Annotated in this window: 52 protein-coding genes (1 of these 52 running past the window's edge); 7 read left to right on the top strand and 45 right to left on the bottom strand. The window is 30.8% G+C overall.

What is annotated here, in order from left to right; translation table 11 throughout:
• From KHA90_RS09110 to KHA90_RS08950, 33 genes are all read right to left on the bottom strand, one after another.
• Positions 1 to 271: the 5' portion of a hypothetical protein gene (locus tag KHA90_RS09110; protein WP_213298193.1), read on the bottom strand. Its footprint begins 185 nt before the window's first position; the window shows 271 of its 456 coding nt (coding positions 1–271); it begins with the start codon at positions 269 to 271; its stop codon lies beyond the left edge, outside the window.
• Between the two features lie 3 nt (positions 272 to 274).
• Positions 275 to 997: a hypothetical protein gene (locus tag KHA90_RS09105; RefSeq protein ID WP_213298179.1), complete on the bottom strand. Its 723-nt coding sequence runs from the start codon at positions 995 to 997 to the stop codon at positions 275 to 277.
• Positions 998 to 1018: 21 nt separating this feature from the next.
• Positions 1019 to 1744, bottom strand: coding sequence for a hypothetical protein (locus tag KHA90_RS09100; RefSeq protein WP_213298176.1), 726 nt, complete (start codon positions 1742 to 1744; stop codon positions 1019 to 1021).
• Positions 1745 to 1747: 3 nt separating this feature from the next.
• On the bottom strand, positions 1748 to 2653 hold the full coding sequence (locus KHA90_RS09095) for a hypothetical protein (protein WP_213298173.1): 906 nt from the start codon (positions 2651 to 2653) through the stop codon (positions 1748 to 1750).
• Positions 2637 to 2807, bottom strand: a complete 171-nt coding sequence (locus KHA90_RS09090) for a hypothetical protein (protein ID WP_213298170.1) — start codon at positions 2805 to 2807, stop codon at positions 2637 to 2639. Before KHA90_RS09090 ends, KHA90_RS09095 begins: the two co-directional genes overlap by 17 nt.
• 12 nt (positions 2808 to 2819) lie before the next feature.
• Positions 2820 to 4625, bottom strand: coding sequence for a type VI secretion system Vgr family protein (locus KHA90_RS09085; RefSeq protein WP_213298168.1), 1806 nt, complete (start codon positions 4623 to 4625; stop codon positions 2820 to 2822).
• 34 nt (positions 4626 to 4659) lie between these two features.
• The gene (gene tssD, locus KHA90_RS09080; protein WP_213298165.1) at positions 4660 to 5055 is read right to left on the bottom strand and encodes a type VI secretion system tube protein TssD; all 396 of its coding nucleotides are present in this window, start codon (positions 5053 to 5055) and stop codon (positions 4660 to 4662) included.
• 149 nt (positions 5056 to 5204) lie between these two features.
• Positions 5205 to 5591, bottom strand: coding sequence for a type VI secretion system tube protein TssD (gene tssD, locus KHA90_RS09075; protein ID WP_213298162.1), 387 nt, complete (start codon positions 5589 to 5591; stop codon positions 5205 to 5207).
• A 182-nt stretch (positions 5592 to 5773) separates the two neighbouring features.
• Entirely contained in the window at positions 5774 to 6205 is a 432-nt protein-coding gene (locus KHA90_RS09070) for a GPW/gp25 family protein (protein ID WP_213298159.1), read from the bottom strand.
• A 10-nt stretch (positions 6206 to 6215) separates the two neighbouring features.
• Positions 6216 to 6929: a hypothetical protein gene (locus KHA90_RS09065; protein WP_213298156.1), complete on the bottom strand. Its 714-nt coding sequence runs from the start codon at positions 6927 to 6929 to the stop codon at positions 6216 to 6218.
• A gap of 69 nt (positions 6930 to 6998) precedes the next feature.
• The gene (locus tag KHA90_RS09060; protein WP_213298153.1) at positions 6999 to 7526 is read right to left on the bottom strand and encodes a hypothetical protein; all 528 of its coding nucleotides are present in this window, start codon (positions 7524 to 7526) and stop codon (positions 6999 to 7001) included.
• 104 nt (positions 7527 to 7630) lie between these two features.
• A complete protein-coding gene (locus KHA90_RS09055; protein ID WP_213298150.1) occupies positions 7631 to 9001 on the bottom strand; it encodes a DUF5458 family protein in 1371 nt (456 codons plus the stop codon).
• 20 nt (positions 9002 to 9021) lie between these two features.
• Positions 9022 to 9471, bottom strand: a complete 450-nt coding sequence (locus KHA90_RS09050) for a hypothetical protein (RefSeq protein ID WP_213298147.1) — start codon at positions 9469 to 9471, stop codon at positions 9022 to 9024.
• 52 nt (positions 9472 to 9523) lie between these two features.
• On the bottom strand, positions 9524 to 10036 hold the full coding sequence (tssO, locus tag KHA90_RS09045) for a type VI secretion system TssO (RefSeq protein WP_213298144.1): 513 nt from the start codon (positions 10034 to 10036) through the stop codon (positions 9524 to 9526).
• A gap of 24 nt (positions 10037 to 10060) precedes the next feature.
• Complete coding sequence (locus KHA90_RS09040) at positions 10061 to 11230, bottom strand: hypothetical protein (RefSeq protein ID WP_213298141.1); 1170 nt, start codon at positions 11228 to 11230, stop codon at positions 10061 to 10063.
• 38 nt (positions 11231 to 11268) lie between these two features.
• Complete coding sequence (locus KHA90_RS09035) at positions 11269 to 12429, bottom strand: tetratricopeptide repeat protein (RefSeq protein WP_213298138.1); 1161 nt, start codon at positions 12427 to 12429, stop codon at positions 11269 to 11271.
• Positions 12430 to 12622: 193 nt separating this feature from the next.
• Entirely contained in the window at positions 12623 to 13303 is a 681-nt protein-coding gene (locus KHA90_RS09030; protein WP_213298135.1) for a hypothetical protein, read from the bottom strand.
• A 312-nt stretch (positions 13304 to 13615) separates the two neighbouring features.
• Complete coding sequence (locus tag KHA90_RS09025; RefSeq protein ID WP_213298132.1) at positions 13616 to 14461, bottom strand: hypothetical protein; 846 nt, start codon at positions 14459 to 14461, stop codon at positions 13616 to 13618.
• 106 nt (positions 14462 to 14567) lie between these two features.
• Complete coding sequence (locus KHA90_RS09020; protein ID WP_213298129.1) at positions 14568 to 15683, bottom strand: hypothetical protein; 1116 nt, start codon at positions 15681 to 15683, stop codon at positions 14568 to 14570.
• A gap of 251 nt (positions 15684 to 15934) precedes the next feature.
• Positions 15935 to 17161 carry an XAC2610-related protein gene (locus tag KHA90_RS09015; RefSeq protein ID WP_213298128.1) on the bottom strand — a complete coding sequence of 409 codons (1227 nt, stop codon included), beginning with the start codon at positions 17159 to 17161 and terminating at the stop codon, positions 15935 to 15937.
• Positions 17162 to 17349: 188 nt separating this feature from the next.
• On the bottom strand, positions 17350 to 18195 hold the full coding sequence (locus tag KHA90_RS09010) for a hypothetical protein (protein ID WP_213298125.1): 846 nt from the start codon (positions 18193 to 18195) through the stop codon (positions 17350 to 17352).
• Positions 18196 to 18344: 149 nt separating this feature from the next.
• A complete protein-coding gene (locus KHA90_RS09005) occupies positions 18345 to 19508 on the bottom strand; it encodes a tetratricopeptide repeat protein (RefSeq protein ID WP_213298122.1) in 1164 nt (387 codons plus the stop codon).
• 101 nt (positions 19509 to 19609) lie between these two features.
• Positions 19610 to 20731, bottom strand: a complete 1122-nt coding sequence (locus tag KHA90_RS09000; RefSeq protein ID WP_213298119.1) for an SH3 domain-containing protein — start codon at positions 20729 to 20731, stop codon at positions 19610 to 19612.
• Positions 20718 to 22217 carry a hypothetical protein gene (locus tag KHA90_RS08995; RefSeq protein WP_213298116.1) on the bottom strand — a complete coding sequence of 500 codons (1500 nt, stop codon included), beginning with the start codon at positions 22215 to 22217 and terminating at the stop codon, positions 20718 to 20720. Before KHA90_RS08995 ends, KHA90_RS09000 begins: the two co-directional genes overlap by 14 nt.
• A gap of 27 nt (positions 22218 to 22244) precedes the next feature.
• Positions 22245 to 22475: a hypothetical protein gene (locus KHA90_RS08990; RefSeq protein WP_213298113.1), complete on the bottom strand. Its 231-nt coding sequence runs from the start codon at positions 22473 to 22475 to the stop codon at positions 22245 to 22247.
• A gap of 443 nt (positions 22476 to 22918) precedes the next feature.
• Positions 22919 to 23830 carry a hypothetical protein gene (locus KHA90_RS08985; protein ID WP_213298110.1) on the bottom strand — a complete coding sequence of 304 codons (912 nt, stop codon included), beginning with the start codon at positions 23828 to 23830 and terminating at the stop codon, positions 22919 to 22921.
• 128 nt (positions 23831 to 23958) lie between these two features.
• Positions 23959 to 24945 (bottom strand): hypothetical protein, encoded by a 987-nt coding sequence (locus KHA90_RS08980; RefSeq protein ID WP_213298107.1) that lies wholly within the window; start codon positions 24943 to 24945, stop codon positions 23959 to 23961.
• 13 nt (positions 24946 to 24958) lie between these two features.
• Entirely contained in the window at positions 24959 to 27304 is a 2346-nt protein-coding gene (locus tag KHA90_RS08975; RefSeq protein WP_213298104.1) for a glycoside hydrolase family protein, read from the bottom strand.
• 9 nt (positions 27305 to 27313) lie between these two features.
• Positions 27314 to 27796, bottom strand: coding sequence for a DUF4280 domain-containing protein (locus KHA90_RS08970; RefSeq protein WP_213298101.1), 483 nt, complete (start codon positions 27794 to 27796; stop codon positions 27314 to 27316).
• A 38-nt stretch (positions 27797 to 27834) separates the two neighbouring features.
• Entirely contained in the window at positions 27835 to 28899 is a 1065-nt protein-coding gene (locus tag KHA90_RS08965; RefSeq protein ID WP_213298098.1) for a LysM peptidoglycan-binding domain-containing protein, read from the bottom strand.
• Between the two features lie 5 nt (positions 28900 to 28904).
• A complete protein-coding gene (locus KHA90_RS08960) occupies positions 28905 to 29912 on the bottom strand; it encodes a TssN family type VI secretion system protein (RefSeq protein ID WP_213298095.1) in 1008 nt (335 codons plus the stop codon).
• Between the two features lie 2 nt (positions 29913 to 29914).
• Positions 29915 to 30859 (bottom strand): type VI secretion system baseplate subunit TssG, encoded by a 945-nt coding sequence (locus KHA90_RS08955; protein WP_213298092.1) that lies wholly within the window; start codon positions 30857 to 30859, stop codon positions 29915 to 29917.
• Positions 30843 to 31484 carry a C40 family peptidase gene (locus KHA90_RS08950; protein ID WP_213298089.1) on the bottom strand — a complete coding sequence of 214 codons (642 nt, stop codon included), beginning with the start codon at positions 31482 to 31484 and terminating at the stop codon, positions 30843 to 30845. Before KHA90_RS08950 ends, KHA90_RS08955 begins: the two co-directional genes overlap by 17 nt.
• A gap of 348 nt (positions 31485 to 31832) precedes the next feature.
• On the opposite strand from KHA90_RS08950, the gene KHA90_RS08945 reads away from it, so the two are divergent.
• Entirely contained in the window at positions 31833 to 32885 is a 1053-nt protein-coding gene (locus tag KHA90_RS08945; RefSeq protein WP_213298085.1) for a PKD domain-containing protein, read from the top strand.
• A gap of 5 nt (positions 32886 to 32890) precedes the next feature.
• Entirely contained in the window at positions 32891 to 35356 is a 2466-nt protein-coding gene (locus tag KHA90_RS08940) for an AAA family ATPase (protein ID WP_213298082.1), read from the top strand.
• Between the two features lie 113 nt (positions 35357 to 35469).
• Here the strand turns inward: KHA90_RS08940 and KHA90_RS08935 are convergent, their stop codons facing one another.
• The 10 genes from KHA90_RS08935 to ychF form a co-directional block, all read right to left on the bottom strand.
• Positions 35470 to 35799, bottom strand: coding sequence for a peptidase associated/transthyretin-like domain-containing protein (locus KHA90_RS08935; RefSeq protein ID WP_213298079.1), 330 nt, complete (start codon positions 35797 to 35799; stop codon positions 35470 to 35472).
• A 227-nt stretch (positions 35800 to 36026) separates the two neighbouring features.
• Entirely contained in the window at positions 36027 to 38744 is a 2718-nt protein-coding gene (locus KHA90_RS08930) for a DNA gyrase/topoisomerase IV subunit A (RefSeq protein WP_213298076.1), read from the bottom strand.
• 83 nt (positions 38745 to 38827) lie between these two features.
• On the bottom strand, positions 38828 to 40009 hold the full coding sequence (locus KHA90_RS08925) for an RsiV family protein (protein WP_213298073.1): 1182 nt from the start codon (positions 40007 to 40009) through the stop codon (positions 38828 to 38830).
• Between the two features lie 36 nt (positions 40010 to 40045).
• Positions 40046 to 41917: a DNA topoisomerase IV subunit B gene (locus tag KHA90_RS08920; RefSeq protein WP_213298070.1), complete on the bottom strand. Its 1872-nt coding sequence runs from the start codon at positions 41915 to 41917 to the stop codon at positions 40046 to 40048.
• Between the two features lie 161 nt (positions 41918 to 42078).
• Positions 42079 to 43254, bottom strand: coding sequence for a nicotinate phosphoribosyltransferase (gene pncB / locus KHA90_RS08915; protein WP_213298068.1), 1176 nt, complete (start codon positions 43252 to 43254; stop codon positions 42079 to 42081).
• Between the two features lie 99 nt (positions 43255 to 43353).
• A complete protein-coding gene (locus KHA90_RS08910) occupies positions 43354 to 44334 on the bottom strand; it encodes a transglutaminase domain-containing protein (protein ID WP_213298065.1) in 981 nt (326 codons plus the stop codon).
• Between the two features lie 3 nt (positions 44335 to 44337).
• Positions 44338 to 44862: an NADPH-dependent FMN reductase gene (locus tag KHA90_RS08905; RefSeq protein ID WP_213298062.1), complete on the bottom strand. Its 525-nt coding sequence runs from the start codon at positions 44860 to 44862 to the stop codon at positions 44338 to 44340.
• A 149-nt stretch (positions 44863 to 45011) separates the two neighbouring features.
• The gene (locus KHA90_RS08900; RefSeq protein ID WP_213298059.1) at positions 45012 to 45929 is read right to left on the bottom strand and encodes a YihY/virulence factor BrkB family protein; all 918 of its coding nucleotides are present in this window, start codon (positions 45927 to 45929) and stop codon (positions 45012 to 45014) included.
• Positions 45930 to 46498: 569 nt separating this feature from the next.
• The gene (locus KHA90_RS08895) at positions 46499 to 47176 is read right to left on the bottom strand and encodes a TIGR02117 family protein (RefSeq protein ID WP_213298056.1); all 678 of its coding nucleotides are present in this window, start codon (positions 47174 to 47176) and stop codon (positions 46499 to 46501) included.
• A gap of 340 nt (positions 47177 to 47516) precedes the next feature.
• A complete protein-coding gene (gene ychF, locus KHA90_RS08890) occupies positions 47517 to 48611 on the bottom strand; it encodes a redox-regulated ATPase YchF (protein WP_213298053.1) in 1095 nt (364 codons plus the stop codon).
• Between the two features lie 319 nt (positions 48612 to 48930).
• On the opposite strand from ychF, the gene KHA90_RS08885 reads away from it, so the two are divergent.
• Both KHA90_RS08885 and KHA90_RS08880 read left to right on the top strand, forming a co-directional pair.
• Positions 48931 to 51669, top strand: a complete 2739-nt coding sequence (locus tag KHA90_RS08885) for a TonB-dependent receptor (RefSeq protein WP_213298050.1) — start codon at positions 48931 to 48933, stop codon at positions 51667 to 51669.
• Between the two features lie 81 nt (positions 51670 to 51750).
• Positions 51751 to 52503 carry a class I SAM-dependent DNA methyltransferase gene (locus KHA90_RS08880; RefSeq protein ID WP_213298046.1) on the top strand — a complete coding sequence of 251 codons (753 nt, stop codon included), beginning with the start codon at positions 51751 to 51753 and terminating at the stop codon, positions 52501 to 52503.
• Here the strand turns inward: KHA90_RS08880 and KHA90_RS08875 are convergent.
• Together KHA90_RS08875 and KHA90_RS08870 are read right to left on the bottom strand one after the other, a co-directional pair.
• Entirely contained in the window at positions 52493 to 53656 is a 1164-nt protein-coding gene (locus tag KHA90_RS08875) for a peptidase associated/transthyretin-like domain-containing protein (protein ID WP_213298043.1), read from the bottom strand. The genes KHA90_RS08880 and KHA90_RS08875 overlap by 11 nt on opposite strands.
• A gap of 168 nt (positions 53657 to 53824) precedes the next feature.
• Complete coding sequence (locus KHA90_RS08870) at positions 53825 to 54175, bottom strand: 4Fe-4S dicluster domain-containing protein (RefSeq protein ID WP_213298040.1); 351 nt, start codon at positions 54173 to 54175, stop codon at positions 53825 to 53827.
• A gap of 150 nt (positions 54176 to 54325) precedes the next feature.
• On the opposite strand from KHA90_RS08870, the gene KHA90_RS08865 reads away from it, so the two are divergent.
• The 3 genes from KHA90_RS08865 (at position 54326) to KHA90_RS08855 (ending at position 57667) form a co-directional block, all read left to right on the top strand.
• Positions 54326 to 55399, top strand: coding sequence for an acyl-CoA reductase (locus KHA90_RS08865; protein ID WP_213298037.1), 1074 nt, complete (start codon positions 54326 to 54328; stop codon positions 55397 to 55399).
• Between the two features lie 93 nt (positions 55400 to 55492).
• Positions 55493 to 56563 (top strand): 3-phosphoserine/phosphohydroxythreonine transaminase, encoded by a 1071-nt coding sequence (gene serC / locus KHA90_RS08860; protein WP_213298034.1) that lies wholly within the window; start codon positions 55493 to 55495, stop codon positions 56561 to 56563.
• 153 nt (positions 56564 to 56716) lie between these two features.
• The gene (locus tag KHA90_RS08855) at positions 56717 to 57667 is read left to right on the top strand and encodes a D-2-hydroxyacid dehydrogenase (RefSeq protein WP_213298031.1); all 951 of its coding nucleotides are present in this window, start codon (positions 56717 to 56719) and stop codon (positions 57665 to 57667) included.
• The last annotated feature ends 4 nt before the right edge of the window (positions 57668 to 57671 follow it).

Raw genomic sequence — 57671 nt, 5'->3', positions numbered from 1 at the left:
TCGATTTAAAAAGTGGTGCTGGATATAATCTACCATTATCTTGTTTTTGTGGTTTTACATTAGAATACAATACATATTTATAAACTTTACCATTTAGACTATCTTTTTCATCTTCCTCATTTTCATACGTGTAGGTAAAAGAATATTTGTAAAAGCCGTTTTCACTTAACTCTAATTCAGTTACTTTTTTGTTTAGGTAATGATTTATTTTATCCTTTTTTGAACACGAATTAAAAAAAATAACAACTAATATTAATATCGAAACTTTCATTTTCTATTTCGATAATTCAAACGTAGTACCATTATACCAATGCTCTACATTATCTGGGTTTATAGGTCTAAAATCATATCTTGTTTCTTCATTTTCTTTAACATCCTGATATGTTGTAACCATTTGATAACCTGAATCCTGATTGCTTTTCAATATGTAAATTCCCGACTCATAATTATTAATCCTAAATCTATAAGGAAATTCTATCTTATTTATACCATATTTTTTGCCTCCTAATCTTTGTTTAAACGGTACTTTTTGATTCTTATAATAATTGAGTATAGATTTCTCTGATGTCAAGTCAGCAATCTTCTTGTTGTTTTTGTCTATAGAATAAACGTATATATATTTAGATCTTAAAGTATCATTTACAAAGTAATAAGTTATTATTCTGTTATTTAATTCTTCACTGATATATCGACGTCTTTCCTCTTTTTGTACATTATCAAGATTCTGATTGATTTTAAAAAGTGGTACTGGATATAATTTCCCATTATCTTGCTTTTGTGGTTTCACATTCGAATACAATTCATATCTAAAAATCGTACCGATTGGACCATCGATGTCATCTTCTTCTCTAATAGTATCAGCATATGTATATTTGTAAAATCCATTTTCAACTAACTCCAATTCAGTTACCTTCTTATTTAAGTAATGATTTATTTTGTCTGATTGACGACAAGATGTACATAAAATGACGAACAATATTAATGTGTAACTTTTCATTTCTAATTATTTAATGCTCCGTTATTTTACATATTCGTATGTATATCCATTATACCAACGTTCTACATTATCTGGATTTATATGTCTAAAATCGTACACTGTTTCTTCATTTTCTTTTACATTTTCATATGTAGTAACCAGTTGATAACTTAACTCTGGATCATTCGGATATCTAAAGATATAAATCCCCGTTTCATAATTATTAATCCTAAATCTATATGGAAATTCAATTTTATCTTTTCCATATTTAATCCCTCCTACTCTTTGTTTAAATGGTACTTTTTGATTCTTGTAGTAGTTAAGTATAGCTTTCTCTGATGTAAAGTCAGCAATCTGTTTCTTATTTTTATCTATTTCATAAACATATATACTTTTAAAATCTAAAATATCATTTACAAAAAGATAAGTTATTACTCTGTTATCTAATTCATTGGTGATGTAACTATATCTTTCTTCGCTTTTTTGTTTGTCCAGCGCAATGTTTTTAAAAAGTGGTACTGGATATATTTTACCATCATCTTGTCTTTGTGGTTTTACATTAGAATATAACTCATATCTAAAGATAGTACCAATTGGACCGTCAATATCATCTTCTTCCCTAATTGTATCCGCATGTGAATATTTGTAAAAGCCATTTTCAACTAACTCTAATTCAGTTACTTTTTTGTTTAGGTAATGGTTTATTTTATCTTTTTTTGAACACGAATTAAAGAATATAGCGAGTATTATTATTATTGAAATTTTCATTTTTTATTTTTTTACTATCAATCCAAATGTTTCTAATTTATCCAAAATATCAGTACCATCCTCTTTAGAACTTTTTCTCTGTTTATGGGAGATTTCCTTTTGATAAAAGTCTAAATCTCCTCCCTGTACTGCCTCATAATATTTATGAGTTGTCAATTTATCAATATGAACCGGTCCATTTAATGGATATAGATTGTCTATAGCTTCAAATTTGGACTCTAATCCTATTGCATAAAAAAAACAATCAAGTCCTTTCTTTAAAACTTCAGCACCCGTCCCTTCGATAAAACCAATTGTTGCTCCTGCTATTGACATATTAGTCAAAAGATCGCTAAGTTCTTTTCGGCTTTTGGTCACTTTCATATTGGTATAATTCACATCTGTACGCCTGTTACATATTGAAGCTTCCTTGATATATTTATGAAAAGTTTTAATAACATAAAAATTTCCATTTCTAAATTGAATTGTTTTATTTTTTATAATGTGATTGTGTAACTCTTTACCGTCCACGCAATTTTCTTTTTTCTTTTTAATTGGGTAAGATTTGTCTAATTTGTACACAACATCTTTTAATCCATTTTCTTTACCCGTAGTTATTACTTTGAAATGTGTTAGTATTCTTTCCCCTCCAATTATTTTACCACAGTTGTTCATGTAAATTGTAACTGCACTCAAATAATTTATTTTTGGTACAGTATTTTCAGTTTCATTCTTTTTTTCATCAGGATCGGTGTAACATTCATGAAGTTCAAGCGAGGTTAAAGCTGTTAAACAATGACTAAGTTTATTAACCATTTTGTTAACACTTTGAGTATAATACGCTCTTGAGGTATCCCTAAATTGATGTTTTTCCCAAGGTTCTTTTAATTTTTCTGGCTCATAATCGCCAAGACTAACCGATATTCCCATTTTTCACTATTTTTTTAACGCTGTTTAATTCAATATTTCCGTAGGTTGCCACTATTTTCGTAGTTTCCGCAGTTCTTTCTATTTCGCCTGCCATCACAAAGTGATTTTTTGCTATAGTAACTGTAATGTTTTTGGCTTGCTTTATTATTGCCATAGTTATTTTTTTTTAATTAAAACTACTTATCTCGCCACTATTAGCTACAATTGTTTTTGATGCTCTTAGTGTCAAATTTTCTTTAGTTGTATTGATGCTTATTTTTTCAGCCATTTCAGTATATTCAACAGAGCTTGCGGTAATTTTTCCTTCTATAATTTCTGTTTTTTTATCACCCTCTTCTGTAATATTTCCACCCGCAAGTAAGGTCAAATCTTGCCCTGCACTTTGATTAATACTTTTATTTGCTGAATTGTCAATGTTATCTCCTGCATTTACAGATATGTTTTTACCTGCTGTAATAGTGATATTATCTCCTGCATCAATTGTAAAATCTTTTGCAGCTGTAACATTAATATTGCCTTTCCCATCCATTTTCCAAGTACTTCCGCCCATATCTTCAATTAAAACACTTCCCTCTTCATCATTAAAGATCATTTTAATTCCTGAGCGTGTATGTATCGCTTTTATGTCGTTTTGTGGAGATCCATAACCAGAAGATTCATTTCCGTTATATTTTGCGCCCATTACATAAGGATTCTGAACATTGTTACCTTCGAAACCTACTAATACTTCTTCTCCTATCTCGGGAATAAAATAAAATCCTTTTCCTGAACCGGCATAAGGCAATACCATTCGAATCCATTCAGTTACCGCACTATCACTTGAACCATAAAACTGTACCTTTAAACGTCCTAATCCTTCAGGATCATTATTATCTCTCACTTTTGCTGGCTGGCTCGTCGCATTAGCGAAGACATGAACATTTGTATAATGCGGTGCTGAAACATCGGCAGGAATAGCTTTAAACTCACAAGAATAATTTCCGTGTACCTCTGAATGATGTATAACTTCTACAGCTATCAACTCATGTTCAACGGTTTGATTTACTATCGTAAACACCTGCCCTAGTCCTATTGGAAAATAAGATATTCCACTATAAAAAACACTGTTTGCATCACTACCCGATGTTTGCAGAGTAACCATTTCAGCTACGTCTTCTTTATCATAGGCATTTGCTGTATAAACACCACTGCTTAAATCTGAATTCGCTATCGTCCCTTGATTAAAAGTCACAATTGATGAAAAACTGTCTTTACTTCCTGTTGATGTTTTAGTAGATGAATCGTGAAAATTACTAACATTCTTATAATCATAACCTGATAAAGAGATTTTATGACTAGTCATATTTGTCTGTATCTTAAAACTATGGAGTGAAGCTCCATTTATCAATTTGACTTTACTTGTTTTTGTCTGTCCAAATTGCATACGCATTCCATCAAAATAGAACCATTGTCCGTAACGTGCCGATATTCTTTTCAAAAATTCAAAGCTACTTTCATTATATTGTATAAGGTTTTTAAATTCTTTACTGTAAGTAGATTTTATAGAGTCTCTTTGATAAAATTCCCCGGGTCCCTCAGCAAAAACACCCAGTACAATATCATCCATAGTTCGTTCCTGATAAGTTCTTGTTTTTTTCATATCATCAAGAACAATGCTATGGCTTACCCCAGTTACATGTAAACCAACAGGGCTGCCATGAAGATCTACAGAAGATAGCTCTGTAATAATGCCTTTGCTCATCAGCCTGATTCCGGTAAGACTTTTAAAAGTAAAAATTACCTCATCACCCAGATAACTTCTTAGTGCTTTTGCCTGATCTGCGGGTTTAATAATTGCTTTACCGGTGTATTGCCAAATAAACGAAAAATGATGATGATCCGCCATCTTTTGTGATAGCTTTAAATCATAATAAACAACGTTTTGGGAAAAACTTCCTATAGTGATATGTACTTGTTCTGAGAAATGTGCCATAATGATACCTTGTTTTTTAATTCACTTTTTACAATTAGTCTAAAGCAATCCAGTTATTAGAAAATTTAGCATCTCCAAAAGTCAATTCTTTCGCAACCAATTCCATAGTGATTTTCATTGGAACTTCGGTTGTGCTCGTAAATTGCTCGTCATACCCAATACAAAATGCTTTTGCAAATGTTAGTTCTTTCATTTTACTTAATGCATCTCTTCTGTAAAAAACAATTTTACCATCTTTAGTCAAATCTCCATTTAGCATCCATGATAAAAAATGACTATTTTGACTTGCTTCGATTACCATTTTTATAATCCCGCCTTTAGCATTTCCGGTAGGTTTACTGGTGGTATCGATTTCCTGTTTAAAATTAATATTAAATTCAAGAACATTATATTCTTCGCCGTCTATATGTAATTTAGATAAAAAACTCATTTGTTGTAGATTTATTAGATTGTTAAAAAATTAGTACGTAAACCTGAATTAGATTAAAGATTTAAATGTTTAAAACAGAAAAGGAAGTCCAATAAATGGACTTCCTTTAATAGTTTCAAGCTTTGAAAAGTTTGATAAAGTCCAAAGGATTATACCCAAGCATTATCAAATTCTCCTCCACCCATCGAAATTTTACGCGCAGAAATCATAAAAGTCTCCGTTAAAGGAGTAGCACTGTTATGATCAAAGTTTTCTTTGTACTTAACCATGTAAGCCTCTGTAAACTTAAGCTCTTTTAACGTAGCGTTTGAGTCACGCTTGATGAATTTCACTGAACCATCTTTTCTTTCGAAATTGTTGGTCATCCATTCAAACAATTCAGTACTACCTGTAGACTCTACTTCAAGCATAATTCTTCCTCCACGTGTTACCGTAGATGGACGTCCTGAAGCGTCTGTTTCCTGAGCTAAATCATAGCTCACATTTAATACTTTGTAATCTTTACCTGCTACTGTTAATGATGTTAAAAACGACATAATGAAAAATTTTTAATTATTAATTTATTTATTTATGTGGTAAATATATAAATAAAATCTTATTATTATAATAATTTTAATAAAATTTTATTTACATTATATATCTATCAGACTATCAGTCTTTTAAACTTTAATTTTTCTACTATTTTGCCCATAAAAAGCATTAAATCAGCGTTAAAAAATCATTTATATGATAACGGACCAACGAAAAAATAGCCGCGGAAATCAAAATTCCTGTTAGTACTTTTTATTGTCGCCTCAATAATAATATCTACCTTTTTTTTGGCTCTGCTTACATCATCAACTAAGTAAATATTTTCTGATAATTCGACATTTAATTCGATTACTTTTATTCGCTTTTCATGAAAGATCAAAGACTGTTTCATCGTTTTAGAAATGATTTCTTTCAGCGTATTTTCATTCATCAGTAAATCAAAATCTATTTCCCAAATTTTAGATCCAAAGGTTTCATCAAATTTACATTCACCAAATGTGGTGGTTGCCAGCAATATAATTTGTTGTGCAATAGAGTGTTCAATTGATGTTTTTTCTAATTCTTTTTTTTGTATTACACTATTAAAATCGATAGGTAATTTATAGAAAGCTCCTTTCATTTATTTCTTTTTAAATATAAATTAACCTGTCTGTATGCCCTTGTTTGTTTATTTCTGCTCCTTTAGAAACCTGTTTTCTTTTTATTATCGTAAGATTCACTTTTGGCGTAAGCTTCAGGAATTTTTCACGATATAAAATATCTCCTATAAATCTTTGTCCTTTTTTTTCGTCTACAACAATAAAATAACTAGTTCCCTTTTCTATTGTAAGCGAATTAATATCTCCTGCAAAAATTTGAATATTTTGATTGTCTTTTTGAAAAGTATAAGTGAGTTCATCCTGATTTAATTTTCTGTATTTAGAAATATCAAATATTTCCATTTCATCTTTTAAAGGCTCAAAAGGAATATTTTCGAAAAGGAAGTTTTTTGGTGCCAAAAATTTTAAACCCAGAAAACTCCACAAACCTTTTTTTGTTTTTTGCTCTTTAAAAAAATAAGTATCACGTGTCACTTTATAAAGTTCCTTTTCATTTGTTTTATCATCTGTAACAATCATCTGATAAATTGGAACTTCAATTTCAGCAGGAAAATCAACTCCTTTTAGTTGTGTTTTTAAATTAACCGATCCTACTTCCTGTTCAGAGATTAATATACTAATCGTATGTTTTTTTAAGGCCGAATCTGTTCGAACAATAACTTTACCTTCGCCGCTTCCTGCATAAAAAACAGAACCGTCGTTATCCGTAAGTCCTAATGAAAGATTCAATTCTGGAAATGGCATATTTATATTATTTAGATAAATTAAACTTTTTATTTGCTACGAATTTTGATTCAATATTTTTTAAATACCCTATTTAACTCTCCTGACTTTGTACAATTTTAAGCAATGCAGATAAAATTTTATATTTTGGTTGTCCACTTCACTTGGACTGAACTCGTAATCTTTTTTAAGGGTATAAAATTTTATTGTATTAATATTATGTCCCATTAATTTCTTTATATCTCTTCTTGTGAGTTCCAGAGCAGCTGTTCCGTCACAGTTTACTTTGAATGTATTTTTTAAGATATATCTTTCCCCATCTTTAAAATACAGCTCCAATGGTTGCTCTTGTTTTACACAAACATTGTCTGTGAAAATTTTAAAATATAAATAAATGCTGCTTTTTCTTTTGCCGAGCTGAAATACAGCATATTCGTAATCTTCATTAAAAACGCGCAGCAAAATTGGTGTCGCACTTGCAAATAGTTTTCCCGAGAGTAATAATTCATTTTGCGAAATAGGACAACTTAAAGTATCAATCGGGTTTACTTTTTGTGCTTTAATCGAATTTGAGATTGAAAACAATCCAATTAAAAATAAAATTTTAAGTACGTTCATGAATTTGAATTGTTTGGTTTGACCACTCAAAAGATCAATATTTTTTATTTAAAAAAGGAAACACACTAAATGTGCTTCCTTTTTTATGATTTACAGTACAAGTATTATTTTTGTTCGTAATCTGTATCCCATTCTGTTCCGTCAGTTCCTTTTTGACCATCCATTTTGATAAGGAAATTTTTAGCCGGGAAATACGGTTTCATATGGATATCCATATAAATTCTGTCTTTCTGAATTGGATCTTGTTCAAATCTGCGAATTTCAAAATTCTCGATTAATTTATCCGGACCAGTGATTCCGTCAAGGAAAGCAACGATCTGATTCATAATCTCTTTACGGGTTTTTGCAGTAAAGTTTTCAAAAGCACGACGGTTAAGAAAATCCATTAATACTTTAGTCACATAATCAAAAACACGCACTACAGAATAAGTTTGCAATCCTAAGTTATCTCCGCTAAACAATGTTTTTGCTGAGAAAGCCATTACTTTTCCGTACTCGTTTACCATAGGAACTAGTCCTAAGTTTTCAAGATTTGCAATTTCACTTTTCTTAAGATCAAATTTTACGCCGTCAACTTCATTGATTCCACCAAACTTTTTACCTGCAGTAACCTGAGACATTAAAGTTTTGTAAATTTTTCCTGCAAGTGCTGCAGACGGAGCAATGTGTAAGTCTTCACTTTCACCAATTTGGTCAAATCTACCACGACCTACCAACCAGTTACAAGTCATAATTACATTTGAGCGGTATACTTCGCCACCTGTTAAAGCTGCAGCATCAAACATTTCCATTACATCATCCGGTTCATCAAGATGTTCGAAATCCGTAACAAGCATTACTTTATTTTCATGTGCAATTTTTGCCCATTTTTCAATTACTTTATTTGAACCTAAATAACCAGGAATTACTAAAATACCGTAATTGTTTTTAAGGTCTAAACGGTCATAATTATCTACTAATTCTGAGTGAATTGCATCGATAAAACGAGTATTGTCAAGATCTTTTAATTGCTCTAAATCAGCATTTACGATCGTAACGTTTTTAACTTTATCCGTTTCAGTATTTTTGAAAAACAAAGCGATAGTTCTGTAAGCAGCTTCGATTTCTCTTGTATCTTCAACAGCTTTAATCAAATTCTTTTTTAATAAAGCTTCAGATTCTTTGCTTTTATCCTCACTTTGCGCCACCATATCAGTCAAAGCTTCATTACTGCTTAAAACCGAAGACCAAAGTTCTAACGTTTTTAAAAGTGTTTCTCTTTCTTTGGCTTTGTTAATCTCTCCAAGGAAAATTTTTCTTCTTGCTTTTCTTTCCGGATTTAGGTTTTGAATTCCTTCAATTGACATTTCCAATAAATCAAAACCACCGTATTTAGCCAGTTTCTCAACATTTTTTTCAATTGAACCTCCGCTTACTTTACGTTCTAATACTGCTGTATCAACGTCACTGCTTTTATATGCTTCTTTATTTGACATATCTTATATTTTTAAAATTCTTATTTGTTTTCTTTTAACTCTTTGATCAATGTTCCAAGGCTTTCTAATAAAGCTTTTTTTGCTTCACCATCTTCTAATGCAGCTTTCAAAATTTTATTCGATTTTAACTGGCGAATAATTTTTTGATATTGATCTTTTTCTGTCTCAAGATCAGATAAAAAACTACTTTGTGATGTAATTCCCTTGATACCAAAATCTCCTAGGTTTTTAAAGTTCAAAGCTTCGACTTTTGTAGCTCCGTCAATAGTTTCAAAATTTACTTTAACCTCTGGTTTAAAATGCTCAAATGCTTTTTCAACACTTGTAATTCCTTCAACCAATTCTGGTTTTACGGGTGCGTCAACAGTTAATTTTTGAGCAACAAGTGTTCTGTTTTGAGGGATTGCAGTGATTGCTTCATCTGCATCTAATTTTACTTCATTACCTCCAATTCCATAATTTGATAACATAATTTTAATTTTTTAATGATTATTATATAATTCCTTTTACTCTTATTTATATCTATTGATTTTGATAAATCTGACGACAGACATCTAAATCCCTGCTTACTTTTTCAAGTTCTTCTTTATACGTTTTAGCCGACTGGTTCAAGCTGTCTATTAAATGAGAATTATGAGTAAGACTTCTGATTTGTTTTTTATAATCAATAATATTCTTGTATGCAAGAATAACATTGTTGTATAGTTTTTTGTTTTCAGTAGTATCTTTTGGTACTTTTTGATACATATTGGCAATCATAACATTTGCCAGACGCTGTTGAAAATCATTATCTACTTTTGGTGAATTAATTGAGTCAATTGTCATTCTGATACTATCAATTTTTACCGAAAAATTAGTCTGATAATCGTATTCTCTTTTCATCATTTCATTCTCTGCTTTCAGCATTTTATTTTCTGCTTTTGGCATATAAAAATTGAATGATATTGCAATTATCATGACCACAAAAGTGAGGGTAAATGCGACCAGAAAAGCAAAAAATGCTTTCTGGCGTTCTGATTTGTTTAAAACTTCCATAAATTATTTAGTACTATTTTATTTTTAATCTTTTATAAAGAAACCGTGACGTTTCGGGTTATGTACAATATCTTTCTTGTCTGTTTCTGCAACAAACAATTCGATATTTTCTTTTTTCTTACCAATGTAATCCAGCTTGTTAAGTGTCTCGAACAACGTTTCAATTTTTGCCAGCGCATTCATTATTAGCGCGGCTATTTTATCAATATGTACGTGATCATATCCCGCATTAATAAGCGAGGTAAATAATATTTCAAGATCTCCCTGAGAGATATCACACCACTCAGCAAAATAATTCAGTAACTCCTCTTTTCCTGCACCGGATTTTGAATCGATAAAATTTTTCATCACTCTGGCAAAAGAAACCACCGTACTTAACATAGCGGCAGGATGCTGGTGCAAAGAGAACCAACGAAACTGCGTAAGATGCGTTCCTAAAAAATATCCTGTATTGTCTGCCAATTGCATCACAGTTTGAGCCAAAACCCCTGTTTGTTGGATTCTGTTGATTTTTTGAGAAATCTGTACCGAATAAATTTCAATCTGACCAAAAGAACGTGCAATTTGCGCCTGCATGTCTACCAATTTTGGATGACAAGCGACCGTAACGGATGGCGGAATATAATTTTCATCCAAAACTGTAGTATCGCCAATTAAGACTTTACCAATCGCCAGATAAAACCCTCCATATCCTATTCCTGTACGAAATTCTTCGGCTTTGATCAGGTGAAGTTTATATTCCGGTTGTGTGTATGGATATCTTGGCGGAACCTCGTCCGGATCCGGTTCACCAAACGGAATCCTTTTTTTAGAATTAACAGAGATACAAGCCAGTAATACTAATTGTTCACCTTCCTTGAACTCATAAGTAACTTCCGGATATGGAACCTGAAGATCTAAAGTATCTGTATTGCTTTTACTAATTTCAATTCTGGAACCGTTTGGAGTGATTGCATGACATTCTTCTACGCGCACGCGAAGTAATTTATGATTATCAATTCCTAAAGTGATTTTTGTTGATTCCTTATTTTGATTACCTGAATCCAGTAATCCATAACTCATAGGTGTTGTATGAATACCTATTGCATCGTTTACCAGCTCAGAAACATTATCCTGAATCGATAAAAAATGGCTCTTGTTGATCTTCATCCCATCGATCCAGTTTACGGGAAAATGATGTAATTTTTCTATCATAATTCTAAATTTTATTTTGAAATAAGATGTATTATTTCTTATCCTCTTATTTTATTTTCTACTCTAATTATCGCATTGTCATAAACTGTGTTTTCCTTAAACTCTTTTGCAAGTCTGTAATAGTTTAATGCTTCCTCAAAATCATTGTCGTTCTCAAAAATCTTGGCAATATTGTAATAAGCACTCGCTTTAGTCGTGTTAATCGAGTTCCCTGCAGCGTAGGTTATTGCTTTTCTGTTTGAATAAATGGCTTCTGCTTTGTAGCCCTTTTTAATATACATCAACCCTAAATTCCCATATGCCTGACCAAATACAGGATTGTATTCAATAGCTTGTTTGTAAAAATTTAAAGCTCCATCAACATCTTTGTCCTGATAAGCTAAATCTCCTTTTTTATTTAATAAAAGCGCGGTTTTCTTATCGTCATTAGAGACATATACCTCTTCCTGATTATCATCGTTCGACGATCCTACAATACCAATTTCCTGCGTTGTTTTTGAGATTATAGTGTTAATATCTATTATTTCTCCATTTTCATTTATTTTAAATAAATTCCAGACATTACCTTTTTTATTTTTTGGAATGTAATATGTTTTAACCAATGACCGCCCTACGTAAACAAATACTTTTGCCGCACTGGCAGATAATTTTGAAGAATTTAAATCCTCTTTATTCGAATAATCATGCACAAAATAATGATAGGTTTGTCCGAATTTTTTATTGTTAATCGTTATCGTTTCCGGACCATAACTATTTGTATCATCAACATCAAGATTAGAAGAACTTCCTTTTTTGTGGTCAAAATAAATATGATTCCCCGGAAAACTCAAATGCGAATCTAAATCTTCAGGATATTTCCCCCAGTTTAAAACAATTCTCATTCCGTCCAGATTTTTCATTACGGGACTTAACGCATATGTTAAATCGTTGCAAGGACATTTTACAACCAGGCTTGAATAATTTTCTTTTTTAATAATTAATAAAGTATTCGAATCATCCTGAAAACCGCCATTAATTGTTGCTCTTCCGCTAGCATTGGTTACTTTTTTTGCTGATGTTTCACCATTTCGCTGAATCATCACCTCGGCATTCGCCAATACCTTATCTTTTTCTACAGCTGATAAAACTTGTATGGAAATATCCTGAGCATTTACACTAAAGCCAAAAACAAGAAAGAATGCTAAAAAATTTATTTTCATTTTATATTATTTGTTTACGATTTATTGATTTTTAATATTTAAATTAACTGTTATAACAAGCTTTTTCGGGTTAAAACCTAACAATAGTGCGCAATGAGCCCTTTTTAAATCTTCACTGCTTCCTTTTCAAAAACTGATTAACTTTCTATGGCTATCAGACAGCTATTTTTACTTAAAAATATATTTTTCAGAATTAGTCAGCATTATAGACAATCTTTTTTACCACATTGTTATTAGACTTTTCAATATTAACTTCTGTTACTCCTCCATCATAACTCATCACTATTTCAATTTTATCTTTTTTAATAGTATATTCAATATCTATTAAACCATCTTTATTGATTTCAACAACTTTGTTACTCGTCGGAATTGAATTTAAAAAATATTTTGAGTCCGTAACTTCTTTATTTTTAATAATATCTGCATAAACTTTTTCAAGTGTACTATTTCTAATAATACATTCCTGACCTGAACCCATCTCTACAACAATCTCTTTACAATCTTTATTTTCAGTAGAATCAATTTTTGACTTACTAGCTATTTCTTTTTTGGAAATATTACACGCTTTATAAATATTTTCTAAATTATTAAAATTATAATTTACCTTAACAGGATTTTCCGGATCAGCTGATGTATTCCATAATTTTGCTTCATTAGGTAAAAATAATAGCCAGGCGATAGTACTTTCCACCATTTGTTTTTCTTTTGGATTGTCTGATAAATTATTTTCAATATTTACCTGAAGAGTTATTGAATCATTCTCAATACGTTCAATTCTAACAAAATAATTTTTATAATCTTTTAAATCTAAATCACTCGATTTAACGATTTCGAACATTATGTCTTCGCAGGTTAGTTTTGATTTATCGACCACTTTTTTTAATGGTTGGTCATTTACTTTTTTTCTGACGAATCCTTACAACCTATTAGAATCAACGAAACCACTATTACTATTATCTTTTTCATTTTACATTTTTTTTCTAAAGTTCCACGAAATACAAAATTATTTGTAGCTGGAGTTTTTCTTTTCAATATGTCAAGGAGCTTAAATATCTTTTTTTACTTATTTTTAGGTTTACATCATCAAACTTCAAATTGTGAAAATCCTTAATTTCCTATTTTTTTTTAAAGAAATCAAAAAAAAACTTTGCGTCTTACTTAATTGAATCCTCATCTGTATCTAACTTCAAGGATATGATTGTGAAATAAATCTCCCATTATCAAATTTCTTTATCATATCTACCGGACCTTCAGGAGAAAAGTACCATTCACCATCTCTTAATCCGTTAATGTAATTACCGTTTTCAATTATAACCTGATCATAATCAAATGAATATTTTACCTCAACCCAATCACCATTTTTAAGATGATTAATTGTATTTCCTTTAAGTTCATACTCAAAAAACACATTTTCCATCAATATTTTTTTATCTCCCCATTTCTTATCAACACTGGCAGAGTCAAAATAATCTAAGAATAGACCAGCTTTTACCTGAAAATCTAAATTTTTGGATGAAGTGGGACTTTTAAAGATAATTTGAACTATATCTCCCACAATTTGAGCGTTTCTTGAATGATTTTCTTCAGATCGTGCTTCTTCGTAAACTATCATACTATTGTATTCAGTATCTAAAGATTCATTAACCAATAGAATACTTTCATAATTACCATCTTCATAATTTATTTTTACAAAATAAGATTTAAACTCCATGCGATTGATTATAAATTTTTTATAATTGTAAAATTGCAATAAAGTGTCATTTCTTGAAACAAAAATATCATGCATATAAGGCCTCATAACTTCTCTACCAAGAGCGATTTTAAACGTGCCCTTTAATTGTATTATTTTATTTTTGTCTTCAATTTTTTTTCCAATAGCAATTTTATCTAATGAATCAATCGCATAATCTTCTTGAGTCGATTCATTAAGTTTTGCAATTTTATTAAATACAATTTTGGGCTTTACATTTGTATTTTCTTTACAATGTGTAAATAGTAAAATTAAAAGCATTACGCTTAAAAATCTTTTCATCGTTTATTTTGCTTTTTTATAAATTCCTCCAGCTAACAAGTGCTTCCCGCTCTTGCCAGCTGGGGCTTTTCTTTTCAATATGTCAAGGAGCTTATAAATTTTTTATTTATTTTCTTGGTTTTGTTTGTCTTAACTTAATCAAAAAATTTTCAGTAACATCTTCAAAATTAACTTCATTAAAATCTTTTTGTGTCCAAGTTTTTGATGGTATTTTTTTATCGTGATCGGCTTTGTCAAAGTAGGCTTCACCGTATTTATGAAGAAGTATTTTGTCCTCAAATACTTTGAAAGTGGTATAAGTTGAAATGGATATATAATCAGAACATATGTAATCTTCTATTGTAAAATAATTTTCTTTAATTACGATTCTATTAAATCCTTCTGCAGCACAATTAAAATTGTTCTTGAATATAATATTATTATTTTTATACCAATCTTGAAAAGTATTGTTGGGCAACCCTTTTTTTACTTCCATTGGAAGTCCAAAATGAATTCTCTCAAACTCTCCTTTCTCTTCATCATTTGTATAAAGTATGATTTTATCTTTTATTCCGTCTTGATCTAAATCAAAATCATACGAATAAGCAACATTTCTATTTTTACTTAATTTCAAAACTTTATCAAAAGAAAATAGTTTTGGAAATAGTTTTAAAAAATAATTATTATCATGATACGGAGGAAGGACATTTTCTTTTAATTGTTTTATTAAATTCCATCTATTATTAGTTTGATCTAATAGATAAATATTTGCAATGCTATTATCTTTAATGTTTACACTCTCTTCAGAACATAGACGATCCCTTACTATATATTCTTTATTAATTTTGTATAAAAAAATATTATATAAATTATAATTATTTTTTAAAAGACCACTAATATGTTTGTTTTCAGTATCCAGGTCGTCATATTCATATTTGTATATTTTATTATATTTATCTGTCCAGAAAACCCTCAGCGTATCGCTTTTAGGTATAAAGTGCATAGTAAAATAACCTTCGTTTTCACAGTCAAGATAATTTACAATTGGATGTTCTGACATAGAAGAACCATCAATATTTAATAAATAGCCTGTTAAATATTTTTTATCTAAAAAATCAATATTTTCATCATTATTATGTTTTTTAATTCCTTCTTTTGATTTTTCTATTATTTTAGTTTTGTTTTGCCCATTGCATGAATTTATTAAGAGGCTTAATATCAATATTTTTAATAGTAATTTCATTTTTTTTATCATTTAATCCCTCAGCTAACAAAAGCATAAAAACTCCTGCTAGCCAGGGCTTTTCTTTTCAATATGTCAAGGAACCTAATTATTTATCAATATTTAATTTAAATCTTCAATTCTGTTACATCAACAATTTATTCCCTCTGCTAGCGCCAACGTCACTCCCATGCCAGTAATCTAATTAAGTAATTAAGATGTTTTAGAAATCTAACTTACTTATCACACGTGGCGGGGATGTTTTTAGCATTTTATTTAATCTTTGTTATTTTATTTTGTTGAATATCCTCAATATTTGAATAGATGTTTTTCCATTCTCCATTAGATTGAATCTGAAATTTGTATGTTTGAATTTGACAGCAACCCGAAGGATGTACAATTGTTAATGTTTTTTTATTTTTATTAATTTCGAAAGGAAAAAATCTAACATTTTCTGTCAGATATGAATCCAATACAAATTGCTTATTTGCTTTTTGAACATAGTAAGCATATTGTGGACCTCCATTACTCCCCTGATAATTTATTATTGCAAAATCTTCTAAACCATCAAAATTTACATCTAAAGCTATCAACATCCGACCACCTTCAATTTCTTGATCACTTTTTATAATTGATTGTTCCTTATCAAAATATGATATACTATTTGGTGGGCTTCCATCAAATTGCGTCATTAATAATTTAGGAGTAAAATTTATTTCCTGAATTTTATTTGTTTCATTGTTTTTAAGTTTTATTTTAATTTTTTGCTTTTCACTTCCATTTTCATCTTGAATTTTTGATGTTGAAAACTTAAAAGTAAAATTTTTTAACAGAGTTAGATTTTCAGTTATACTAATATTTTTATTGTCATTTAACTTCAAAACTTTATCAGAAGAAAATAATTCTGGAAATTGTTTATAGAAAAAATCACGTTGCCCTATTTGCGGACTTTTTCTTTGGACTTTTTTTAAAAATACCCATTTATTATCAAATGAATTATATAGATAAAAAAAGACCTCAGTGTTATTTTTAAAAAACATAGCCTCTTCAGATTCACCATTAGATATGTCTAAATATTTTTTAGGTATATAAACTGCAAAAATGTTATATAAACTTAAATCTTTATTGACCATTTTTTCTATTGTTGAACTTTCTTTATTCTCACCTGAGTCAAAATTTTTAATATAGTTGACCCAATAATTATACAAAGAAATGTCTTTAGGAACATAGTTTATAGAAAACCATTGTACCTCATTATTATTATAATTGTAATAATAACGATATGGATGTTCAGAAAGATCTTCATCTCCAAATGAAATCATATAGCCATTGAAGTATTTTTGGTCAAAAAAATCAACAGGTGATTGTTCATTGTTGATATTCTTTGTTTGTTCTTTACCCTTATTTAAAACCTGCGTTTTTTTAGTTGAAACTTGTCCATTACAAGAAATAAAATAAAAAGAAGAAATCGCTAGAATTTTAATTACTGAATTTTTCATATTATTAATTTATTATAAATTCCTCCAGCCACCAAGAGCGTCGCGCTCTTGCCAGCTGGGGCTTTTCTTTTCAATATGTCAAGGAGCTTAATATTTATTATTGTTCTTTCTTATCGCTATACTAGTAGAAAATAATTTATAAACTTTTTTCTTAATTATATACTGAAATCATAAGTAAACAGATGTTTTTACAACTTAACTATTATTCCCTCATCATTAATTTGATATTTTTCAAAAGGTACCCCGACTTCCTGATTACCTTTAAACTTTTCAACCGACAAATCTTTTAGAATTTTAAAAGTTATTATATCTTCTCCTCCAATACAACCAATTTCAATAAAATTTAATATTTTACTTTCTTTAGATGTTACTAATACATAATACTCTGAATCTCCTCTTGAAATTGACACGACAATATTTAAATAATCCTTTTTTGAAGGAATGATAAAACATTTATAATTTTCACCTTCATAATCTTTAGAAATTAAAAAATCTATAAGATTTTTAGTTGCAGTATACGAGTGATATTTTTCTTCCGAATATTCACTTTTGAAATATTCATAAAAACTAAATGGCAAAGCTATTTTTTTTAATTGTCCATTTTCTAATATTAAATTAGGATTTTTCGTGTCATTTTGTATTTTTCTCCATTTTAAAAGTGAAATCACCACACCTTCTATAGGTTCAAATATTTTTATGTTTTCGCAATTTCCTTTTTCAATATAAAAAGTGTAATAATTTTCAAATCTTATTTTTGTATTATAACCTGCTTTTATTTCATAATAACTTATTCCATCAATATCTAAACTATCTGATATCAAAGAAATACCACTTTTATGATTTGATAAAGAATCAATAAATTTTGCTTTAAGCTCTACCTCTTTTAAACTAATAATTTTATTCTCGGCTTCATCCAAAAAACAATTTCCAGATTCAACTTTCACAAATTCATGGTCTTCTTTTTTAGTTTTGGAATTACAGGAATTAAACACAAATGCAGAAATTATCAGAAGTCCTACAATTAATTTTTTCATGATATTATTATTTTTTATAAAATTCCTCCAGCTAACAAGAGCATCCCGCTCCTGCTAACTGGGGCTTTTCTTTTCAATACGTCAATGAACTTATTGTATTGGTATTTTTATATTAAATTCCTTTCTAAAAAGGCTTAAAACTTTGACTTTTATTTAATTCTTTCGTAAACTCTTTTAGGTATTTTATTTAGATCTTTCCCTTCTGATTTCATTAGCGAAATATACTTCTGGTAAGATTTCTTAGCATCTTCATTTTCATCAAATCCCCATTGAGCATCACCCAAATTTAAATATGCAACAACTCGATCAGGAGAAAAATTAACTATATCAAGAAGTATTATTCTTGCTTCATTAAAATTTTCCATTTCAATTAAATTAAAAGCAGCATCATTATATAAAGTAATATTTTCATTAGAAATTGGATTAGCTTTTAATATATCTGAAATCTTGTAAATATCCATTTCTTTCAACTTTTCTTTATTTTTAATATCATCAAGAGAAGTCAGTTTTTTACTACTTACATCGACAAATTGCTCTACAACATTATTAAAATCAAATTCTTTGAGAGATATAATTATTTCTTTACTGTTCTTCTCTTCTCTATTTGATCTAGTTTTGTAATATGTGATCGAAGTAGAAATCCATTCATTTCCTTTACTTAAAAAATCAACATCCATTGAATTTTGACCATTTATTATAGTCAATGGTATTCCTCTCCCACCTGTATGTCTAATTTTAACAATACTATTATCAAAACATCTTTCGAAAATCAGATTCCCTTTCTTATTTTTTAATGATATACAATTATCATCTTCTACTAAAATAATGTTATTGCCTCCATCAATAACTAGAGAATCATTGATAATATCTCCAACATCTTCTTTTGAAATACAATCTGCTTTTGTTCCTTGTATTTTTTTTATACTATTAGCGTTTAGTGCATTTACAAAATACTTCACTACTTTAGAAGATTCACTGTATTTAATTTCCCACTTAGATATTCCCTTTTCTTTATCAATCCAAAGAAATTTATAATATGTCTTTTCTAATTTATCAGTAAATAATGTAATTCCCTCCTCATCTTCTTTTATATGGTCGATTTTCATATCTACATCTTCCATAATTCCTTTTTCAAGAATTGAATTATTAGAAGTTTTCAAACTTTCTCCATCATAACCACAATCTACAAGCACGAATTCGTTATTTTTTTGTTGAACTTCTAACCATGTACCTATGTAATTGTCTTTACTATCTTGTGATTTACATGATAGCATTATGCTAAATATTATTAAAATAAATACTAACTTTCTCATTTTTATTTTTTTTTTATAAAATTCCTCCAGCTAACAAGAGCATCCCGCTCTTGCTAGCTGAGGCTTTTCTTTTCAATATGTCAAGGAGCTTATCTGTTTTTCTAACTATTCCCCGTTTTTATCTTGGTTTTGTAAACATATCCTTTATTACCTGATTTAGTTTGTATAAACCACCAATTACCTGAGTCATCTAATACATCTATTTTTTCACCAGATTTAATTTTTTGAATTATATCTGAAGTACCGTTTTTATCTTTCCTTAAATTGGTAAATCCATCTGGATCTTGAATATAATATATTTTAGCATCTGAAAGTTTGTCATTATTTTCCTGCATAGTATGAAATACTTTTACAAAAAACCTCAAATCCTCATGCCTGTAGTAATCGTTTTTTTCAAAAGACATAACTATTTTAGGGTGAGCAATCAGAATATTATTCAAAAGCCTGTATGACATATCATTATCAGTATCTATGTCAGCATTTGATTTACCATTAAGACCAAGATTTAAAAGATATGCAATTGCCTCATCAATATTTTCTGTTGATAATTTATTCACTTTAATTATATCCTTTCTTTTATCTTCCAAATAAAAAGTTATGTGATATATAAGTTCCTGATTTTTTGACAAGTATTTCAGAACTTTTTTCCTAATAGCATGATCTTTATTATAAAAGACTATTGACAATTTGAAATTATTTGAAAAATCATCCCAATCACCTATATTATCAGAAACTTTTTTTAGAAAAGATTCATTTTTTTCGTAATTAAATAATACAACTATATCTCTTGCCAAATCAATATCTTTTTGGCTAGTTCCTAAAATAGAAGGTACATCGTTTAAATAAAGAATTTTATTTAAATTGATAAGTGACTTCATATATGGATAGCTTATAAGCTTATCTTCTTTAATGTTATCAATATCTGGCAAAATATCTGATCCTATTTTGATATATCTACCCTCTTTTGATATTTGATAATCTATAGATTCATCAAGAATATTAATATCGTTATAGCCTTCCTTCAAATCACTAGCATCGATACCGATAATATCTTTATTAACATTCTCAAAATTTTCTTTGGTATTTTTATAATTCGATTTATTTAAAACACTTGTAAACATTTCTATTTCTTTTTTTTCTATGTTGTTTTTCTTATTATCCTGACCTTGGCATGATATATTTAATAAAATCAATAAAATATAAGTATATTTACTGAGCATCATTTTTTTTATTTTTTCTATTAGTATTTGAATCTTTAGGATCTGCAATAGTTTCATAATCTGTAAATAATTGATTTAAATTGTTAGGATTAACCTCTTCTACGTATACAATAACTTTTTTATTTGAACTTAAACAATTTGAAAAATGTTTAGTTATTTCTGGCATATCTGCAGTATAAACTCTAATACAACCATGAGTTACCATAAGTGCTCCATTATCTGTTAAACCAGTTTTTCCATCACCAATTGTATGTCCGCAATGTATTAATATTCCAGATCTAGAAGAAGCTTTTAACGCATCTCCAGCTTTAGGAGAAAGTCTTATTACCCCATGATTACCGAAAGATACACCTACGTTAGCAGTTTTTAATTCTAATCCGGCATTCCATAAACCATTTGGTACATTTCCAAAACCTCCATTAGTATATCTATCTTCTCCTCCAGTTCCCAATCCCAATGCATAGCACTTGAACAAAATACCTGAATCATCGAAAAAGACTAATAATCCCTCCTTTTTTCTATTTGAAGGAACTATAATATTAATGTATGCTGTTTTATTGTCTGCAACATAATTATTATCATATATTGCGTACTTACCAACTACTTTAGACTTAGGTGCAGTTTCTTTCGTCCCCCATCTACATTCATCAATTTTAAATATTTTAGATGTACTATCATTAAAATATTTCTGCTTTTCATCATAGTTTGTAGATATTTTTTTATTATTCTTATCCTTAATATCTACATTATTTCCAACTAAAGGGCAAATATCATTTTTTACATCTCTTGTTTTATTTGCTTTTTTATTTATTTTTTTCCACAAAAAGAAAATCATTGATGTAAAAACAGCTAAATCTATACGTTCACCAACTAAATGTGAATTAGATAAAATATCAATTTTCTCGTATTTCTGTATAAATGAGTTGCAAAATGTATAAATCTCCCTACCAGTTATTTGTATTAATCCTCTTCCCCTAAAATTCCAACCATCACTACCTCCTTTATTTCCTAATTCTTTTCTATTGCTATAAGCTGTGTTTGCTATCATTTCCTTATCAGCATTTTGATATTTAAGATTTGGCTTGTCATAATTTTTTTCAAGAGTTTTAATGTTATTTTTATCAATTCTTCCATATTTGAATGCTAATTCATTTGGTGGACCATAACGTTTTCCTGTTTTACTAAATGCAGAAAAAGTATCTGGCAAGGCTTGTACTGCAAAATTCATTCCCTCCCCAGTCTTTAACTCTAATGATTTACCTCCTTCTACAATAGCTTGTGCAAAAAAGTGAGCTTTATTCCAGCAAGTATCCATTCCTAAATCTTTCATATATTTAGTGTAAGTATCTGCAGCTTTTTTCAAGGTCGCATCATCAGCTTGAGTAAATATTTTTTTAAGTTCTTCAGCAGTTACAGGTTTATCACAATTCGGGCAAGTACCTTTTTTCTCATCCTCATCATCTTTTTTACTCCCCATATCAACAGTCATTAAACTGCTAATTTTTTCTCTGATATTTTATCCAATTTCATTAAGAACGCTTACTGATGTTTCATAATAATCATGCAAAACATCGCTGGCAGAATCAAAAATTCCTTTTTCTTCTTTTTTAGAGGGACCTTTTTGTTGGGCAGGTGTTTGTTTTTTAGCCTCTGGTTTATAATCCGGATTTTTTACATTGGTATTGGCACTTGCAATTCTGGTTGGGTTTTTCTCAAAAATCTCCGCAGTTACATAATATTCATGCATTTCACCTTCTGCCTCTTTGCCTGGTGCAACTTTTAAATTGGCTATTTTTGCTGCATTAGGTCCTAAAAAAAACTTTACGTAAACTCTGCGAAGTCTCCCGACTTCGTAGGTATTCCAATATCTTTTATAACTTTTAAATCTTTACTTATTTACATTTTCATATAAAAAGTGGTACTTCATATTTATGACGATTCGTTTTCTCGCATTTACAAAAAAAGATAAAATGACAAATTAAAATTCCTCCAGCTATTAAGAGTATCCCACTCTTGATAGCTGGGGCTTTTCTTTTCAATATGTCAAGGACCTTTATTACCCAAACTTTACAAATTCTTTAGACTTTGTTCTGGTGTCAACAATACACTTTTCAATTTCTCTTTATTTATATTAGCCTCAATAAAGTTGTAAGATTTTACAAAGAGATTTTTCAACAAGTTTAAAAGCGACTAGGGATAATATGTTTTTATCATTTTTCCCATACTATAAACTTCAATTTTATCAACAGGTCCATCTGGAGAATAGCTCCATTCTCCATTTTTAAACCCCTTCACATATTTCCCGCTAAGCCAAACAGATTTATCATATTCGCTGATATATCTTCTTTCTTCCCAATTTCCAACTTTTAAATGATCTTTAATTTTTCCTTTCATTTCATATAAATAGACATAAGAAGAATCAATCCCATCCTTCGTATAGATGATTTCTTTATCTCCCCATTCTTTATTAAAACTTAAATTAGTTTCATTAAAATATTCTAAAAAGTAATTTTCTTGTATTAAATAATTATTTTTAATTACAAGTAATGAATCATTCTTAACGAGTTCTTTTGAAATATTCCCTTTTTTATCGTAATTAAAATGTTCTATTTTAAAAATTGAATTTGTGATAAAATTTTTATTAATTTTTGAAGTTCTTAAATATTCTCCTTCATCTAAAACTTTTTCATATATTAATAATCCATCATCTAAAATAGAATTCGTTAACAATATTGATCTATATAGTTCATCATTTTCATAAAAAAATGATATTAGATAAGATTGATATTCATCATTATTAATATAAAAATTTACATATTTTTTTACCTCAATTTTTTCTTTAAAATTCTTTACTCTATTAAAATTTATTAAAGGCTTTATACAATCCTTATCAAGACTTCTAAAAAAAATTTCAATAATTTTTTCTTTATTCTTTTTTAAATCAACAATTTTTGATGAGTCTATACCGTTGATCAATGTATCTGTAATGCTTATCTGTACTAAATCTTTTTTTATTAAACTAGTTGTTTTTTTCTCATCTTTTTTACAAAAAGAAATAAACAGTGTTAAACAGCAAATAATTACTAATTTCAAATATTTCATATCATTATTTTTTATAAAATTCCTCTAGCTAGCAAGAGCATCCCGATCTTGCCAGCTGAGGCTTTTCTTTTCAATATGTCAAGGAGCTTAATACTTTACTACTACAATGCATTTTTTTTGTAAAGGATTTATTTGGCAACTTCAATTAATCCATCATCATTTATCTTAAACTTCTCTAACTTTATGGTTTTAAAATCATCTCCTTTTTTACTTTTAGTATTTAAACTAAAAACATAATCCTTATCAATTTCAAATTCAGTAAATTCAGAAACTGTATTTTCAGTACTTTCTTTAACAAAGCCAATATCCTTTTTAGAGATGACTTTATTATTTTTTAATGTAATTAAAGTATAAGTAAAATCATCATAATTAAAATTACCAATAATAAAAACTTTAATCTCTTTGATATCAGGTAATCTTAGATAATCTTTACTTTCTAAATTTGCTACAGTACAATCTAATTGATTCCATATATTATTACCATTAATGATTTTTTTTGTAATAGGTAAATTTGTAATTTTTGTTTGTATGTAACAATCACCTTCATTGATATTATTCCCCTTTTTAAAGAAAACTAAATAATCATCATAAACAACTACTATAACATTATCGATAATTAGTACTTCATCCCAAGGGAGTTCACAAACCTTATCTGGATACATTGATTGATAAACAGTAATTTCATTTCCAAGTTTTATACCATTTTTTAAGAAAATAGACTCGTATGATTTCGCTGTCTTACTACTTTCATAATATTTAACTGGAGTTTTATTGCTTTTATAATATTCAAACGTACATATACCATCAACTTTCAGTTTTTTATCATCAATTGAAATTTTTATATTTTTAAATTGATCTGCTATTTCAGTTTTTGTTTTTGTTGCAGTACCTGAAATTGAAGATTCAGAAATTTTATAAAAAATCCAATAATCTGCAGAGTTGTTATCATTATTTGATATTACTTTTTTGGTACCTGCAACAGATTCATTTAATGAATCTTTAACTAATTCTGTACTTAGACTATCTAAATCTTTATTATTATCTGATTGTTTTTTATTTTCCTTACAGTTTATAAACAGTAAAGCTAAAAATGTAATGCCTAATATTCTTTTCATTGTTTTATTTTTATTAATGTTTTGAGTCGTATATATTATTTAAAAACATATTATTTTCAGCTTTTCTCCTTTTTACAAGACCTCCTAAACCACCACTTGTAACATCCAAAAACTCCTTAGCAGCAGCTTCATATTCTTTATTTAAAAGATTTCTATGAAGTTTTGGTGCTTTCTTTTTTACAAAAAAGTTTTCTCCACAATTAAATAAAAAGCTTATTAAAGCATCAAACTCATATTGATATAACGGTACTGTTACGTCACGTTGAACTGCCCTTTCAAAATCAACAATTCTTAAATCGAATAATTCTAAAGCTCTCGCTTTTGATATACCGTTTTTAAATTCTTGAGGTTCAGATCCATTACAAGGTCCTAAGTGCACCAAATGTCCATAACCAATTGTACAGTGATGATCCTCAGAATCATCATTATATAGATTTGGTTTGAAATCTTCCCAATCTTTTATAAATAACTTAATTTTCGAAGAAGCTTTCAACTTTTTAGGATCAATCCGTTTATCATTTTTAGCATCTTCTTTTGGTTTCGTTCCAGAATTATTTGCACCAGAATTACACATACAAGTATTTAAAAAACCAAGTTTTTTTGCTAATTCAACGATAGATCCATTCAAAACTTTTTCTTGCGTTTTGACAAAATATTTATCGTCTAAGTACTCATTATCGAACTCCCGAACATCTAAATGAATCCAACTATTTGTAAGGCCTTCCCCAATACCAATCGGTTCAATTGAGAAATTGTTTTTACCATCGATCCATTGATACTTCGCTTGCAAATACTTTTTATAAAATTTGTCAAATATTTCATGTAACAAAGGTAAGTTTGATCGTACAGAGCCTAGAATGTTATGCCCATTTTTACTAAATTGAATATCAACAGCTTTTCCCATATGATTCGTACTTTGTCTAGGAACAGAACGATTGTGATCCCAACATCTGTAACCAGCTGTTTTCCATAAATATTTGTAAACATTTTGTTGACTCAAATAAAATTGTAAAGCACTCGTACCCCATAATAAAGATCGATGTATTCCAGGTCTTTCATATTTATGATAACGTTCAATTTTTCGAGATGATGAATATTCACCATTATATCTTCCTTTACCAAAACCAGAGCACTTATCTGTTATAGAGTGCACATTTTTACATAAACATGTATAATCAGATATTTTTTCCACCCATTTATTGCTAAATTCATCAATGGACCTCAAAACATTTCCGCAAACTTTTCCCGTTTCGGGAACTTTCATATAATCACGTTGAAATTGTTTAATCATTTTTTCAGTCCTATCAGTAAATTTGTCAGTTGGTACATTACCTCCAAAACCTGCTAATCGAATATTTATTTCACGTATTAATTCACTACTATCATCTTTCTTAATACAATATTTTTCACCACAACTTGCCACGTTCTCCTCCTTTTTTCCCCCCATGTCAACAGTCATTAAACTGTTAATTTTTTCTCTGATATTTTCTCCAATTTCATTAAGAACACTTACTGAAGTTTCATAATAATCATGCAAAACATCGCCGGCAGAATCAAAGATTCCTTTTTCTTCTTTTTTAGATGGCCCTTTTTGTTGAGCAGGTGTTTGTTTTTTAGCCTCTGGTTTATAATCCGGATTTTTTACATTGGTATTGGCACTTGCAATTCTGGTTGGGTTTTTCTCAAAAATCTCCGCCGTTACATAATATTCATGCATTTCGCCTTCACCTTCTGCCTCTTTGCCTGGTGCAACTTTTAAATTGGCTATTTTTGCTGCATTAGGTCCTAAAAAAAACTTTACATAAACTCTGCCATTCAATACGTTTCCTTTTCCGTATTGTACTTTACTATTGGCTGCATTATGTCCTGCTTTTGGCATATCATCTTCCCAAAGCGTCACTTTTACAGGCAACATTTCCATTTTTACACAATGCACACTAGCAATGATACTATCGCCGTAAGCAAAAGGTTTGGTTGGTTTTTGAAACTTATCGTTTAGCAATTCTACTTTTACAATTTTGGCATCGGGCGCTTTTTGTGTTTTAATGTCTATAGTGGCACTCTTTCCGTTTGCTTCTACTTTTAATCGTATACCATCTCTGGTAAGACTCTGCTGGAAAAAGGTATAAGTAACTGTCGCCCCTGTTTTATCATTATCCGGAGATATGGCTTTACGCCAAGTTCCTTTTTCTAATATATGTACTGTCCATTTTATTTGATTATCAAATGGGCTTGTGGAGTGTTTTTGAGAAAGTATAGCTTGCTCCAAAGATGAATTTCCAAGTACTCCCTCAATAGAATACTTTTCTGCCTGCCCCACTATGGGATTTGGATTTCCTGATATTTTTAAATCTGCCATTTTATTTTTTTAATTATAATCAGAATTATTATCGTCTAAACTCTTTGGGTCCAATAATGGGTTTATTTGTTTTAACACATCAGGATTTGCTTTCTCTATGTGTTGTTTGGCTACTTCGGCTTTTTGTCCGTGTTTATCGACTTCTATACAATCCGGTCCTCCTATTGGGCAGGTTGCTTTGCTATCTTCTACCAGTATTTTTCCTTTGTTGCTTAAGGTTATTTTTTCATAAAAACCTGTCCATTTGGTAATTGTAGCTTGACAAGGCAGGTAATCTCCACTTCCGTTAGGCTGCATTTTGCATTTACCAAAGGTATTTTTCTCTAGTGTTTGTCCAATTTCTTTATCGGTAGCTATAGCCTTCTTATCGGCCTCTTTGTCATTAGCATAATGCTTACTATGCGTTTTTACCTTTAATATATCGGTTTTAGGCTCTACACTAAACTTACATTTTAGGGTCGCTCCTTGTACTACTACATGTTTTTCGCTCATGGCTTATCCTTTTTTAACTTCTAAAAAACGCTTTCTTGCTACACTAACAATGATATTCCTGAATCTACTTCTATTTTATCTTTGTCTAAATTTGTAATCTTAACAGTAATTTTTCGTTCCATATCAATAACACTACACTCTAAATCTAATCGCTCAATCATATAATTGTTAGGATTTAAAAAATAGTTTGCCTCATAATTACCCTCTACTTGTTCTTCATCCAAATCTCCACTTTGGGTTACTATTATTCGGTTTAACTCATCTAAGTAAGGATTCACTTTTTGTGTTATTAAAAATCCCAAATCATCAATTTCGGCAATAGCAGGAAAATACACTTTCTTTTCGATCACGAATTTATCAGTATATGCTATATGTATACCGTTAAAAAAAGCTCTTAAAAACCAGTTACCAGAAATAGATCCCAACAAAGTATTATTATCATGTATAGTTCCCTCTATCTCTTTTACCAAGGTCTCAAATACTTTACCATCATAAGAATCTTCAATTTCTTCTTTTTGAATTTCCCATCGGTCTTTTATTTTATAATAACTGTTTATATCAACCCATTTCCCGCTTTTATCTACAATAACTCTCAAAGGATATAAAATCTCTCCCGTTTTTTCTGCTACTTTATAGGCAACCGTATCTGCTATTTCTCCATTTATATGTACTTTCGAGATTCTATCAATCTCAAAAAAATGATAGTCGTCCTGATTTGTATCTGGTTTTAATCTTTTTACACTAAACTGCTGTTTTACAACCTCTTTTTTGTCGCCATTCTCAATAGTGTACAAAACCTCGTATTTTTTGTTCACTCCCACGGGGCGAAAAGGCAAAATAAAATCTCTGCTAAAAAAAAGAACTGGTTTAACTTTTTGTTCTTCAACTTTTTGTTTTTCTTTTTTATTAGGAATAATTAAAAATTTTAAATGACTTCGCAGATCACCTGCAAGGCAATCTTCTATTTTGCTTCTGGAATTATGATATTGCCTCAAATCATCAAAATCTACTCCTAATTTTTCGGCTATGCTTTCAAGGGTATCGCCTTTTTGAATTTCATAAAGAGAATATTCTTTTCCGGAATTACTATTCAAATCATCCATATTCGTTATTTTATTACCTTCTTAACTTCTCCACCTTCTATTGAATCAGCTTTACTTTCCTGCTCAGATCCTTCATTTAATGTTTCGATACTAAACACCTTTTCATCAACTTTTTTCTTCTTATTATTAGGCTTTTCATTTTTTTTAATTACCCTTTGACAAATAATTACCGAGTTCTCTGTAATTCCGTTTAGTCCTACATAATAGGCTGCATCAACATATCTTGCTCTTTGATACCATTTAGGCTGTAAAAAGAAAACCCAATTGTAATTTTCGCCACTAGGCTGCTCCATTTCTATTTCGTAATTTGGAGTGTATTTATTATAGCCTTTGAGAGCAAGATAAAATAAACGTCCAAAATCGACCTTCAGAGGAGCCTGAGCTCTAATTGAAGCGTATTCCTCATCGCTTTCTTCTTTTCTTATCAAAAGGGTTATCAATAAAATATCCTCCATTTCATAACTTTCTATTGGCGCATAACCTTTTTTAGGTGTCCAGGTAACAAAAGTTCTTGGCGGAATTTGCATCATGTAATTGAATACTGCATATACACCTGTTGGTACCATAAAAACTAAAAAATGAGAACACATCAGGAAAGTCAGAGTAATCCCGTTTAATGCTGTATAAATAATTATAAACAAAACACTTGAATACAATGTAATCAAAAAAGATAACAGCAATTCAATACCAACATCTCCTCTTTTATAAAATTCCTCAAGATAAAATCGATATAGATAAACATTTAAAATACCGAATAATAAAGAGGCTATTTGATAAAAAAGAAATTCATCAGACAGTTCTGTAAATAATTTGTTATATCCTAAAAAAGCGACCAAAGCATATATAAGTACAAACGAAAAAACATAGATATAAAATTTTCTTTTATACTTGCTCACAAAATCCTTTACTTTATCGTTAAATACCATTGTAAGTATAAAACTTACTGCAATAACTATTACTAAAAATACAATAAGCCTAACGTCAATAAGTGCTCCTAAATGCTTTTTTATCATTACTAAATTCTTGTTGTGTACCCTAAAACAGGCTGTTTATTAAAATTAAATTCTTCAGTTTCCTGATTCATTACTAAAACTATTTTTACCTCTACTTCCATCGGGAAGAAATGTTCGCAAAAACAATCTATAAATATTTTTATCTCTCCATCATTGACATAATCACCAAATGGTTTATTCTTTATGGGGCCTATTTCGATGGTAAGATTCATAGAATAATCCATGTAATTATTTCCACTTATAAAATCTACGCCCAATCTATTTTCTCCTAACCTGATTTCCTCGCCTTCATCGCTAAATTCCTTAGAACTCGTACTTGTAAAACTTACTTTTTCTTCTATAATACTTGACAAACAACGACAAGCCAAATCAATATCTCCAACAATTTTGTACGAATATGGTAAAAGCTGAATGAACTTAGACACCAATATTGCCGGATAAATGTGTGGCAAACCCCAGAAATCATAGAAAAAATCCAGTGGTTTACTTCCGTTTAACTTGTATAAAAAATCTCTTTCAACACTTTCTATTTTTGTCTTATAGTGAAAAATTTCATTTTCAAAAGGTGTGAAAAAATTACGTGCTTCGGCTTCCTGTTTCTTCTGATGTTTGTGTTCTCTGATCATCTGCTTCACAGATTTATCAGCATTATTCTCACTTAGACTATGTACAAATCCCTCCGGAAGTGCATCGTACATACTATCTCTGGACAATTGTATGTTTAGGTATTCCTGCTTATCATAATTATCATCCTGAATTGTTGCTCCTAAAACATCATTTCTGTAGGCTCTTGAAAATTGTCCCTGATTAGAAATCGTAATTTCATCAGGTACTACTTCATTACTCTCCAGAAGTTCGTTAGCGATAACTTCGGCCCTGATATCATATGAAATACTTTCTATTTCAAGTACCAGATCCTCCAGACTTTTTTTACTTTTTCTTTGCATCTTCGTTGATTCGTCCTGCGCCTATGTAACGTAATTGAAAATATTCGTCGTTGAAATTATATATCGCAAGCCCTTTATCAGTGCAAGCCAAAATTCTGTCATTGTGCAGGTACAAACCAACATCCGAAATAGGGTGATCTTTATCATATCTAAAAAATACAAGATCACCTTCGGTCAGAAAACTTCTGCCCGTAAAAATCTGAATGGATTTTGATTTCCACATTCCTGCCGGATCTTTCGGCAATGTGGTTTTGTAAACATCGCTATACAAAGACTGTAAAAAATAAGAGCAGTCAATTCCTTTTTTAGAAAAACTCTTTTCTTTATAAGGTGTATTCAGCCATGGATCTATGTATGCGTATAATTTGTAGTTGGTAATTTTGTTAGGCATTACTGCCAGTACTATGGAATATTTTTCCTTAAGCGCTAAAACATCATCACTTAAGTTTTCTGAGTTATCATTTACAACTGATTGATTCTTCAATCCAACTTCTTTCATCTTAGATTGTTTTTTTAACATATCTAAAGAATAATCGTATTTAAACGGAATCTGAGAAATATATTTCTGGGCATGACATTCAATGCATAAATGCATCATCATAAATAATAAAACTGCCTGCTTCATAAAATATATTATTTATTATTTTACCAAATATTTACATCTTGGTAACAATTAAATTTCAATTTTCAACCTATGGAACTTCAAAAACAAATTAATTCTCCCTTTTCATACTCTTAAAAAAACCTAAGAATTTTCCTTTTTATTAGCTAAGTAACTTAATATTACTTTCTTATGATTTTATTTACTTTCTAAAATCATGTTGGGGCAAACCTAGCAAATTATTTTGTAAGAATACAATTTTTTTTTGTAGAATTTATAGTAATAATATAAAGTTTTTTAAAATAAATAAAACTACTTTTGCTTTAATTTGTTAAAAAATATCTGACTTCTTAAAAAAATTAAAATATTAAAATGATTAAAAAAAATATTGATATTAGGGTTGTGTTTTTCTTTGTCATCTTGCTGTTAATTGGGATTATTGTTTTTATAGTCCAGTTTTTCAATCATGTAGATTGTGAAGACGCTAAGTTCTACATCTTCTCGGATAACTCGCAAACCGAGGAATCTATTGAGTTTTATGATAAAACACCTAATGCAAAATCATGGCAATGGAACTTTGGTGACGGCTCTGAAACTGATGTAAGAAAACATACTTTTCATATCTATAAAAAACCGGGAAAATACTTTGTATCCCTAACAATAAATGGGGATTGTATGCACACAAAAGAAATTGATATTAAAGACAAATATGCTGTTGATAAATTAGGAACTCCACAGATTATTGTACCCAAAATTATTACGGCGGGTCAACCCACATATTTCAAATCCACATCCGAAAATGCCAAAACCTGGGAGTGGGCATTTGGCGAAAACAGAGGTATTGATGAAACTGCATCTGACGCGGTTTATACCTTTGCAACACCTGGTGAAAAAACAATTACACTTGTTATAAACGGAAATTTTAGCACGGTTGCAAAAAGGGTGATTTATGTTCATCCAAGGGTAATTAAAAAAACAAATCCATTAGATGTGACGTCTTATGTTTATGAAAAAAGTGCCGAAGCTTTTGCCCTGCCAAGAGGAACTGCAAAAAAAGATCCACTGGACGAAATGCTTCAATATGTTCCCGTTGCACCAAAAAATAAAACTAAAAGAGATAGTGTAGAAGTCGTTAAAAAAGCGCCTAAAATATCTGAAGATCAGTTTGAAATTTTACTAAATAAAGTAGCTGAAGGAAGCAAAGTAAAAGATGATTTTGCCGAATTTTTATGTGATGATCTTGATATTCCGATTGTGAAAAATGATGCCGATTTGATCACTTTTTCGCAATTATGTGCTTCAATTAAAGGAAAAAAGATCAGAATAGAATCAATTCGACTTAATAAAGACAAACAAAACAATTGCATTAAAGGATTAAATATCAGCTACAAGGTCAAAAAATACCTGATCTGGTCTAAAGATTAAATTGTATGGAAGAAGAAAAAAACGTTTTCAGCATCGAATTATTAAGTGCACTGGAAATTGCTAAAAAAATTGCTAAGGCTAATTTAAATAAATATTACTCAGCCTCTCATTTATTAAAAGCTGTTTTAAACAGGGATTTATCTCTTTTGAAACGTCTTGAAGCTATGGGCAAGGATGTTTACTATCTTGATGAATGGGCAGAAGTGCGCATGGAAGAGGAACCGAAAACGACTAATGTTCTCGATGCCGAACCGAGTGATTTGATAGATGACATCATAAAAGAAGCTGAACAAGTACGAATTGCATTAAATGAGGATGAAATTAGCCTTTATGCCATAATTGTCGCTATTAGTTCGCCTGGTGTTGGTTTTAATTTTGATCAGATGAAAACCTATCCTATTTCGAGAAACGAATTACTCGAAGATCAGGAAATTATTCCACAAAGTGAAAATAATACCAAACAACAAATCAAAAAAGGATTTTTGGGTAAATATGCTATTCATAAAAATATTGAGAAAAAAAAGAACCGGATACTAGCTATTGGCCGTGAAACAGAATTAAATACCATAAAAGAAATCCTTTGCAGATTCTCTAAACCCAATGTACTTTTAATTGGTGATCGAGGAATTGGTAAATCAATATTGATTGATACAGTTGTTCAAAATGTAATCTCGAATCAGGTTCCCGATGCATTAAACAAAGTACAACTTTTTGAATTGGATTTATCGTCGTTAATTGCAGGAGCTTCCTATAAAGGCGAAATCGAAGACCGTTTAAAAAACTGTATTCAGGAATTGAAACAATATCCAAAAGCTATTCTTATAATTGAAGAAATTCACACCCTATTAGACAAAAACGGTGGTGATTCTGGAGTTTCGAATGTATTAAAAGGCGAATTAGCGAAAGGTCTTAATATAATTGCGACTTCTACAATTGATGAATATTCTAAGAGGATTGAAAAGGAACAAGGTCTTTCGGGAATGTTTGAAATTGTGAAACTGGAAGAATCAGACGATGATACTTTATTCCGAATGATTCGTGAATCAATTAAAACCTATCAGGAACATCATAAAATACAAATTGACGATGAAACAATATCTGAATCAATTCGGTTATCACGTCGATATTTAAAAGAGAAAAGCTTACCGGAATCTGCCATAAATCTTATCGATCACACGATGTCAGTATTAAAGACATCCGGCGAAACTTTTTTAAAAGAAAAACAATCTATTGTTGATAAGCTTGCCACTTTAAAGCAAAATGATTCCGCTTTATCAGAAGATCAATTACTTAAGGAAGCAAATTGGTTTTTGACCGATTTAGTTCATAAAACATCGTTTTTAATGGATGTAGACGAGCAAAACGAAAATAAAAATTTTGAAAATTCTACATCAATAATTAATTATATTGAGAGTCTTATTAAAACTCTTGAAGAAAAAGCATTAGACAAACGTGTTCATATTGAAGCGTTTGACTTATCATTAATTATTGCAAAAAAAACAGGAATTCCTGCAGGAAAACTGAAAGAAGAGGAAAAGCAAAAACTTAATAATATTGAGGAAGTTTTAAATAAAAGAGTTATTGGTCAGGATCATTGTATTGCAACCGTTGCAGGATCAATTTTAGAATCCAGATCCGGATTAAGCAAAGCAGGACAACCTATTGCGTCATTCTTTTTTTTAGGACCAACGGGAACTGGAAAAACAGAATTAGCAAAAAGTTTAGCCGAATTTCTTTTCCAGGATGAAAATGCCATAATCCGATTCGATATGTCGGAATTTAAAGAGGAACATTCAGCAGCATTGCTTTACGGTGCGCCTCCGGGATACGTAGGTTATGAAGAAGGTGGATTATTAGTAAACAAGATCAGACAAAAACCGTATTCAATTGTTTTATTTGATGAAATTGAAAAAGCTCATGCTTCTGTTTACGATGTTTTCCTTCAAATTATGGATGAAGGAAAATTACACGATCGTTTAGGAAAAGAAGGTGATTTCTCTAATGCAATTATTCTTTTTACCTCAAATATTGGAGCTGATCATATTGTTGACACATTTAATAGTGGTAAAATTCCAACTTCAACTTCATTGATGGAGATTATGGGAAATTATTTCAGACCTGAGTTTTTAGGACGATTAACCGAAATTGTACCTTTTGCGCCTATCAGTAAGGAAAATGCTTTGAAAATATTCGAAATCCATCTTAAAAAAGAATTTATGGATTTATTAAAAAACATCAATATCAAAGTTGAAATCCCTATGGAGGCTAAATTATATCTTGCCGAAAATGGATACAATGCAAAATATGGAGCAAGACCAATTAAAAGCATTATCAGAAGTCATTTGCGACGACCATTGGCAAAAAAAATAATCTCCGGAGAAGTAAAAGACGGAGACACAATGACTGTTATTATTGAAAATGATGAAGTAAAATGGATTAAGGAAGAATTGATAAATATTCTTGAAAACTAAACTCAGAAAATTAATTATATAAAAAACGCTAAGATTATCTTAGCGTTTTTGGTTTTTATCCTATTTACAAACCAAATCTATTGGCAATCATAAATTAAATATTTCAAATTGAATCATTTTTTAGAAAAGTCACTTTTCTCATTAAATAAATAAATTTTATTATTGCTTAAATTTCTTTTAGAAAAGCCTCCTGAAGAATCTGGCTTTCGGTAAAGATTTTTAGTTGAATATCCATCCTTCCTCAATGACAATTTTAGTATGGAATTTGAATTTACTTTCAAATAAAAATATCCTGAACTATCTGTTTGTATTTTAGTACCATTAATATCTATAAAAACATTTTGAAGTGGTTGTTCCGTATCGTAATCATAAACATGACCATAAAATTTATTATTTGTACAGCTACAAAATAATAAAACTATAAAAATGAGTGTGCTTTTCATTCCTCCTTTTTATTCAAATATAGATTTCAAGTTTCAAAAATATACCCCCTTTAAATTATTATAGTATAATAATAAGGTTTTTAACTATTGGGATAAACCACAAGATCAGAACAATAAAATCGAAGTAAAATAATTATACTTTTTGAACAGAAAAAAATAAACTGAAAAATTTTAAAATTAAAACATAAAAAAACGCTAAGATATTCTTAGCGCTTTTCAATTTTATATTAGTCTAAAACCAAACCAATCTGACCATCGTCATCGAGTTCTGTTTCTACTGAATCATCTTCATCTAACTCAGGTTTTTCAGGAACTTCTTCAATCGGTTCTTCATATGGCAAAGGATCTAACAAATTAACCTGTTTCAACTTATCAGTTGTAAGTTGATTTCCTAATGCTTTGAAACCTTTTACAGCTATAAAATCTTCAACATCTATATGTAAATCTTCTTTTTGAACTCCTTTTACTTTTGCAAAAATAAGTTGTGCCACCGGACGATAATCTGTTGAGACAATCTCTAATTGCGAATTTGGATGTTCCGTAATAAAGCTTTCTTCTTTATCGGTTTCAACCAGAAAACGTTTTAAATAATAACGTTCTTTTTCTCCATCAAAATAAATGGCAGAGATTGGTTTTTTAGGTTTAAATTTCTCCAAAACAATCATGTCCTCATCAAAATGAGTAGACAATTCAGGTATAATAACCTTTAATTTACCACTTTGATTGATGATCAAGATTTTATCACTTGGTTTAAACTCTCCTAATAATTCACCTCTTGCATCAACATTTAAACGTTTTACAGTATCATCAAACCAAACTTTTCTTGGTAATAAAGTAGAAATTCCTTTCTCTTTTAATTCGATTTTCTTGATTGGATATTTAGTAACTAAATTTCCTTTTGAAGCTCGTCCTTTAATCGCTAATTTGGCAAAATCAATATCAAATTTTAATTTCTTGATCGTTCCTACCTGACGCAATAGTATCGTAATTACTTCGGCTTCTCCATTTGGATTGTGTGAAAAATAAACTACTTGCGAACCAGCCGTTTCATTTGTTAAATCATACGGTTTATCACGTGTTACACCCGAAACATTGAAACGTTTTATATACGATGGACCAGATTTTCCGTCACGATACATCATGTTGTAAATCGTACGTTTATCGCTTTTATCAAAAATAGCAACATGAATTATATCTTTACCTACAAAGGTTTTGGCATCGACTTTTGTTACCAGCATTTTTCCGTCACGCAAAAACACAATTACATCATCAATATCAGAACAATCTGTAAGATATTCATCTTTTTTAAGGCTTGTTCCAACAAAACCTTCTTCTCGGTTTACATACAATTTTGTGTTACGCAAAACTACTTTTGTAGCCTCAACATTATCAAAAACACGAAGTTCCGTCTGGCGTTCACGACCTTTTCCGTATTTTTCTTTTAACTTGGTAAAATATGCAATAGCAAAATCTATTAGATTGGCTAAATGATGCTCTACTTCTTTCATTTCATCTTCTAACTTAGCGATAAAATCATCTGCTTTATCAGAGTCAAAACGAGTAATACGAATCATTGGAATCTGAGTCAGTCTTTGTAAATCATCATCGGTAATTTCCCTGACGAATGATTTTTTAAACGGCTCAAATCTGTCATATAAATATTTATACAGCGATTCTCTATCAGAATATAATTTGAATTCAATGTACATTTCTTCACGAATGAAGATTTTTTCTAAAGTAGAAAAATGCCATTTGTTTTTTAATTCTTCTAACTGAATTTCTAATTCCTGCTTAAGTAAATCAACCGTTCTGTGTGTTGAAATTTTCAACATTTCAGAAACGCCAATAAACAACGGTTTATTATCTTCAATAACACAACCTAAAGGCGCTACAGACGTTTCGCAAGCTGTAAAAGCAAACAAAGCATCAATGGTTTTATCCGGAGAAACTCCTGGGAAAAGATGAATTAAAATCTCAACATCTGCCGCTGTATTGTCTTCAATTTTCTTGATTTTGATTTTACCTTTATCGTTGGCTTTCAAAATACTGTCAATCAAAGTCGTTGTATTAGTAGAAAACGGAATTTGCGTAATCACCAATGTGTTTTTGTCTAACTGAGCAATTTTAGCACGAACACGTACGCGTCCGCCACGAAGTCCATCATTATAATTAGACACATCGGCAATACCTTGTGTCATGAAATCCGGATATAATGTAAACGGCTTTCCTTTTAAAATCTTGATCGAAGCATCAATTAATTCATTGAAGTTATGAGGTAAAACTTTAGTCGAAAGTCCAACCGCAATTCCCTCTGCTCCTTGTGCCAAAAGCAACGGAAACTTTACCGGAAGATTGTTTGGTTCTGCACGACGACCATCGTATGAAACTCCCCAATCGGTAATTTTTGGACTGTAAATAACTTCTAAGGCAAATTTAGATAAACGTGCTTCAATATAACGAGAAGCTGCCGCACCATCGCCTGTTAAGATATTTCCCCAGTTTCCCTGACAGTCAATCAATAATTCTTTCTGACCTATTTGTACCATTGCATCACCAATACTCGCATCTCCGTGTGGGTGATACTGCATCGTGTGCCCAACAACATTGGCAACTTTATTATAACGACCATCATCCAACTCTTTCAAAGAGTGCATAATACGACGCTGAACGGGTTTAAAACCATCTTCGATAGCCGGAACTGCACGCTCCAGAATTACATATGAAGCATAATCCAGAAACCAGTCTTTGTACATTCCCGTTACTTTTGTAATAACGTCATCTCCTTCTTCTTCCTGATTTTCGTAAAAATGCTGCCCTTCGAAATTCTTAGCATCTACGTTGATAATTTCATCGTCATCTCCTTCCTGATTTTCATCAATCTGGTTCTCTTCAGAATTATTTTCGTCGTCGTTTGGAATTATGTTATCGTCTTCTTCGTCTTTCATTTATTTATATTCGAAATTATAAATTTGTATTTTCAATTCTGAACCTGATTTTATAATAAATCAAAGTTAGTATATTCTTAATCTTAATTATAGTTATCCAGAATTGTGTTTTTTAAAATATAAGGTTTTAATTCTTCATAACTGAAAAAAATCTCAGGTTCTCCACCTGCAAAACCAACAAGTTCATATGGAGCATAAGAAAAAGTAATTCCTGTTGGCAAAACATAAAAAGTATTGGCCATTTCTATTTTATCTGATAATCCATCACCATACTCTGATCTAATTTTATTTTCATAAAAATCAATAAAATTTTCATTTTTTGTATTTAGAATTTGTTCTATTTCTATTTTTCTTCCGGTACTTACTTCATAATTATCGTATGATGTACGGTATAAACCATGTGCTCCACCCATATAATTGTACCAATAATGATAAACTACATAAATATTTGAGTCAATAAAAATAGGTGAGCTTATAAATAAGCTTTCTGACGCATAATTATCTTCATCCTTTACAGCCTTTTTACTATCAAAATTATGTTTCCATTTATCATGATTTTTTATGCTGAGGGAATCGCTAGACAAATACTTTAGATTCGAACTTAAAGCTTCAAAGCTTTTATCATTTGATAAAATTTCTCCCAGGAAAGTATAATTCCTTGACGGCGTATAATCTCTTCCTTGCCCTTTTTTATAAGCTTCTCTGGTATCAAATAATGTATAGTCTATTTTATCAAAACATTTATAAGATGGAAATTTTTTACTTGGATAAATTTTATATACTTTTTTATTATAGATGCACTCTACAAACATTTCATCAGTAAACAGATTGTATAATTTGAGTTTACAAATAGTTTTCCCGTTATTATTCTCATCATAAGAAGATGCTTTTCCTGTGTAGAAATCCTCTTTCCCGTTTTTTACTAATCCAAAACCGAAAATTTGATCTTCTCCATCAATATAAAGACGGCCTGATTTCCAATATCCTCCATATTCTTCAGTTAATCTGTTAGAAATATGAATTTGAATTTTTTTATTATTATCAAGTGTTCCATCAAAAGAATAAATAAAAGGAGCTTCTATTTTTAATGTATCACCACCTATTACTATTGTATTGTCTTTAATTTTATAAATTAAGCTATCATTTTTTTCTTCAATTACAACTTTTGTAATTGGGTTTTTAGGAATCAGTTCTTTTTTCTCTTCATTTTTTGACTGGCAAGAAATAAATAATAAAATTAATAAAACGAAAAGATATTTTTTCATACACGAAATTAAGTTACTAATTATTAAAATTTTATTTTAAGCATCAGCCTCAACCGCATCCAACTCCACCTTCAAATTCTTAATAATAAACTCTTGTCTGTCCGGCGTATTTTTTCCCATATAGAAAGACAATAATTGCTCAATCGAGGTGTTTTTATCAATCATAATTGGATCAAGTCGAATCGTTTCTCCAATGAAATTCTTGAACTCATCCGGTGAAATCTCTCCTAAACCTTTAAATCGAGTGATTTCCGGTTTTGGTTTTAGTTTTTCTATCGCATCTCTTCTTTCTTCATCTGAATAACAATAGATCGTTTCTTTTTTATTTCGAACCCTGAAAAGTGGCGTTTGCAAAATGTACAAATGTCCTTCTTTGATTAATTCCGGGAAAAACTGAAGGAAAAATGTAATCAACAATAAACGAATGTGCATTCCATCGACATCGGCATCTGTTGCGATTACGATATTGTTGTAACGTAATTTTTCCAGTCCGTCTTCGATATCTAACGCCGCTTGCAATAAATTGAATTCTTCATTTTCATAAACAATTTTCTTTGTCATTCCGTACGAGTTCAAAGGCTTACCACGCAAACTAAATACGGCTTGTGTATTTACATCACGTGACTTTGTGATCGATCCGGAAGCCGAATCTCCCTCGGTAATAAAAAGCGTACTTTCTAAGTTTCTTGGGTTTTTTGTATCTGGAAGATGTGCACGGCAATCTCTTAATTTTTTATTATGAAGATTGGCTTTTTTAGCACGATCTGTTGCCAGTTTTCTAATTCCTGATAACTCTTTACGCTCACGTTCTGCCTGTAGAATTTTACGTAATAAGGCATCAGCCGTTGGAGGATTTTTATGTAGGTAATTATCTAATTTATTCTTTACAAAATCATTTACAAAAGTACGAACAGATACAGCTGGCGTTCCATCATCAGACCCCATATCTGTAGAACCTAATTTGGTTTTGGTCTGAGACTCAAAAACCGGTTCCATTACCTTGATACTGATCGCACTCACAATCGATTTACGAACATCAGATGCTTCGAAGTTTTTGTTGTAAAATTCACGAATGGTTTTCACAATTGCTTCTCTGTAAGCCGCTAAGTGCGTTCCTCCTTGCGTTGTATTCTGTCCGTTGACAAATGAGTGATATTCTTCGCTGTATTGTGTTTTACTGTGTGTTAAAGCGATCTCAATATCATGATCTTTCAGGTGAATGATTGGATATTCAAGATCATCAGCACTTATTGTTTCTTCTAATAAATCACGAAGACCATTTTCAGAAATGTATTTTTCGCCATTAAAAATAATCGTCAAACCATTGTTTAAATAACAATAGTTTTTAACCATTTTAATGACATATTCCATACGGAATTTGTAATTTTTAAAGATCGTTTCATCTGGCGTAAAAGTTACTTTCGTTCCTTTTCGCTTCGTTGTTTCAATTATATCTTCTTCTAAAACTAAATTTCCTGCTGAAAATTCAGCGCCTTTTTGTTTATCATCACGAACTGATTCTACACGAAAATAGTTCGATAAAGCATTTACGGCTTTTGTTCCAACACCATTTAAACCTACTGATTTCTGGAAAGCTTTAGAATCGTATTTCCCTCCCGTGTTCATTTTTGAAACTACATCGACTACTTTTCCTAACGGAATTCCACGTCCGTAATCACGAACCGAAACCGTTTTATCCTTGATAGTCACTTCAATAGTTTTTCCCGAGCCCATTACGAACTCATCGATACAGTTGTCTAAAACCTCTTTTAAAAGAATATAAATACCATCATCCGGTGAAGATCCGTCTCCCAATTTCCCGATATACATTCCGGGACGCATACGGATATGTTCCTTCCAATCGAGTGATCGAATATTATCTTCGGTATATTGATTTTGCTCTAGCATAAAGTAAATTGGATTTTTGGCTAATGTACCATTTATAGTCAAAAAATGAAAGCGTATTTTTTTTTTGTTACGATTAATAACAGCTTTGAATTCTATTTAAATTGATTTTAAAATAATACGGGTGTTAAAAATATAAAAAATCAATTGTAATACAAAAAACACTATTTGATTCCAAGCACTTCTTTCGCCAAAGCAATCATTTCGGGAGTTCCTGTATTTTTGTTTTTCTCGTCAGAAAGTTTAACAACGCCTTGCCAATGTGTGTTGTCCAATTTAACTTCAGTCAATTTTATGACCATATTCATTGGTGGTAAACCTACATCATTGGTGAAATTTGTACCTATACCAAATGACATTTTGATTTTATCTTTACAAAAATCAGTTATGAGTTTTACTTTATCATAATTTAAGGAATCCGAAAAAACAATTACTTTCGATTTTGGATCAATTCCCATTTTTTCATAGTGCAAAATCACCTTTTGTGCAAACTCAATTGGATCTCCGCTATCATGTCGAACACCATCAAAAAGTTTGGAATATTTTTTATCAAATTGGTTAAAAAAGACATCGGTTGTATAAGTATCTGTCAGGGCAATTCCCAGGTCACCGCCGTAGACTTGCGTCCAATGTTCAAGACTAATCAAATTTGCCATTTTAAAACCATATTGTGCTGCATGAAACATAAACCATTCGTGAGCATGGGTTCCTAAAGGGCGCTTATTATTCACCATTGCAAAGTGCACATTACTGGTTCCTATAAAACTTTGTGAACCAAAAGCCTGTAATGTTTCATTTATTAAAACATGTACATCATAGGAATGGCGACGTCTTGTGCCAAATTCTAAAATTGAAACTCCTAATTTATTATAATTATTGATTTTATCTTTGGTCACACTTTTTATTGCATCATCGTTTAAACGAATCAAAAGATTTGATTTGTAAAAAAGCTCTGAAATTAATGCCATTAAAGGCACTTCCCATAAAATAGTACGATACCAGAAACCTTCAATAGTAACTTTAATTTCGGATCCTTCCTGAGTTATCTGAACTTCTGACGGATCATAATTATACCCTTGCAAAAAATCCAAGTAAGTAGGATCAAGATAAGGACAAAATTTAGCTAAATAATGCTTTTCATTTTTTGTCAGTCTCAAATCTGCCATTGCATCAACTGATTTTCGAAGTAAATCAGCAAAGCCAGTTGGAAAAATATGTTTTCCTCTATTTATAAAACCATAACGCACTTTAGCTTTTGGAAAAAGTTTTATTACGGCATGTTGCATCGTAAATTTATAGAAATCATTATCTAAAATTGATTTCAGAAAAGTTGTTTCCATATTCCGCTTTTATATTATTTTAAAAAATCCTTAATGATAAAGATACGGCAATTCAATAAAAGAAGAAAATGATATAAATCAACTTCTCATAATAAGTAATTACTTTGAGATTATTTTAAAAGAAACAATACTATAAGAATCTACAAAAATGGTGAGATATTCGCCAATAGTTTTATCATAAGTGATTTGGAATTCTAAACCACCTCGTTTTTCTTTGGCATTTTGAATTTTGACTGCCTGATTTTTTTTATTCAGATAGAAGACAACATCGGATTTTGAAACATTTTTGATTTCAACCGTTATTTTATTGCCTGATTTTGCTTCAATTATTCCATAATCTGGAGACTTGATTTTATAGTCGTGCTGAATTGTTTTATTATAAATTAAAGGTCCGTTAAGGAAATCGTCTTTGCTTAATTTATTTCCTAAATACGAACCGGAATCGGGAAAATGTTTAGCAAAAAAATAATCAGGATCTGTATCAAAATAAACAGGATCAAAATCATTGACCATTTTCCCTTTGCTGCCGTCATAATATCCCTGACCCCAGGTAACATCAACTAATCGCCATTTTTTATCGATCAAAACAATATTCCATGCATGATTTGATGAAGTTTCTTTTCGACCAATATCTGCTAATCTTGTTTTTGAATCTCCTCTGATTATTTCACATTTTAATCCTGTTAATTCGGCTAAATTTTGGTATAAAGCAGTAAAACCTTCGCAAACTGCTTTTTGGGAATTAAATGTTTTCTGAATCAGTTTGTCATTGATTTGCTGAATTTTTCTTTGTTTTTCAGCCTCTGTAGAATAACTAAAACCTTGTGTGCGCTGCGGATTTAAAAACGAAGCATAATCGTATTTTATATTAAAGGCAATCCAGCTGTAAATTGCTCGTGCCTTATCATGTTCTGAAGTAAAATTCTTTTGAATTTTTTTCGCTAAATCTTCTGTTGAATCAAATTGTTTTGGATATTTTAAAACTATTTTATCTACTTCACTATACTTTTGAGAATAGGATAAATGCAGAAAAATTAAATTCAGAAATAGAAATATAACGGTAATCTTTTTTATTGTCATCGATTAAAAACAAGTTTTAATAATATCTTTTAATTCTTTATCTAACTCTTTATTTGAAATTTTATTTTCTTCCAAATTAAAATTGGCGCCGAAGGTTGGTAATGAAAAAGTAGCTTTAATTTGCGCTCCATATCTTGGCAATGCATTATTTGCAATTTCTAAAACAGATGCTCCGCCTCGGGCTCCGGGAGAAGTTGCCAATAATAACATTGGCTTAAGCTGAAAAACATCTTTAATTATTCGTGAACTCCAATCAAATAGATTTTTGAAAGCAGCGGAATAATTAGCATTGTTTTCAGCGAGAGAAACTACTAAAATATCGGCACTCTGTATCTTTGCAAGAAATGCTTTTGCAAGTTCGTGCTGACCAATCTCTTTTTCGAGATCTACACTAAATAAGGGCATTGCAAAATCATTTAAATCTAAAACTTCAACATCTGCATTTTCAAATAAACTTGCTGCATAAGTTGCAAAATGTTTGTTGATTGAATGCTTACTGTTACTTCCTCCAAAGGCGATAATTTTCATATTTAACTTTTAATATTTAAACCATATAAGTAATTTTAGTTCATTTAAAAACAGTACTTAAATATACTTACTTCATAACAAAGATACATTTCTGTAAATTCATTCCGGTAAAACTTTCATTACCTTAAATTACTTATATGATCCAAAATTTATTTGGGTTCGATTTCTAAAATCTCTTTTTTTATTTCTACTGAGTATTCATTTGGTGAAATTTGACCTCCGTAAGATTTCGCATATACTTTAGTAAATTCGGCTCCAAAATACAGAATAATTGCTGAATAATAGACCCAAACCAAAATAATAATCACAGAACCTGCTGCTCCGTAAACTGAGGCAACTGTAGAGCTTCCTAAATAAAAACCAATTGCGAATTTACCAATCATAAAAAGAACAGCTGTAACTCCTGATCCTATAAAAGCATCTTTCCATCTGATTTTTCCGTCAGGCAAAGTTCTAAAAATAATTGTAAAAAGAAGCGTAATACTCGCCAGCACAATTAGAGTATTTACTACATAAAATAAATAAACCGTACTTTCCGGGAAATACATTTTTAAACGGGTACTCATCACATCTAATGTTGTATTTACAAAAAGACTGACTAACATTAAGAAACCAACGGAAGCAATCATAGAAAATGACATTAAACGATTCTGTATGAATTTTTTAACTCCTTTATCCGGTTTTGCGCGCAATCCCCATATAAAATTTATTGAACTTTGAATTTCAGCAAAAACTCCGGAAGCTCCAATTAATAACATTATGATTCCGAAGACGGTTGCAAAAACATTACTGCCTGAAAGTTGAACATTTTTGATGGCTTCCTGAATCTGAATTGCAGCGCCATTACCAACCAAACCATTTATCTGACCATAAAGCTGTCCTGCAACGGCTTCTTCACCAAAGAAAAATCCGCAAATAGTGATAATGATAATTAATAAAGGAGGCAATGCAAATATGGTATAATAGGATAATGCAGCACTTAGTTTAATGGCATTATCATCATTAAATTCTAAAAAGGCATTCTTGAGCAGAAACCAAGACTTTGAGAATATATTTTTGATTTTCACGATATGTATTTTTTTAGATATTCTCTCAAATTTAATTAATAATTATGAAAAATAAATTCTTGGTTTTTGAATAAATTTTACATTTTTTCCATGTTGTTTTATTAATTTTGATGATAAGATAATTGGAGGATTATTGGATGATTGGATAGTCCCTACGGGACAATTGTGTGAGGTTGAATTGTTTTTCTGACACCATTTTATACCAACATTTTTCTACCAATATTTAACTCCTAAAGGAGTATTTTACGTGTACTTTTTTTAAATATCTCGTAGAGATTAAATATTGGTAGAAAAATAATCCCATCTACAAATTTTGTCCCGTAGGGACTACACATTTAACACAACAATATTATGCTTGTATAGTTTAGTCCCTACGGGACAATTGCGTGAGGTTGAATTGTTTCTGACACCATTTTATACCAATATTTTTCTACCAATATTTAACTCCTAAAGGAGTATTTTACATGTACTTTTTTAAATATCTCGTAGAGATTAAATATTGGTAGAAAAATAATTCCCTCTACAAATTTTGTCCCGTAGGGACTACACATTTATATTGAGAAAATTTTCTATTGATAATGGCAAAAAATTCCTTTATCATAAACTGTCCATAAACTTGCTTTTTGGTTTGCGGCTTTTAGAGCGCAATTTGCCCAGGTATTACAAGTATAAAATAAACTATAACTTCCTTTTGCTTCATAAAAAGCATCTTTCTTTCCGTAGCTATAACCTTGAATCCATTGTGGATGATTGGGATCAAGAAAACTTTCTGAAATATAAGTTACTAACTTTTGATAGTTTTCTTTTGAAATTAAAATGCGTTTACAATCTTCGCCTTCTTTCAATTGTTTGAAAAAAGTTGTGTGCATCGCCGATGAACTTACTCCAAAAGCGGCCTTTAAAGCCGTACTTGCTTTTAGATCTGACCATTCCGGCGTATGCAAATAAAATCCTTTATCGCCCCAGCCAAAGCCTATATATTGCATTGTACTGTCTTTTGATTGTGTCTGACTGAATTGAATTTCGTTGCGCCAGTCTTTAATATCATTTACAACCGGAACTACAATATCTGTATGAACTCCGTTTGAAAGTATGTAAATAGGGATGGCTTCTTTTTCCTCGACTTGCGAAACATCTGAGTTGACTGTTATTTTAGAGATAAAATAAACTGAAATAAGGTATAAAACAAGAAAAGTAATGATTCCGAGAATAGTCCAGCCTAGAAATCTGAAGGTTTTTTTTAGCATTTTTTATGGTTTGTTTTAAATTAGTTATTGGTTAATTTTCTCTAACCAATTTTTGAGCCAAAAAAATAATTGGTACACGGAAAATACGGATTCGCTTACGCGAAAGCACGGATTTGCCCGGATTTTTTTATGCTTGTCTTTTTTGTCTCTCGCAGATTTTGCAGATTGAGCAGATTTTAATCTAGGTTTTGTTATAGAAAGTCGTTAATCTTTGCGGAGTTTCTATTGTGATTGATAATGTTTGTGCATAAAAAAACTGCTGAATCTCTTCAGCAGCTTTATCTATTCTATTTCTTCTTTACTCTATTTTCTTTATTCTATTTTCTTTATTCTATTTTCTCTAGACGTTAAAACGAAAATGCATTACATCACCATCTTTTACGATATATTCTTTTCCTTCGACTTTGAATTTTCCAGCTTCTTTTGCTTTTGCTTCAGATCCATAATGAACGTAATCTTCGTATGAGATAACTTCGGCACGAATGAATCCTTTTTCGAAATCAGTATGGATAACTCCTGCTGCTTGTGGCGCAGTTGAACCAATGTTGATTGTCCAGGCGCGAACTTCTTTTACACCTGCGGTAAAATAGGTTTGCTGTTTTAATAATTTGTAAGCTGCACGAATTAAAACTGACGCTCCAGGCTCTGTTAATCCCATATCTTCAAGGAAAACCTGACGCTCTTCGTAACTTTCTAACTCGGTGATATCAGCTTCTGCTCCTACTGAAAGGATAATTACTTCAGCTCCTTCATCTTTTACTAATTCACGAATCTGGTCTACATATTTGTTTCCGTTTACTGCTGAACTTTCGTCAACATTACAAACGTATAAAACCGGTTTTGAAGTAATTAACTGGAAAGCTTCCATTAAAATTTCTTCGTCATTATTTTGAGGAATAATTGTTCTTGCAGATTTTGCCTGTAATAATACTTCTCTGATTCGGTTTAACAAAGCCTCTTCAGTCTGAGCTTCTTTGTTTCCTGTTTTTGCAGCACGTTTTACTTTTTCTAAACGTTTATCAATCGTTTCTAAGTCTTTTAACTGTAATTCGATATCAATTGTTTCTTTATCACGAATTGGATTTACGTTTCCGTCAACGTGAACAATATTATCATTATCAAAACAACGTACAACGTGAATAATAGCATTACACTCTCTGATGTTTCCTAAAAACTGATTTCCAAGTCCTTCACCTTTACTTGCTCCTTTTACCAAACCGGCAATGTCAACAATATCAACTGTTGCCATTTGTACGCGCTCTGGTTTTACCAATTCTTCTAACTTATTGATTCTTGGATCCGGAACGTTTACAACACCAATATTAGGTTCGATTGTACAAAACGGAAAGTTGGCACTTTGTGCTTTTGCATTGGACAAACAATTAAATAAAGTCGATTTTCCAACATTTGGTAATCCTACAATTCCTGCTTTCATATGTAGATGATATTTGTTTTTTTATTTGATTTATCGCTGTTAGACGCTGTTATGACTGATTCTATTTCAATTATTTAGCTTCTGTTTTGAACGTTATTTCTTCTTTTATTTTTTTTGCTAAAATGATAGCTTTTCGCCTTAAAATTTTGCAAATATAAGATTTAATAGCTCGTAACTAAACAAAAAATGACGATATATGTTTTTTTACTACTTTTCTTAAAAAAAATTCAACTTTTTCGTAATGTTTTGTTAAATAATGTTATTTTTATCACAATATTTAACAAACCAATAAAATATTTTAACCAAAATTAGATTACACATGAAAAAAATTGCAGTATTATTATTTTTATTTAGCACCGTGGCTATTTTTGCGCAACAGCAAGTCTCGGGTGTTGTAAAAGACAATTCCGGTAACCCCCTGCCTGGAGTAAATATTGTCGAAAAAGGTACTAATAACGGAGTATCTACAGATATTGACGGATCTTACAAAATTACAGTAAAAGAAGGCGGATCATTAGTATTCACATATATGGGGTTTAATAGTGTTACAAGATTAGCAAATGCATCACAAATTGATGTTTCATTAGCCGAAGAATCAGGACAAAATCTTGACGAAGTTGTTGTTACAGGTTCAAGAACTGCCGCCAGAAGTAATACTACAAGTGCATTGCCTATCGATGTTTTATCTGCTAAAGATTTAACTTCGACAGGACAAGCGACATTTGATAAGGCGCTGCAATACAAGATTCCGTCTTTTAATACCGTACAAACTCCTGTAAATGATGCGACATCATTACTGGATCCGTACGAAATTAGAAATATGGGACCAAGCAGAACTTTGATCCTTATTAATGGTAAACGTAAAAACTTAAGTTCTTTGCTTTATGTTCAAACTTCTCCGGGACGTGGTGAAACTGGTGCTGATATCTCTGCAATTCCAACTGACGCTATCGAGCGTGTTGAGATCTTGCGTGATGGTGCATCTGCTCAATACGGATCTGATGCGATTGCGGGAGTTATGAATATCATTTTAAAGAAAAACACTACTGACGGATCTATAACTGTAAGAAGCGGAATTACTTCTGAAGGTGACGGAGAAATGCTAGGTGTAAGTTTAAACAATGGTACAACTGTTGGCGAAAAAGGTTTTTTAAATTATACAATAGATTTTTCTAAAGTAAATTTAGCAAACAGACCAGGAAAAGTTGATGCTCAAGGTGAAGCAAATGACTTCTTAGGCGGTACACCAGCTGATGTTGCAACTGTTCAATCTTTTCTTGATAAATATCCTGATGCAAGAAACGTAAATGGTTCTCCGGAAACTGCTGCTGCAAAATTCTTAATTAATGGTGGAAACGATATTAGCGATAATACTAAATTGTATTATAACGCTGCTTATGTGTACAAAAAAGTAAATTCGTTTGCCAACTTTAGAACGCCATATTGGAGACCTTTATCTGGTGATCCTTATTTGAATGATTTCTTTGGAAATGGTGATGATGCAAATCCTTCTTATGATGGATATGGTCCTACTTTTGAAGGAGATCTAACGGATTATAACGGAACTTTAGGATTTAAAACAGTGAAAAACGGATGGAATACCGATGCGAGTTTAACCGTTGGTGGTAACAAACAGGTTTATTCTGTAAATAATTCTGTAAACAGATCTGATATTACTACTACTACAATTGATCCGGTTTCGGGAGATCCTGTTGAAACTAACGTTTACAGAGAAAATAGCCCTATTTCATTTAAACCGGGTGGAACTTCTTTTAATCACGTAGTTGGAAATATTGATGTTTCTAAAATTGTATCAGAGAAAATCAGTATTGGTTTTGGTACAGAGTTTAGATCTGAATATTTTACTGTTATGGAAGGGGATAAAGCGTCCTGGGACGGAACCGGAGCTGACTCTTTTGCAGGGAACAGACCTGAAAATTCAGGAAAATGGAACAGATATAATGTGGGTGTTTACCTTGATGTAGCTTTTGATATTACAAAAGATTTCTTAGTGAACGGAACTGTTCGTCATGAAGAATATAGTGATTTTGGTGGAGCTACCGTTTGGAAAGCAAGTACAAGATATAAATTCCTTGATGACAAGATTACTATAAGAGGATCTGTTTCAACAGGTTTCAGAGCACCGACTCTGCACCAAATTTATACTCAAAAATCACAATATTCTTTTGTAGCTGGTCAGGGAATTCAAATTAGCGGAATCATTAATAACGTTTCTCCTCAGGCGCGTCAATTAGGAATTCCTTCTTTGGATCCTGAAAAATCAACTAACGTAACAGTTGGTATTGGAGCAAAACCTTTTAGAAACTTTAATTTCACTGTAGATTATTACAATATTAAAGTAGAAGACAGAATTGTTTTAGGAGACAGACAAGATACTGCTTTTGGAAACGTGGCTTGGTTCTCTAACTCTTTCGATTCAAGAACTTCTGGTTTAGATGTTGTAGCCAACTACAATAACATTGGTATTGGTGAAGGTAAATTAGGATTTAATGTATCAGGAAATATTACTTTAGAAAATAAGAGAATTTCTCCTGTAACAAACAATTCATTTGGAGACATTTTAAATTCATTAACTTTTACTTCAAGACCTGACACAAAATGGATCCTTGGAATAAATTATGAAATTGGTAAATTCGGATTCTCTTTGAACAATACTTATTTTGGAAAAACTACATTTAATCAAGATGGTTTAGCTACAAATGATCCTGATGCTCCTGTTACTTCTCCTGAGTATTTAGCAGCTAACTTAAAAACAGAGTTTATTCCTAAAATTGTTACAGATTTAGGTGTTAACTTTAGCGCTACAGAAAAATTAACTATTGCATTAAATGTAAACAACTTGTTTAACATTTTGCCTGAATGGAAATTTGTAGCCGAAAATGAGGCTGGAGCTGCATTACTTGCTGATCCTGCACAAACTAAACAACAATCTAACTTACTTACATTTAATCAGCGTTATTCAAGAATGACTTATGATGGATTCCATTTTAGCCAATTAGGAACGATGTTTAACTTATCTGTAAATTATAAATTCTAAGTACAACATTTTGTTTAAATAACTGAAAGGGTTGTCTTTAATGACAGCCCTTTTTTTACTTTTATATAAAAAATTAAAATTATGGCAAGTTTATATGACGGAAAAATGGCGGCAATTTATGATGCGATGTATCAAACTTTTGTCAATTATGACGAAGAATATGTCTTTTATAATAATCTGATTCAGGAAAACAAAGCTTCAACTATTCTTGAAATAGGAAGCGGAACAGGAAATCTAGCGAAACGATTTCAGGAAAACAATCAAAATTACCAAGGTCTTGATTATAGCGAAAGTATGATTGCAATTGCAAAAGAACGAAACAAGAATTGCTCTTTTATTCAGGGAGATATGCGGGAATTCAAACTCGAAAATCCTGTACATGCTATTTTAATTACCGGAAGATCTACAAGTTATTTGATTACAAACGATGATATTAATAGAACTTTTGCCTCTCTTTTTACAAATTTAACTGATGATGGCATTATAATTTTTGACTTTATCGATGCAAATCGGTTTATTCCGTTTACAAAAGAAAATCCTCTTATAATTCATGAAGCAAAATATGAAAACGAAAATTATACAAGAGAAAGTCATTGGGACACGAACAATTCACTGGAGAATTTCATGCTCGAATGGACGGCGAAATATTATAAAGTAGTAAATGGTGAAAAGGAAATTATTGAGAATGATTTTTCAACTGTTCGCGTTTTTACACTTAACGAAATGGAACTTTTTTTATACCTGAATAATTTCGAAATTATAAAAACAATCGACAGAAAAACATATGCTTATGATACTTATGTTATTGTAGCCAGAAAAAAAATTACATCTTAAACTCCAATCCGTCTATAAGCTTTTTTTCTTCGTCAGTGGCTGTAAATCCTGAAATGTCCCAGTATTTTGTCATCACTTTGTTTTTTTTATTAAAAAGTGTTTTCTCCTTAAAAACATCACTATCACTGTAGGTGAAATTTTGTCTGTCAAAATGGGTGGTAATAAAATTATTTCTCACCTGAATATTCTTGACTTTATCTTTTAAAATCAAATCATAAGCAATTTCTTCATTTGAACTTAGTAAATAATAATCTTCACCATCAATTCTGTAACTTACTTTAATTTGCGATCTGGTAATGTTTTTAGAACCTACTTTTGTTTCTTCTTCAATTTGAACCAGGTTCGCTTGCTTTATAATAATACTAAATTCTACAATTAACTTTTTTACAGGATCGTAAATAATTTCAAAAGTATCAAATGCTTTTTTAGATTTATCTAACGGAGTTACAGACATTATATAATAGTTCTTATTATTGGGATGCCCCGTAGTTATAAACTCATATTCTTTCTTTGTTTTTGAGTCTAAAAGAGGATCAAAATATTTTAAATTTGAATAATTCTCCATAATGTTATTCAAATTATATCCCATTAAATCATGACTAACATCATCTTCCAGCAATCCATAAGATCTATTTTGTTCTACTAATAATGTCGTAGTTGATTTATTTTGATTTTCTTCAAATTGAAAATTTACCAATCCGTCATTATAGTACGAATATTTATTATCAAGCATAAAAAACTCTCTTACATATACTTTTAACCGGTATGAATTGGCAAGTTTTTGCCTTGAATTAGAAATAATTTTTTGAAGATTTTTTTCTGGTTTTTCTTTTGAAACAACAATTTCATCCAATTTATTGTTGTTATTTTTCAGATAAATTACAAATAAATCCGGCTTTAAAGCATCCCAACGAATGGTGACTTTTTCGTAGTTGGTTTCAGAAACCTGAATACTAGACGCACCATTCAATGCAAAAATTACTTTTCCGTCCTTATTGGTTATTAATGTTTGTTTTGTTTTCATGATAAACACGATTGCATTTTCTATAGGCAATTGTGTTTCTATGTCCTTAACAACAATAGAATTTTCTTCGTTTTGTGAAAAAACATTCATACTAAATAATACTACAAATAAAAATATTAATTTCTTCATAGGCATTGTCAAATTTTCAACTAAAGTATTAAATTTTTATTAATAAATTAACAAGATAAAAACAAAACATTAAAAATCAACCAACTAGCTTTTTATTAAAAGTTCAAATCAGAGCAAAAAAAATCCTGAGCGTTGACTCAGGATCTATATTTTTATGCAAATTAAAGTTTATTCATCGTGTAAAAACGCTTGTCTGTTCAACAAGGTTTCTTCATCTTCAACGTGATTATCATCAGGCACACAACAATCGACAGGACATACAGCAGCACATTGAGGTTCATCGTGAAAACCTTTACACTCCGTACATTTTCCCGGAACGATATAATATACCTCGTCAGAAATTGGAGTTTGAGCATCATCTGCATCAACTTCAGTTCCGTCAGGTAAAATTATTTTTCCTGAAAGTCTTGTTCCGTCCTTATATCTCCAATCGTCAGCTCCTTCATAAATTGCTGTATTTGGGCACTCTGGTTCACAAGCCCCACAGTTTATACATTCGTCAGTTATAATTATTGCCATTTGTTTTTTATCTTAAAGTTAAAAGTCTTAAAGCTAAAAAGTCTAAAAATTTAAAAAAACTCATTTCGATCTTTTGACTTGATGACTTTCGACTTATTTATCCTTATTTTTGTGCAAAATTACAATCAAAACAATTCATAAGCAAACAATATGACATTAGAAACAAAAAAAAGTGTTTTTGTTGAATTAGGCAAATTCTTAAATCAGTTTTCGGAAACAGATAATATACAAAATCCGTCAGTTTTAGGCAATGATTTGTTTTTTGATGATTTTATAAAATTGATACAGCTTTCGCAATCACACAACGGATGGTACACACCTGAACAAGTATATTTTGCAATAAAATCCTGGGCAGATGCTTTGACCGAAGAAAACATTGACAAATGGTTGTCTGAATATTCAACTGAATTAACTCAGACTGACAAAACAGAAAAAAATGTTGCTTTAATTTTAGCCGGAAATATTCCGTTAGTTGGTTTTCACGATTTTTTATCCGTTTTAATTACAGGAAATAAAGCATTAATAAAAACATCTTCAAACGATCAGCATTTGTTGCCTTTTTTAGCTAAATATTTAATTTATGTTGACGAAAGCTTAAAAGACAAAATCACTTTCGTGGAAGGTAAACTGGAAAACTTTGATACCGTAATTGCCACCGGAAGCAATAATACTGCGAGATATTTTGAATATTATTTTAAAGATAAACCTTCTATCATCCGCAAAAACAGAAACTCGGTTGCGGTTTTAAACGGAAAAGAAACCAATGAAGAATTAGAAGCTTTGGGCGAAGATATTTTCAGGTATTTTGGTTTAGGATGTCGTAATGTTTCTAAACTTTTTGTTCCAAAAGGCTACACATTTGAAGCTTTTTTTCAGGCTATTTTTAAATATCAGGATGTGATTCATTATGAAAAATATGCTAACAATTATGATTATAATAAAGCGGTATTTTTAATGAGTAATTTCAAATTACGAGATAATGGATTCCTGACTTTGAAGGAAGATGGAAGTTATGCCTCTCCTATTTCGAGCGTTTTCTATGAATTCTACGAAAATATCGAAGATTTACAAACGCGTCTTGAAGCTGATGCTGAACAAATTCAGTGCATTGTAAGCAATGATTTGATCAAAAACAGTATTCCGTTTGGACAAACCCAAAATCCTCAATTGTGGGATTATGCAGATAACGTAGATACTATAACGTTTTTGTTAACAACAAAGTAAAAATATGTTTAATTATTTCGAATAATTTATCGCTTTTTCAGCTCCTATTGCCGAAATTTGCGTCTTTAAAATTTTCGTCTATTAACAACAACCATGAAAAAACACAACTACAGCGCAGGACCAAGTATCTTACCTCAAGAGGTTTTTGAAAAAGCATCAAAAGCTATACTAAATTTTAATGATTCAGGACTTTCCATTCTTGAAATTTCGCACCGAAGCAAAGATTTCGTTGCAGTTATGGATGAAGCACGTTCCCTTGCTTTAGAGTTATTAGGACTTACCGGAAAAGGATATCAGGCCTTGTTTTTACAAGGTGGTGCAAGCACAGCATTCTTAATGGCTCCTTATAACCTGATGAAAGAAAACGGAAAAGCTGCTTATTTAGATTCCGGAACCTGGGCAACTGCCGCTATAAAAGAAGCAAAATATTTTGGAGAAACTGTTGTCGTAGCTTCTTCAAAAGAAGAAAATTACAACCATATTCCAAAAGGATACACCATACCAAGTGATGCTGATTATTTTCACTGCACTAGTAACAATACTATTTTTGGAACTCAAATGAAAGATTTCCCGGCAACTAATGTTCCTGTTGTTTGTGATATGAGTTCTGATATTTTTTCACGCAATTTAGATTTCTCTAAATTTGATTTAATCTACGCCGGTGCTCAAAAAAATATGGGTCCTGCAGGAGCTACTTTGGTAGTTGTGAAAGAAGATATCTTAGAGAAAAGCGGAAGAACTATCCCAAGTATGTTAGATTATGCTAAACATATCAAAGCAGAAAGTATGTATAATACGCCTCCTGTTTTTGCCGTTTACGTTTCACTTTTAACTTTACAATGGATCAAAGAAAAAGGCGGAGTTGCTGCTGTTGAGAAATTAAACGACGCAAAAGCTGATTTGCTTTATACTGAAATCGACAGAAACCCATTATTTAAAGGTGCTGCAGCGGTTGAAGATCGTTCTAATATGAATGTGACTTTCCTATTAAACAATGCTGACCATACTGAAACTTTTGATGCTTTATGGAAAGCTGCAGGAATTTCAGGATTACCAGGACACCGTTCAGTTGGTGGTTACAGAGCTTCTATTTACAACGCGATGCCTATCGAAAGTGTTCAGGTATTGGTAGATGTAATGAAAGCTTTGGAGTCTAAAGTTTAGTTTACAGTTTACAGTTTACAGTTTTCAGTTTTCAGTAACAGACGACTGAAAACTGAGACTGAAAACTGGAACTCTAATCAAAAAAGAAAAAATTATAATAGTTGGCTCATCGATTAAACAAATTAACGATTAACCAAATAAACAATATACACAATGAAAGTATTAGCGAATGACGGAATTTCTAAAAGTGGAATTCTAGCTTTAGAAAAAGGTGGATTTGAAGTTATAACTACAAAAGTAGCTCAGGAACAAGTAGCTAACTTTGTAAACGAAAATAATGTAGACGTGGTTTTAGTGCGTAGCGCAACTAAAGTTCGTCAGGATATTATTGATGCCTGCCCGGGATTAAAAATTATTGGTCGTGGTGGTGTTGGTATGGATAATATCGATGTTGATTATGCAAAAAGCAAAGGAATTCACGTAATTAATACACCGGCTTCATCATCAGAATCTGTTGCTGAACTGGTATTTGGACACTTATTTTCTGGTGTTCGTTTCTTGCATGATTCTAACAGAAATATGCCTCTTGAAGGAGATTCAAACTTTGATGGTTTGAAAAAAGCCTATGCAAACGGTGTTGAATTAAGAGGAAAAACGCTTGGTATTGTTGGTATTGGACGTATTGGACAAGCTACTGCAAAAATGGCGCTTGGTTTAGGGATGAAAGTTATTGCTGCAGATAGTTTTATTCCTTCTGTAGATATTAAAGTAGAGTTTTTTGACGGACAGTCAATCACAACTACAATTGTTTCTCAATCATTAGAATCATTATTTAGAGAAGCTGACTTCATTACATTACACGTTCCTGCTCAAAACGGTTATATCGTAGGTGAGAAAGAATTTGAAATCATGAAAGATGGTGTTGGAATCGTAAACTGTGCTCGTGGTGGCGTTATTGATGAAGTAGCGTTAGTAAAAGCACTTGATTCAGGAAAAGTTGCATTTGCAGGTTTAGATGTTTTTGAAAGCGAACCAAAACCTGAAATGACAATTTTAATGCACCCAAAAATCTCTTTGACTCCGCACATTGGAGCTGCAACAGGAGAGGCACAAAACAGAATTGGAACCGAATTAGCGTCACAAATCATTACTTTGTTGAGCTAGGAAT

The sequence above is a fragment of the Flavobacterium psychroterrae genome (genome assembly GCF_018380615.1).
Classification (GTDB): Bacteria; Bacteroidota; Bacteroidia; order Flavobacteriales; family Flavobacteriaceae; genus Flavobacterium; species Flavobacterium psychroterrae.
Note: the sequence above shows the minus strand (reverse complement) of the source record. Positions and strands in the feature narration are given on the sequence as shown.

Bases quoted from the DNA above. Each gene is read 5' to 3' on its own strand.
- KHA90_RS09105 (WP_213298179.1), bottom strand. From the start codon at position 997: ATGAAAAGTTACACATTAATATTGTTCGTCATTTTATGTACATCTTGT.
- KHA90_RS09100 (WP_213298176.1), bottom strand. From the start codon at position 1,744: ATGAAAATTTCAATAATAATAATACTCGCTATATTCTTTAATTCGTGT.
- KHA90_RS09095 (WP_213298173.1), bottom strand. From the start codon at position 2,653: ATGGGAATATCGGTTAGTCTTGGCGATTATGAGCCAGAAAAATTAAAA.
- KHA90_RS09090 (WP_213298170.1), bottom strand. From the start codon at position 2,807: ATGGCAATAATAAAGCAAGCCAAAAACATTACAGTTACTATAGCAAAA.
- KHA90_RS09085 (WP_213298168.1), bottom strand. From the start codon at position 4,625: ATGGCACATTTCTCAGAACAAGTACATATCACTATAGGAAGTTTTTCC.
- tssD (WP_213298165.1), bottom strand. From the start codon at position 5,055: ATGAGTTTTTTATCTAAATTACATATAGACGGCGAAGAATATAATGTT.
- tssD (WP_213298162.1), bottom strand. From the start codon at position 5,591: ATGTCGTTTTTAACATCATTAACAGTAGCAGGTAAAGATTACAAAGTA.
- KHA90_RS09070 (WP_213298159.1), bottom strand. From the start codon at position 6,205: ATGAAAGGAGCTTTCTATAAATTACCTATCGATTTTAATAGTGTAATA.
- KHA90_RS09065 (WP_213298156.1), bottom strand. From the start codon at position 6,929: ATGCCATTTCCAGAATTGAATCTTTCATTAGGACTTACGGATAACGAC.
- KHA90_RS09060 (WP_213298153.1), bottom strand. From the start codon at position 7,526: ATGAACGTACTTAAAATTTTATTTTTAATTGGATTGTTTTCAATCTCA.
- KHA90_RS09055 (WP_213298150.1), bottom strand. From the start codon at position 9,001: ATGTCAAATAAAGAAGCATATAAAAGCAGTGACGTTGATACAGCAGTA.
- KHA90_RS09050 (WP_213298147.1), bottom strand. From the start codon at position 9,471: ATGTTATCAAATTATGGAATTGGAGGTAATGAAGTAAAATTAGATGCA.
- tssO (WP_213298144.1), bottom strand. From the start codon at position 10,036: ATGGAAGTTTTAAACAAATCAGAACGCCAGAAAGCATTTTTTGCTTTT.
- KHA90_RS09040 (WP_213298141.1), bottom strand. From the start codon at position 11,230: ATGATAGAAAAATTACATCATTTTCCCGTAAACTGGATCGATGGGATG.
- KHA90_RS09035 (WP_213298138.1), bottom strand. From the start codon at position 12,429: ATGAAAATAAATTTTTTAGCATTCTTTCTTGTTTTTGGCTTTAGTGTA.
- KHA90_RS09025 (WP_213298132.1), bottom strand. From the start codon at position 14,461: ATGAAAAGATTTTTAAGCGTAATGCTTTTAATTTTACTATTTACACAT.
- KHA90_RS09020 (WP_213298129.1), bottom strand. From the start codon at position 15,683: ATGAAATTACTATTAAAAATATTGATATTAAGCCTCTTAATAAATTCA.
- KHA90_RS09015 (WP_213298128.1), bottom strand. From the start codon at position 17,161: ATGAAAAATTCAGTAATTAAAATTCTAGCGATTTCTTCTTTTTATTTT.
- KHA90_RS09010 (WP_213298125.1), bottom strand. From the start codon at position 18,195: ATGAAAAAATTAATTGTAGGACTTCTGATAATTTCTGCATTTGTGTTT.
- KHA90_RS09005 (WP_213298122.1), bottom strand. From the start codon at position 19,508: ATGAGAAAGTTAGTATTTATTTTAATAATATTTAGCATAATGCTATCA.
- KHA90_RS09000 (WP_213298119.1), bottom strand. From the start codon at position 20,731: ATGATGCTCAGTAAATATACTTATATTTTATTGATTTTATTAAATATA.
- KHA90_RS08995 (WP_213298116.1), bottom strand. From the start codon at position 22,217: ATGACTGTTGATATGGGGAGTAAAAAAGATGATGAGGATGAGAAAAAA.
- KHA90_RS08990 (WP_213298113.1), bottom strand. From the start codon at position 22,475: ATGCATGAATATTATGTAACTGCGGAGATTTTTGAGAAAAACCCAACC.
- KHA90_RS08985 (WP_213298110.1), bottom strand. From the start codon at position 23,830: ATGAAATATTTGAAATTAGTAATTATTTGCTGTTTAACACTGTTTATT.
- KHA90_RS08980 (WP_213298107.1), bottom strand. From the start codon at position 24,945: ATGAAAAGAATATTAGGCATTACATTTTTAGCTTTACTGTTTATAAAC.
- KHA90_RS08975 (WP_213298104.1), bottom strand. From the start codon at position 27,304: ATGGCAGATTTAAAAATATCAGGAAATCCAAATCCCATAGTGGGGCAG.
- KHA90_RS08970 (WP_213298101.1), bottom strand. From the start codon at position 27,796: ATGAGCGAAAAACATGTAGTAGTACAAGGAGCGACCCTAAAATGTAAG.
- KHA90_RS08965 (WP_213298098.1), bottom strand. From the start codon at position 28,899: ATGGATGATTTGAATAGTAATTCCGGAAAAGAATATTCTCTTTATGAA.
- KHA90_RS08960 (WP_213298095.1), bottom strand. From the start codon at position 29,912: ATGATAAAAAAGCATTTAGGAGCACTTATTGACGTTAGGCTTATTGTA.
- KHA90_RS08955 (WP_213298092.1), bottom strand. From the start codon at position 30,859: ATGCAAAGAAAAAGTAAAAAAAGTCTGGAGGATCTGGTACTTGAAATA.
- KHA90_RS08950 (WP_213298089.1), bottom strand. From the start codon at position 31,484: ATGAAGCAGGCAGTTTTATTATTTATGATGATGCATTTATGCATTGAA.
- KHA90_RS08945 (WP_213298085.1), top strand. From the start codon at position 31,833: ATGATTAAAAAAAATATTGATATTAGGGTTGTGTTTTTCTTTGTCATC.
- KHA90_RS08940 (WP_213298082.1), top strand. From the start codon at position 32,891: ATGGAAGAAGAAAAAAACGTTTTCAGCATCGAATTATTAAGTGCACTG.
- KHA90_RS08935 (WP_213298079.1), bottom strand. From the start codon at position 35,799: ATGAAAAGCACACTCATTTTTATAGTTTTATTATTTTGTAGCTGTACA.
- KHA90_RS08930 (WP_213298076.1), bottom strand. From the start codon at position 38,744: ATGAAAGACGAAGAAGACGATAACATAATTCCAAACGACGACGAAAAT.
- KHA90_RS08925 (WP_213298073.1), bottom strand. From the start codon at position 40,009: ATGAAAAAATATCTTTTCGTTTTATTAATTTTATTATTTATTTCTTGC.
- KHA90_RS08920 (WP_213298070.1), bottom strand. From the start codon at position 41,917: ATGCTAGAGCAAAATCAATATACCGAAGATAATATTCGATCACTCGAT.
- pncB (WP_213298068.1), bottom strand. From the start codon at position 43,254: ATGGAAACAACTTTTCTGAAATCAATTTTAGATAATGATTTCTATAAA.
- KHA90_RS08910 (WP_213298065.1), bottom strand. From the start codon at position 44,334: ATGACAATAAAAAAGATTACCGTTATATTTCTATTTCTGAATTTAATT.
- KHA90_RS08905 (WP_213298062.1), bottom strand. From the start codon at position 44,862: ATGAAAATTATCGCCTTTGGAGGAAGTAACAGTAAGCATTCAATCAAC.
- KHA90_RS08895 (WP_213298056.1), bottom strand. From the start codon at position 47,176: ATGCTAAAAAAAACCTTCAGATTTCTAGGCTGGACTATTCTCGGAATC.
- ychF (WP_213298053.1), bottom strand. From the start codon at position 48,611: ATGAAAGCAGGAATTGTAGGATTACCAAATGTTGGAAAATCGACTTTA.
- KHA90_RS08885 (WP_213298050.1), top strand. From the start codon at position 48,931: ATGAAAAAAATTGCAGTATTATTATTTTTATTTAGCACCGTGGCTATT.
- KHA90_RS08880 (WP_213298046.1), top strand. From the start codon at position 51,751: ATGGCAAGTTTATATGACGGAAAAATGGCGGCAATTTATGATGCGATG.
- KHA90_RS08875 (WP_213298043.1), bottom strand. From the start codon at position 53,656: ATGAAGAAATTAATATTTTTATTTGTAGTATTATTTAGTATGAATGTT.
- KHA90_RS08870 (WP_213298040.1), bottom strand. From the start codon at position 54,175: ATGGCAATAATTATAACTGACGAATGTATAAACTGTGGGGCTTGTGAA.
- KHA90_RS08865 (WP_213298037.1), top strand. From the start codon at position 54,326: ATGACATTAGAAACAAAAAAAAGTGTTTTTGTTGAATTAGGCAAATTC.
- serC (WP_213298034.1), top strand. From the start codon at position 55,493: ATGAAAAAACACAACTACAGCGCAGGACCAAGTATCTTACCTCAAGAG.
- KHA90_RS08855 (WP_213298031.1), top strand. From the start codon at position 56,717: ATGAAAGTATTAGCGAATGACGGAATTTCTAAAAGTGGAATTCTAGCT.